This window comes from Paraburkholderia sp. TE9906 (assembly GCF_056279605.1).
Genome location: NZ_JBWCCT010000009.1, coordinates 114,464 through 170,145, shown reverse-complemented (window position 1 = coordinate 170,145; position 55,682 = coordinate 114,464). Strand labels below are relative to the sequence as shown.

Annotated in this window: 54 protein-coding genes; 28 read left to right on the top strand and 26 right to left on the bottom strand. The window is 62.5% G+C overall.

Annotation, left to right across the window (positions count from 1 at the left end; genetic code table 11):
- The first annotated feature begins 396 nt into the window (after positions 1-396).
- A complete protein-coding gene (locus tag ACZ9H4_RS24740; protein WP_408325492.1) occupies positions 397-1,533 on the top strand; it encodes an AI-2E family transporter in 1,137 nt (378 codons plus the stop codon).
- Between the two features lie 139 nt (positions 1,534-1,672).
- Here the strand turns inward: ACZ9H4_RS24740 and arcC are convergent, their stop codons facing one another.
- The 4 genes from arcC to arcD form a co-directional block, all read right to left on the bottom strand.
- A complete protein-coding gene (gene arcC, locus ACZ9H4_RS24735; protein ID WP_459252112.1) occupies positions 1,673-2,623 on the bottom strand; it encodes a carbamate kinase in 951 nt (316 codons plus the stop codon).
- Positions 2,624-2,713: 90 nt separating this feature from the next.
- Positions 2,714-3,724 (bottom strand): ornithine carbamoyltransferase, encoded by a 1,011-nt coding sequence (locus ACZ9H4_RS24730; protein ID WP_408147559.1) that lies wholly within the window; start codon positions 3,722-3,724, stop codon positions 2,714-2,716.
- A gap of 61 nt (positions 3,725-3,785) precedes the next feature.
- Positions 3,786-5,042, bottom strand: a complete 1,257-nt coding sequence (gene arcA, locus ACZ9H4_RS24725) for an arginine deiminase (protein WP_408147561.1) — start codon at positions 5,040-5,042, stop codon at positions 3,786-3,788.
- Between the two features lie 16 nt (positions 5,043-5,058).
- Positions 5,059-6,534, bottom strand: a complete 1,476-nt coding sequence (gene arcD, locus ACZ9H4_RS24720; protein WP_408147563.1) for an arginine-ornithine antiporter — start codon at positions 6,532-6,534, stop codon at positions 5,059-5,061.
- A gap of 860 nt (positions 6,535-7,394) precedes the next feature.
- On the opposite strand from arcD, the gene ACZ9H4_RS24715 reads away from it, so the two are divergent.
- The 10 genes from ACZ9H4_RS24715 to ACZ9H4_RS24670 all read left to right on the top strand — a co-directional run bounded on the left by ACZ9H4_RS24715 (position 7,395) and on the right by ACZ9H4_RS24670 (position 18,755).
- Positions 7,395-9,128 carry a SulP family inorganic anion transporter gene (locus ACZ9H4_RS24715; protein WP_408147566.1) on the top strand — a complete coding sequence of 578 codons (1,734 nt, stop codon included), beginning with the start codon at positions 7,395-7,397 and terminating at the stop codon, positions 9,126-9,128.
- A 174-nt stretch (positions 9,129-9,302) separates the two neighbouring features.
- Positions 9,303-10,724: a DUF2252 domain-containing protein gene (locus ACZ9H4_RS24710; RefSeq protein ID WP_408147568.1), complete on the top strand. Its 1,422-nt coding sequence runs from the start codon at positions 9,303-9,305 to the stop codon at positions 10,722-10,724.
- 127 nt (positions 10,725-10,851) lie between these two features.
- Complete coding sequence (locus tag ACZ9H4_RS24705) at positions 10,852-11,748, top strand: hypothetical protein (RefSeq protein WP_408325494.1); 897 nt, start codon at positions 10,852-10,854, stop codon at positions 11,746-11,748.
- Between the two features lie 178 nt (positions 11,749-11,926).
- Positions 11,927-13,387 (top strand): DUF2254 domain-containing protein, encoded by a 1,461-nt coding sequence (locus ACZ9H4_RS24700; protein WP_476121437.1) that lies wholly within the window; start codon positions 11,927-11,929, stop codon positions 13,385-13,387.
- A gap of 47 nt (positions 13,388-13,434) precedes the next feature.
- A complete protein-coding gene (locus tag ACZ9H4_RS24695) occupies positions 13,435-13,770 on the top strand; it encodes a hypothetical protein (RefSeq protein WP_476121435.1) in 336 nt (111 codons plus the stop codon).
- A gap of 378 nt (positions 13,771-14,148) precedes the next feature.
- Positions 14,149-14,394: a hypothetical protein gene (locus ACZ9H4_RS24690; RefSeq protein WP_476121433.1), complete on the top strand. Its 246-nt coding sequence runs from the start codon at positions 14,149-14,151 to the stop codon at positions 14,392-14,394.
- The gene (locus ACZ9H4_RS24685) at positions 14,391-14,588 is read left to right on the top strand and encodes an Orn/Lys/Arg family decarboxylase (RefSeq protein ID WP_408147578.1); all 198 of its coding nucleotides are present in this window, start codon (positions 14,391-14,393) and stop codon (positions 14,586-14,588) included. Before ACZ9H4_RS24690 ends, ACZ9H4_RS24685 begins: the two co-directional genes overlap by 4 nt.
- Positions 14,589-14,626: 38 nt before the next feature.
- Complete coding sequence (gene potE / locus ACZ9H4_RS24680) at positions 14,627-16,870, top strand: putrescine-ornithine antiporter (protein WP_476121430.1); 2,244 nt, start codon at positions 14,627-14,629, stop codon at positions 16,868-16,870.
- Between the two features lie 159 nt (positions 16,871-17,029).
- Complete coding sequence (locus ACZ9H4_RS24675) at positions 17,030-18,154, top strand: hypothetical protein (protein WP_476121428.1); 1,125 nt, start codon at positions 17,030-17,032, stop codon at positions 18,152-18,154.
- Positions 18,155-18,506: 352 nt separating this feature from the next.
- Positions 18,507-18,755 (top strand): hypothetical protein, encoded by a 249-nt coding sequence (locus ACZ9H4_RS24670; RefSeq protein ID WP_408147584.1) that lies wholly within the window; start codon positions 18,507-18,509, stop codon positions 18,753-18,755.
- 82 nt (positions 18,756-18,837) lie between these two features.
- Here the strand turns inward: ACZ9H4_RS24670 and ACZ9H4_RS24665 are convergent, their stop codons facing one another.
- The 3 genes from ACZ9H4_RS24665 to ACZ9H4_RS24655 all read right to left on the bottom strand — a co-directional run bounded on the left by ACZ9H4_RS24665 (position 18,838) and on the right by ACZ9H4_RS24655 (position 20,117).
- Positions 18,838-19,299, bottom strand: coding sequence for a hypothetical protein (locus ACZ9H4_RS24665; protein ID WP_408325508.1), 462 nt, complete (start codon positions 19,297-19,299; stop codon positions 18,838-18,840).
- Positions 19,300-19,334: 35 nt separating this feature from the next.
- The gene (locus ACZ9H4_RS24660; RefSeq protein WP_408147588.1) at positions 19,335-19,709 is read right to left on the bottom strand and encodes a DUF3564 domain-containing protein; all 375 of its coding nucleotides are present in this window, start codon (positions 19,707-19,709) and stop codon (positions 19,335-19,337) included.
- Between the two features lie 72 nt (positions 19,710-19,781).
- Positions 19,782-20,117 carry a c-type cytochrome gene (locus tag ACZ9H4_RS24655; protein WP_408147590.1) on the bottom strand — a complete coding sequence of 112 codons (336 nt, stop codon included), beginning with the start codon at positions 20,115-20,117 and terminating at the stop codon, positions 19,782-19,784.
- A gap of 225 nt (positions 20,118-20,342) precedes the next feature.
- Between ACZ9H4_RS24655 and ACZ9H4_RS24650 the strand changes: the two genes are divergently transcribed.
- Positions 20,343-20,627, top strand: a complete 285-nt coding sequence (locus ACZ9H4_RS24650) for a DUF1488 family protein (protein ID WP_408147736.1) — start codon at positions 20,343-20,345, stop codon at positions 20,625-20,627.
- Between the two features lie 99 nt (positions 20,628-20,726).
- Positions 20,727-21,713: a zinc-dependent alcohol dehydrogenase family protein gene (locus tag ACZ9H4_RS24645; RefSeq protein ID WP_476121424.1), complete on the top strand. Its 987-nt coding sequence runs from the start codon at positions 20,727-20,729 to the stop codon at positions 21,711-21,713.
- An 82-nt stretch (positions 21,714-21,795) separates the two neighbouring features.
- Here the strand turns inward: ACZ9H4_RS24645 and ACZ9H4_RS24640 are convergent, their stop codons facing one another.
- From ACZ9H4_RS24640 to ACZ9H4_RS24610, 7 genes are all read right to left on the bottom strand, one after another.
- On the bottom strand, positions 21,796-22,584 hold the full coding sequence (locus tag ACZ9H4_RS24640; protein WP_408147594.1) for a helix-turn-helix domain-containing protein: 789 nt from the start codon (positions 22,582-22,584) through the stop codon (positions 21,796-21,798).
- A complete protein-coding gene (locus ACZ9H4_RS24635; RefSeq protein WP_476121422.1) occupies positions 22,577-23,008 on the bottom strand; it encodes a response regulator in 432 nt (143 codons plus the stop codon). The genes ACZ9H4_RS24640 and ACZ9H4_RS24635 overlap by 8 nt, the downstream gene beginning before the upstream one ends.
- A 212-nt stretch (positions 23,009-23,220) precedes the next feature.
- Positions 23,221-23,871, bottom strand: a complete 651-nt coding sequence (locus ACZ9H4_RS24630) for a response regulator (RefSeq protein ID WP_476121420.1) — start codon at positions 23,869-23,871, stop codon at positions 23,221-23,223.
- A complete protein-coding gene (locus ACZ9H4_RS24625) occupies positions 23,868-25,214 on the bottom strand; it encodes a PAS domain-containing sensor histidine kinase (protein WP_476121418.1) in 1,347 nt (448 codons plus the stop codon). The genes ACZ9H4_RS24630 and ACZ9H4_RS24625 overlap by 4 nt, the downstream gene beginning before the upstream one ends.
- Positions 25,215-25,467: 253 nt before the next feature.
- A complete protein-coding gene (locus ACZ9H4_RS24620) occupies positions 25,468-26,295 on the bottom strand; it encodes a universal stress protein (protein ID WP_408147602.1) in 828 nt (275 codons plus the stop codon).
- Positions 26,292-26,801 (bottom strand): universal stress protein, encoded by a 510-nt coding sequence (locus ACZ9H4_RS24615; protein WP_476121416.1) that lies wholly within the window; start codon positions 26,799-26,801, stop codon positions 26,292-26,294. The genes ACZ9H4_RS24620 and ACZ9H4_RS24615 overlap by 4 nt, the downstream gene beginning before the upstream one ends.
- 37 nt (positions 26,802-26,838) lie before the next feature.
- On the bottom strand, positions 26,839-27,675 hold the full coding sequence (locus ACZ9H4_RS24610; protein ID WP_476121414.1) for a universal stress protein: 837 nt from the start codon (positions 27,673-27,675) through the stop codon (positions 26,839-26,841).
- A 235-nt stretch (positions 27,676-27,910) separates the two neighbouring features.
- Here ACZ9H4_RS24610 and ACZ9H4_RS24605 point away from each other — a divergent pair, with 235 nt between their 5' ends.
- The gene (locus ACZ9H4_RS24605; protein WP_408325525.1) at positions 27,911-28,426 is read left to right on the top strand and encodes a flavodoxin family protein; all 516 of its coding nucleotides are present in this window, start codon (positions 27,911-27,913) and stop codon (positions 28,424-28,426) included.
- Between the two features lie 13 nt (positions 28,427-28,439).
- Here ACZ9H4_RS24605 and ACZ9H4_RS24600 read toward each other — a convergent pair whose 3' ends face one another.
- From ACZ9H4_RS24600 to chrA, 3 genes are all read right to left on the bottom strand, one after another.
- Positions 28,440-29,789: an NRAMP family divalent metal transporter gene (locus ACZ9H4_RS24600; RefSeq protein ID WP_408147610.1), complete on the bottom strand. Its 1,350-nt coding sequence runs from the start codon at positions 29,787-29,789 to the stop codon at positions 28,440-28,442.
- Positions 29,790-29,795: 6 nt separating this feature from the next.
- Entirely contained in the window at positions 29,796-31,439 is a 1,644-nt protein-coding gene (locus ACZ9H4_RS24595) for an oleate hydratase (RefSeq protein ID WP_476121411.1), read from the bottom strand.
- A 153-nt stretch (positions 31,440-31,592) separates the two neighbouring features.
- Entirely contained in the window at positions 31,593-32,810 is a 1,218-nt protein-coding gene (chrA, locus tag ACZ9H4_RS24590) for a chromate efflux transporter (RefSeq protein WP_476121409.1), read from the bottom strand.
- Between the two features lie 255 nt (positions 32,811-33,065).
- Here chrA and ACZ9H4_RS24585 point away from each other — a divergent pair, with 255 nt between their 5' ends.
- The 3 genes from ACZ9H4_RS24585 (at position 33,066) to ACZ9H4_RS24575 (ending at position 35,116) form a co-directional block, all read left to right on the top strand.
- Positions 33,066-33,428, top strand: coding sequence for a hypothetical protein (locus tag ACZ9H4_RS24585; RefSeq protein WP_408147616.1), 363 nt, complete (start codon positions 33,066-33,068; stop codon positions 33,426-33,428).
- 37 nt (positions 33,429-33,465) lie between these two features.
- Positions 33,466-33,939 carry a universal stress protein gene (locus tag ACZ9H4_RS24580; protein WP_408147618.1) on the top strand — a complete coding sequence of 158 codons (474 nt, stop codon included), beginning with the start codon at positions 33,466-33,468 and terminating at the stop codon, positions 33,937-33,939.
- Between the two features lie 160 nt (positions 33,940-34,099).
- Positions 34,100-35,116 (top strand): bifunctional enoyl-CoA hydratase/phosphate acetyltransferase, encoded by a 1,017-nt coding sequence (locus ACZ9H4_RS24575; protein ID WP_408147620.1) that lies wholly within the window; start codon positions 34,100-34,102, stop codon positions 35,114-35,116.
- On the opposite strand, the gene ACZ9H4_RS24570 is transcribed toward ACZ9H4_RS24575, so the two are convergent.
- The 3 genes from ACZ9H4_RS24570 to ACZ9H4_RS24560 form a co-directional block, all read right to left on the bottom strand.
- Positions 35,117-35,722, bottom strand: coding sequence for an acetate uptake transporter (locus ACZ9H4_RS24570; RefSeq protein WP_408147623.1), 606 nt, complete (start codon positions 35,720-35,722; stop codon positions 35,117-35,119).
- Positions 35,723-35,853: 131 nt separating this feature from the next.
- The gene (gene acs, locus ACZ9H4_RS24565; RefSeq protein WP_476121405.1) at positions 35,854-37,830 is read right to left on the bottom strand and encodes an acetate--CoA ligase; all 1,977 of its coding nucleotides are present in this window, start codon (positions 37,828-37,830) and stop codon (positions 35,854-35,856) included.
- A 127-nt stretch (positions 37,831-37,957) separates the two neighbouring features.
- Complete coding sequence (locus tag ACZ9H4_RS24560) at positions 37,958-38,131, bottom strand: hypothetical protein (RefSeq protein ID WP_408147627.1); 174 nt, start codon at positions 38,129-38,131, stop codon at positions 37,958-37,960.
- 23 nt (positions 38,132-38,154) lie between these two features.
- Between ACZ9H4_RS24560 and ACZ9H4_RS24555 the strand changes: the two genes are divergently transcribed.
- From ACZ9H4_RS24555 to ACZ9H4_RS24540, 4 genes are read left to right on the top strand one after another with little or no spacing between them, the layout of a single operon-like run.
- On the top strand, positions 38,155-39,291 hold the full coding sequence (locus ACZ9H4_RS24555) for an ABC transporter permease (RefSeq protein WP_476121403.1): 1,137 nt from the start codon (positions 38,155-38,157) through the stop codon (positions 39,289-39,291).
- Positions 39,292-39,293: 2 nt separating this feature from the next.
- Positions 39,294-39,992, top strand: a complete 699-nt coding sequence (locus ACZ9H4_RS24550) for an ABC transporter ATP-binding protein (protein ID WP_408147631.1) — start codon at positions 39,294-39,296, stop codon at positions 39,990-39,992.
- Complete coding sequence (locus tag ACZ9H4_RS24545; RefSeq protein ID WP_476121400.1) at positions 39,989-41,074, top strand: HlyD family secretion protein; 1,086 nt, start codon at positions 39,989-39,991, stop codon at positions 41,072-41,074. Before ACZ9H4_RS24550 ends, ACZ9H4_RS24545 begins: the two co-directional genes overlap by 4 nt.
- Positions 41,052-42,548, top strand: a complete 1,497-nt coding sequence (locus tag ACZ9H4_RS24540; protein WP_476121398.1) for an efflux transporter outer membrane subunit — start codon at positions 41,052-41,054, stop codon at positions 42,546-42,548. Before ACZ9H4_RS24545 ends, ACZ9H4_RS24540 begins: the two co-directional genes overlap by 23 nt.
- Before the next feature lie 101 nt (positions 42,549-42,649).
- Here the strand turns inward: ACZ9H4_RS24540 and ACZ9H4_RS24535 are convergent, their stop codons facing one another.
- From ACZ9H4_RS24535 to ACZ9H4_RS24520, 4 genes are all read right to left on the bottom strand, one after another.
- Positions 42,650-43,327 (bottom strand): nitroreductase family protein, encoded by a 678-nt coding sequence (locus ACZ9H4_RS24535; RefSeq protein ID WP_476121397.1) that lies wholly within the window; start codon positions 43,325-43,327, stop codon positions 42,650-42,652.
- A 39-nt stretch (positions 43,328-43,366) separates the two neighbouring features.
- Positions 43,367-44,398: an Acg family FMN-binding oxidoreductase gene (locus tag ACZ9H4_RS24530; RefSeq protein ID WP_408147639.1), complete on the bottom strand. Its 1,032-nt coding sequence runs from the start codon at positions 44,396-44,398 to the stop codon at positions 43,367-43,369.
- Between the two features lie 99 nt (positions 44,399-44,497).
- Positions 44,498-45,961 carry an MBL fold metallo-hydrolase RNA specificity domain-containing protein gene (locus tag ACZ9H4_RS24525; protein ID WP_476121394.1) on the bottom strand — a complete coding sequence of 488 codons (1,464 nt, stop codon included), beginning with the start codon at positions 45,959-45,961 and terminating at the stop codon, positions 44,498-44,500.
- Positions 45,962-46,010: 49 nt separating this feature from the next.
- Positions 46,011-46,250, bottom strand: a complete 240-nt coding sequence (locus ACZ9H4_RS24520) for a hypothetical protein (protein ID WP_408147643.1) — start codon at positions 46,248-46,250, stop codon at positions 46,011-46,013.
- Between the two features lie 95 nt (positions 46,251-46,345).
- Here ACZ9H4_RS24520 and ACZ9H4_RS24515 point away from each other — a divergent pair, with 95 nt between their 5' ends.
- Positions 46,346-47,041 carry a hypothetical protein gene (locus ACZ9H4_RS24515; protein ID WP_408147645.1) on the top strand — a complete coding sequence of 232 codons (696 nt, stop codon included), beginning with the start codon at positions 46,346-46,348 and terminating at the stop codon, positions 47,039-47,041.
- A 13-nt stretch (positions 47,042-47,054) separates the two neighbouring features.
- The gene (locus tag ACZ9H4_RS24510; RefSeq protein ID WP_476121392.1) at positions 47,055-47,897 is read left to right on the top strand and encodes a potassium channel family protein; all 843 of its coding nucleotides are present in this window, start codon (positions 47,055-47,057) and stop codon (positions 47,895-47,897) included.
- On the opposite strand, the gene ACZ9H4_RS24505 is transcribed toward ACZ9H4_RS24510, so the two are convergent.
- On the bottom strand, positions 47,860-48,981 hold the full coding sequence (locus ACZ9H4_RS24505; protein ID WP_476121390.1) for a PAS domain-containing sensor histidine kinase: 1,122 nt from the start codon (positions 48,979-48,981) through the stop codon (positions 47,860-47,862). The two genes, ACZ9H4_RS24510 and ACZ9H4_RS24505, sit on opposite strands and share 38 nt — an antisense overlap.
- Before the next feature lie 325 nt (positions 48,982-49,306).
- Between ACZ9H4_RS24505 and ACZ9H4_RS24500 the strand changes: the two genes are divergently transcribed.
- From ACZ9H4_RS24500 to ACZ9H4_RS24490, 3 genes are read left to right on the top strand one after another with little or no spacing between them, the layout of a single operon-like run.
- On the top strand, positions 49,307-49,855 hold the full coding sequence (locus ACZ9H4_RS24500; RefSeq protein WP_408147651.1) for a hypothetical protein: 549 nt from the start codon (positions 49,307-49,309) through the stop codon (positions 49,853-49,855).
- Positions 49,845-50,591: a beta-ketoacyl-ACP reductase gene (locus tag ACZ9H4_RS24495; protein ID WP_408147653.1), complete on the top strand. Its 747-nt coding sequence runs from the start codon at positions 49,845-49,847 to the stop codon at positions 50,589-50,591. The genes ACZ9H4_RS24500 and ACZ9H4_RS24495 overlap by 11 nt, the downstream gene beginning before the upstream one ends.
- A complete protein-coding gene (locus ACZ9H4_RS24490; RefSeq protein ID WP_408147655.1) occupies positions 50,588-52,429 on the top strand; it encodes a PHA/PHB synthase family protein in 1,842 nt (613 codons plus the stop codon). The genes ACZ9H4_RS24495 and ACZ9H4_RS24490 overlap by 4 nt, the downstream gene beginning before the upstream one ends.
- Before the next feature lie 133 nt (positions 52,430-52,562).
- Here the strand turns inward: ACZ9H4_RS24490 and ACZ9H4_RS24485 are convergent, their stop codons facing one another.
- Positions 52,563-54,212 (bottom strand): bifunctional aminoglycoside phosphotransferase/ATP-binding protein, encoded by a 1,650-nt coding sequence (locus tag ACZ9H4_RS24485; protein ID WP_476121387.1) that lies wholly within the window; start codon positions 54,210-54,212, stop codon positions 52,563-52,565.
- A 306-nt stretch (positions 54,213-54,518) separates the two neighbouring features.
- Between ACZ9H4_RS24485 and ACZ9H4_RS24480 the strand changes: the two genes are divergently transcribed.
- On the top strand, positions 54,519-54,947 hold the full coding sequence (locus ACZ9H4_RS24480; protein ID WP_408147659.1) for an Hsp20/alpha crystallin family protein: 429 nt from the start codon (positions 54,519-54,521) through the stop codon (positions 54,945-54,947).
- A 77-nt stretch (positions 54,948-55,024) separates the two neighbouring features.
- Entirely contained in the window at positions 55,025-55,675 is a 651-nt protein-coding gene (locus ACZ9H4_RS24475; protein WP_408147661.1) for a BON domain-containing protein, read from the top strand.
- The last annotated feature ends 7 nt before the right edge of the window (positions 55,676-55,682 follow it).

Below are 55,682 nucleotides of genomic sequence, written 5' to 3'. Positions count from 1 at the left end.
AGCGGCACTCTGCTGAATGACTCACGCGCTCAACCGACGATTTGCATGGGAGCAAACACCGTCGATGCATGTCTCGCGACCGACGCATGACTGATTGACAGAATAGGGCTCGCAGTCGGATTCCGCTTGATATAGGTCAATGCCCGGTCGGCGCGGAGAAATCCGGCAGTATGCTGCTGCCGGGGTGAATGTCAGTCAGGACCGGCGGCCATTGTGGGGAGGCGACATCGATCTGATTGACGTGGATCAAGAGGCGGGGGTACATACGCGCGTCTATTAGGGATTAGCACCGTAGGCAGCGGAGAACGGGCCGGAGCGCGGCGATGAATTTCTGCTGCTGGTTCGGCTAGCCCGCTATCCGCACGGATGCGTTCTAAAGAGAGGGGAGAGTTCAAAATGCTGAGCTCGCCAACATCGACACGCGTACTGTCCAGACAATTGCTCGATGTACTGATTCGCGCCGGACTGATCGCGGTGCTCGCCGTATTCTGTTTTCGGATCTTCGTCCCGTTCCTGAATCTGATGGTATGGGCGCTGATTCTTGCCATCACCCTCTATCCGTTGCAGGTTCGGCTGCGCAGCAGGTTGCCGAACAGGGGAGGCTTGATCGCGACGCTGATCGTCGCTGTCGCGTTCGGCATCATTCTCGTCCCGACTTACCTGCTAGGTGTCGCGGTTGCCGATTCGATCGAGCATGCGATCGCCGTGTTCCGCAGCGGCAGTTTCCGGATTCCGCCGCCGGCCGAATCGGTGGCCAATTGGCCGCTGGTGGGCGAACGGGTGCATGAGTTCTGGCAACAGGCTTCGACCGACCTCACGGGCCTCGCGCACAGGTTTGCCCCGCAGCTCAAGGGTGCAGGCCTTGCGGTGCTCGGCATGGTCACGGGTCTCGGTGCCGGGCTGGCGATATTCTTCGTTTCCCTCGTCGTGGCGGGCGTGCTCATGGCGCATGGCGAACATGGTCACGTCAGTGCCGTGCAGATTGCCTCGCGCATCTCCGGCCCGGAAAATGGTCCGAAGATCACCGATCTTTGTACGGCCACGATTCGCGCCGTGGCCCAAGGGGTGGTCGGCATTGCATTCATCCAGATGCTGCTGATCGGCATCGGCTTCGTCGTGATGGGCATTCCCGGTGCTGGATTGCTTGCTCTCGCCATACTGCTGATCGGCATCATGCAACTGCCTGCCACCTTGATCACGATTCCCGTAATCGTCTTCGTGATTGTCACCGAGGGCTTCAGCGCGGCAACGATCGGGTTTGCCGTGTATGTGTTTGTTGCGGGACTGGCGGACAACGTGCTCAAGCCATTGCTGCTCGGCCGCGGCGTTGCGGTACCGATGCCGGTCGTGCTGATTGGCGCGCTTGGAGGCATGGTTTCGGCGGGCGTCATTGGCCTGTTCATCGGGCCCGTGATGCTCGCAGTCGGCTATCAACTGTTCTGGCGATGGGTGAGAGACCAGCCCGTCTCCGAGTTGCCGGGAGAGAAGCTGAATACCGTGGTCAGCAAGACCGGACAACTGGAAGCGAAGTGAAGAGAAAGGACCCCAGGTCAGGTAGTCAGGTACTTCGTCGCTTGCACCGACGCACAGCGAGAGCGGCCGGAGATAACTACAACGCGCAGCGATCGCAGCCATTCTCCGGGCGGAGAACGGCTGCTCCAGATGCTCCAGATTAACCGCCGGTCGGCACGCGGTAGCGGATGCCCGATTCGGCCGTGCTCACGCGGGTGCCGGCCCCGCGTTCTTCGAGGATGGCCTGGATGTCCGACAGTGAGCCGATCACGGCGTCCTTGCCCGTTTGACGGGCAAACTCGATCGCCGCCTGGACTTTCGGGCCCATCGAACCACTGGCGAATCCGAGCCTTTCCAGTTCGTCCGGGTGCGCCTGTGCAATGGCCCGCTTGTTCGGCGAACCCCAGTCGACATACGCCGCATCGACATCGGTCGCGACGATCAGCATGTCGGCGGCCAATTCCTGCGCAAGAAGCGCGGAGCATAGATCCTTGTCGATGACCGCTTCGACGCCGATCAGGTTGTGATTCGCGTCGTAGCAGGTGGGAATACCGCCGCCGCCGGCGCAGATCACGATAGCGCCGCGTTCCAGCAGCCATTTGATCGGTCGGATCTCGAAGATATGTTTCGGTCGTGGGCTTGCGACCACACGACGGAACTTGTCACCGTCCGGGGCAATGTTCCATCCCCGCTCCTTCGCGAGACGCTCGGCTTCTTCTTTCTCGTAGACCGGACCGATTGGTTTGGTCGGATGCTGGAAGGCGGGGTCGTGCGGATCGACCTCGACCTGCGTCAAGATCGTGGCGAACGGCACTTCGTAAGGCAGCAGATTGCCCAGCTCCTGCTCGATGAGATAGCCGATCATCCCTTCGGTCTGCGCACCGAGAACATCGAGCGGATAAGTCGCGACTTCCTTGTATGCCGCACCCTGGAGAGCAAGCAGCCCGACCTGCGGCCCGTTGCCGTGCGCAATCACCAGTTCGTTACCCGTCGCGATTCGCGCGATCTGGCGGGCGGCGAGCCGCACGTTATCGCGCTGATTTTCTGCCGTCAGCGGTTCACCGCGCCGCAGCAAGGCGTTGCCTCCCAATGCAATCACGATACGCATCATGTAACCCCTTCTAATGGACGGCAAATGACGGTGGGCACAAGCGTTGGCGACGCTCGCGCCGCAACGTCCTGAGCGCGGCGAGCTGGCTATTCAAATATCGGCAAGCGTCGAGACAAGGATTGCCTTGATCGTATGCATGCGGTTTTCTGCCTGCTCGAACGCGATATTCAACGGCGACTCGAATACCTCCTCGGTCACTTCGACGCCGCCCGCAAGCTCTGGATATTTCTCCGCAATCTGTTTTCCGAGTTCCGTCTCGCTGTTGTGAAACGCGGGCAGGCAGTGCATGAACTTCACCTGAGGATTCTGCGAGGCTTTGATCAGATTCATGTTGACCTGATAGGGGAGCAGCTGTTGAATACGCTCGCCCCATGCTGCCATCGGTTCACCCATCGACACCCACACATCCGTGTGCACGAAATCGACGCCGTTGACGGCGGCCTTTGCGTCTTCCGTCAGCAGGATGCGCGCGCCGCTTTCCGCGGCGAAGCGCTGACAAGTCTCGATGTGCTCGGGGCTCGGCCAGAGCGCTTTGGGCGCACCGATCCGCACGTCCATTCCCAGCTTCGCGCCGATCAGCAGCAACGAGTTGCCCATGTTGTTGCGAGCGTCGCCAAGGTACGCATAGCTGATTGCCGTCAGCGGCTTGTCGCTGTTTTCCCGCATCGTCAGAACGTCGGCGAACATCTGGGTTGGGTGGTATTCATCGGTCAGGCCATTGAATACGGGCACGCCCGCAAATTTGGCCAGCTCCTCGACGATTTCCTGTTTGAATCCGCGATACTCAATGGCGTCATACATGCGCCCCAGCACGCGCGCTGTGTCCTTCATGCTCTCCTTATGGCCGATCTGGGAAGAGGTCGGATCGATATAGGTGACATTGGCGCCCTGGTCATACGCCGCGACTTCGAACGCGCAACGTGTGCGGGTTGAAGTCTTCTCGAAGATCAGCGCGATGTTCACACCCTTCAGGTGCTGCTGCTCGGTGCCGGTGTACTTGGCGCGCTTGAGATCGCGTGCGAGGTCAAGCAGGTACCTCAGTTCACGCGTGTTGTGATGCATCAGGCTCAGCAGACTCCGGTTACGCAAATTGAAAGCCATGGTTTTCTCCTTTAAGGGCCGATCCGGTGGCAGCCGGCTCCATGCCGGCGATGCCGACCAGTCAGTAGTCGATGGGATCTCGCACGATCGGGCACGTCATGCAGTGGCCGCCGCCGCGACCGCGACCAAGCTCACCCGCGGTGATCGTGATCACCTCGACGCCAGCCTTGCGCAACAAGGTGTTGGTGTAGATGTTGCGGTCGTAGCTGATTACGGCGCCAGGCTCGATGCAGACGACGTTGTTGCCGTCGTCCCATTGCTCACGCTCTGCGGCGAAGCTATTGCCCCCTGTCTCCACGACGCGTAATCTGGCTAGTCCGAGCGCCTCGGCAATGACATCGAGAAACGGCTTATCTTCGCGGCGAATGTTCAGCTTCGTCGCTGACGAATCATCGGCGCGTATTGAGAACGCGACAATTTCCTTCACGACCTCCGGAAACACGGTGACCAGGTCGCGATCACAGAACGTGAATACCGTATCGAGGTGCATGGCAGCGCGAGACTTCGGCAGGCCGGCCACGATAATTCTTTCGACCGCCCCTTTCGAGAAGAGACTCTGAGCGAGTTCGCCGATCGCTTGCCGTGACGTGCGCTCGCCCATGCCGACCACGAGCACCCCATTGCCGATGGGCATCACATCGCCGCCTTCCAGCGTGGACATGCCGTGATCGCGGTCCGGATCGCCGTACCAGACTTCGAACTTGTGATTCACGAAGTCCGGATGAAACTTGTAGATCGCCGTGGCCAACAGGGTTTCCTGTCGCCTTGCGGGCCAGTACATCGGGTTGAGACAGACGCCGCCATAGATCCAGCAGGTGGTGTCGCGCGTGAACAGGGTGTTCGGTAGCGGAGGCAGCACAAAGCCCGAGTAGCCGAGATACTGGCGGAACATCTTGAGCGTATTGGTCTCCGCCGTGTCGGGGATGTCTTCCGCAACCACGCCGCCAATCAGGAATTCGGCCTGCTTGCGAGGCTCGAGACCTTCGATCCACGCGCGAACCTCGTTCGCGAGTCCAATGCCCACGGTATCGGGCCGGACCTTGCGGTCGAGAATCCACTCGAGCGCGTCGGCGTTGCGTACCGTTTCGGTGAGCAGGTTGTGCATCTCCACGACTTCGACGCCGCGCTCTCGCATCTTGGTGGTGAAGTCGAAATGATCGCGTTTGGCCTGGCTGACCCAGATGACGTCGTCGAACAACAGTTCGTCGCAATTGCTTGGCGTCAGGCGCTGGTGCGCAAGTCCGGGCGAGCAGACCAATACCTTGCGCAGTTTTCCCGCTTCGGAATGGACGCCATAATTCAATGTCCCAATGCTCATCATGTGTCTCCCTGGATCAGAGCGTGAGGAAACCTTTGTACAAGCCGAATGCGGCGACCAATGCGCCGATCACGACCGCCACGAAGACGGCTTTTTCGACGGTAGTGAAGACTGGCTGGCCGGCTTCGCGCTTCGCCTTGGCGAACAGCAATGCGCCGGGCGCGTAAAGCAGGGCGGATAGCAGCACATATTTGAGCCCGCCCGCATAGAGCAGCCAGACGGCGTAGATCACTGCAATCGCGGCGATCGCAAGATCCCTGTTGCGCTGCTTCGGCTCGCTTTCGTATGTCTCGCGACGCCACGCGACTTGCAGTGCGTAAGCTGCGGACCAGAAGTAAGGCAACAGGATCATCGACGTTGCCAGATAGATCAGCGACAGGTATGTTCCTTTTGAAAACAGGGTGATGAGCAGGAATATCTGCGTCAGCCCGTTGGTCAGCCAGAGCGCGTTTGCGGGGACCTGCTTCGAGTTTTCCTTGCGCACGAAGCTCGGCATCGTGTTGTCGCGAGCGGCGGAAAAAATGATTTCGGCGCAAAGCAGCACCCACGAAAGCAATGCACCCAGCAGCGAAATCACGAGGCCGACGCTGATCACGACCGCACCCCAGTGGCCGACGACATGTTCGAGGACACCTGCCATCGACGGGTTTGGAAGTGCCGCCAGCTCGGGCCGCTTCATGATCCCGAGCGACAGCATGTTGACGAGCACGAGAACCAGCAGGACACCGGCAAAACCCACGACCGTCGCCTTGCCGACATCAGTGCGCTTCTCAGCGCGCGCTGAGAAGATGCTGGCGCCTTCAATGCCGATGAACACCCAGACGGTGACGAGCATCGTGCCGCGCACCTGATTTGCGACGCTGCCGAGCTTTGGACTGCTCAGACCGAAAAAGTCGCTGGTGAAGACATGCGCTTTGAACGCGAACAGGCAGATCAGGATGAATAGAATAATCGGCACCACCTTGGCGATCGTCGTGATCAGGTTGACGAAGGCGGCTTCCTTGATGCCGCGCAGCACGAGGAAGTGAACGCCCCAGAGCAGCACGGACGCGCAGGCAATCGCAAAGGGCGTATTACCTTCGCCGAAGATGGGAAAGAAGAAACCGAAGGTGGCGAATAGCAGGACGAAGTACCCGACGTTACCAAGCCATGCGCTAATCCAGTAGCCCCAGGCCGATGAAAACCCCATGTAGTCCCCGAAGCCTTGCTTGGCGTAGATATAGACGCCACCATCGAGTTGTGGTTTGCGGTTGGCGAGCGTCTGGAACACAAACGCCAGGGTCAGCATGCCCACAGCGGTGATGGCCCAGCCGATCAGCACGGCGCCGGCGTCAGCGCTAACGGCCATGTTTTGCGGCAAGGAGAAGATGCCGCCGCCGATCATCGATCCAACCACGAGCGCGGTCAGGGCGCCGAGATGAAGCTTCGGGGCGGAGGCGGTGGAAGGCTTCGTTTTTGCGCCAGAGGCAGGATGAGATATGGAATCAGACATGTAACGTCTCCTTTAAACACTTGCCGCGATGCCGGAGAATCTTTGGGTGATGATCTCGGCATACGGCGCTCTCAACTCTTTTGCGTGTGAACATCGGCAAGGCCACCTTTTTTGCGAATGAGTCGATGCCACATACCGATGAACGAAGTGAGCACTCGATATCAATTTTTTGCGGACTAAAAAAACCATTTTTGAACGATCGGCTCGCATCGGATGGGACGTGATCGTTCGGAGCGGCTCTGCCCGCATATGGAGCGTATGAGTTACTGGGATGCGCAGATTGACCTGAATCAACATCTGCTCCGGTATGCATAACGTTGGAAAAACATATGGTTTTCATCTGACGGGAGCAGTGGAACTTCGCATGGGACGCAGCGAGTTGGCCGCATAAATCTTCACGCGGTTGCGCGAGTGTGCTCGACGTAATGCGGTGAGAGATTAAATCGCCAGGCTAACTCGCGCGCGTCGGAGGTGGATTCGCGCTTGCGCTCCCACGGTCGCGCTCAGAGGCGTTTGTCGTTTCCCGGCTCAGCCACCGCGTTGATCTGTATCAAGCCTGTGGGTGGGCCTATTGCGTACTGTGGGATGAAGGACGATCAAGGAACTGCCGCAACCTTGCGGCAATTGCCGGATCACAGCGAGTGCGACGGACCGCGTACTGGAAAAGTGGCCCGCCAGTTCGAAGCTTCTCTAAAAGTCAGGCCTTTGAGACTTTCCCGGAAGGAGACACCGTGAAATCCCTATTGGCAACAGCCGTGGCCGCTGTGTTTCTGGACATGGGCCCGGCTAGTGGTGTCAACGTCGCAACGAATGACGTCTGCGCCCGTCGCTAACGCACGGATCTTCAGAGGCATACGCTCATGCAAGACCAGTCCTCGCCGCACCAAAGTCCCGGCCGTCGGCTTCCCGTTCTCGAATGGGTTCACGGGTATCAGAAGTCGTGGATCAAACCGGACGTTGTCGCGGGAGTCACGGCTGCGGCTGTCGTGTTGCCGAAGGCGATGGCTTACGCTACCGTTGCGGGTCTTCCTGTACAGGTCGGACTGTACACGGCACTTGTCCCTATGGTGATCTATGCGCTCTTCGGTACATCGAGGCCGCTGAGCGTCAGCACCACTGCAACGCTGGCTATTCTGACAGCGACCGCGCTCGGTCAGGTCGCGCCGGGCGGCGGCGCGGCCCAACTGGCCGTTGCCACTGCGACACTCACGCTGCTGGTCGGCGTATTCCTTGTTCTCGCTGCGCTTCTCAGGCTTGGATTCGTGGCGAACTTCATCTCCGAGCCGGTGCTGACAGGCTTCAAGGGCGGCATCGCCATCGTGATCGTGCTCGATCAACTGCCGAAGCTGATTGGCCTGCACATGGTGAAAAGTTCGTTCTTTCATAACGTCTATGCGCTCGTCACGGGACTTCCTCATGCATCGGTGGCCACGGTTGTCGTCGGGGTGGTGACAGTTGTGGTTCTGGTGGCGCTCGAACATTTCTATCCGAAGTCACCGGCCCCGCTCATTGCGGTGGCATGTGGGATCGCGGCTGTCAGCATCCTGGGGCTGCCGAAGTACGGCGTGGGGATCGTGGGCCACATTCCAACGGGGCTTCCATCGATTGTCATGCCTCAGTTCTCGCTCGTCGAGGCGCTCTGGCCCGCGGCGGCGGGCATTGCATTGATGAGCTTTACTGAAACGATCGCTTCAGGCCGGGCGTTCGCCCAAAGCGGCGAATCCGTGCCGCTACCGAATCGCGAGCTAATGGCGACGGGCCTTGGCAATGCAGCGGGCGCGCTGCTGGGTTCGATGCCGTCGGGCGGCGGGACCACCCAGACGGCGGTCAATCGCCTTGTGGGTGCGCATTCACAACTGGCGGAACTCGTGACGGCAGCCGTTACGTTGGGCACCATGCTCCTGCTTGCGCCGCTGATTGGTCTCATGCCGCACGCGACGCTTGCCGCAGTCGTGATCGTCTATTCAATCGGGCTGTTCAAGCCTGCGGATTTTCGCGCGATTCTCGCTGTCAGACGCATGGAGTTCCTCTGGGCTCTGGTTGCCCTCGCGGGCGTCGTGCTGCTCGGTACGTTGAACGGCATTCTGATCGCCATTCTTGTGTCACTCGTGGCGCTTGCGCACCAGGTGTCCGATCCACCCGTCTATGTGCTGCGACGCAAACGTGGCACGAATGTATTCCGGCCAGTATCTGACCAGCACCCCGACGATGAGGAGTTTCCCGGACTGCTGCTTTTGCGGCCCGAGGGGAGAATTTTTTTCGTTAATGCCTCGAACATTGGTCACAAGATTACGCCGCTCGTCGAGCAGACCCGTCCGACTGTGGTGGCGCTCGACATGCGCGCCGTTTTCGACCTGGAGTATACGGCGTTGAAGATGTTGACCGAGGCCGAGGAGAGATGCCGCAAAGTGGGGATTGCCGTATGGCTCGTTGGTTTGAGCCCGGACGTATTTGCCGTCGTGGAGAATGCGCCGCTCGGCAAGGCGCTTGGACATAGGCGCATGTTTCTCAATCTCGAGCAGGCGGTTACTGCGTGGCATGCACTGCGGGAAGAACAAGCCGTTGAGGAAGCCTCAGGTGGAGTCCAGCGTTGAGCCATCCATTAGCACACGACGAGGCAGTTGGCCGAACATGCATTGCAGAATGGACGACGACCATCGCATTTTCGTACATCGCTCCCGGTTGCCGGCCTGAGCGAAAAACATTGCGTCAGAGAGAGCAGCCTCCGACACGGCATACCGCTATAGTGAAAACCACTAGGGGTTGACATGGACAGAGCCGATTCACGCAAAGTTGCGCACGATGCATCCGCAAAGCCTCCGATCTACAGCACGCCTGAAGAGCGAGCGGCACAAGGGCGAGTCATTCGTGATTCGGTCTCCAGATCGTCTCAAGGCGGGTGGAGTTTGCCCACGGGTCGCCGCAGCCCAATCGAACTTCTCAACGAATCGAACGAAGGGCGGCTCCAGAGCCTGATCCCGATCCGCTTCGGTCGAATGTCCGCGTCTCCGTTCGCGTTCTATCGCGGCGCGGCCGCAGTGATGGCGGCTGACCTCGCTACGACGCCAACCAGTGGGCTGCGCGTGCAAGCATGTGGCGATGCGCATCTGATGAACTTCGGCGGGTTCGCGACGCCCGAGCGCAACGTGATTTTCGACATCAACGACCTGGACGAGACGTTACCCGCTCCGTTTGAATGGGATCTGAAGCGGCTCGCAGCGAGCGTCGTGATCGCGGCGCAACATCTGGAGTTGCCTTACAGCGATACGACACGCGTCGCTACGGAACTCGTGCGCGAATACCGCGAGCGTATGCACGACTATGCGTCCATGCGTGCGCTCGACATCTGGTACGACCGAATCGACCTGCAGAAGTATGAAGATCGCTCGGGCGACCCTGTAGTCGTGGAGGCCGCGCGCAAGCGGATTGCACAGCGAATTGAAGTGGAACGCCGCAAGACCGTGCCCGAGCATCTGTATCCGAAACTTGTCTCGGAGGAAGGCGGGCGGCCCAGAATCAAGGATGAGCCGCCGCTTATCTTTCATCCCAGTGAAGATATCGCGCCCGGCCTTCAATCGGGCTACGCAGAGGCAATTGCGACGTATCGGGAAAGCCTCGCCGAACACGTGCGAGTTCTGTTCGACCGCTTCCGTTTCGTCGACCTGGCGCTCAAGGTGGTGGGCGTGGGCAGTGTCGGCACGATGTGCGGGGTAGGCCTGTTCATGGCCTCCGACAACGACCCGTTGTTCCTGCAGGCCAAGGAGGCGAAGGCGTCGGTGCTCGAGCCCTATGCGGGCAAGAGCCTGCACCCCAACCACGGCCAGCGCGTGATTGCGGGCCAACACATCATGCAGGCCGCTAGCGATGTGTTTCTCGGCTGGAGTCGGGGCAAGAATGGGCGCGATTTTTACATTCGTCAGCTCCGCGACATGAAGATTTCCGTCCTCATCGAGGCGCTCGACATCGGGACGCTCCGGCAATATGCGCGCATGTGTGCCCATGCTCTTGCGCGTGCACACGCGCGTTCGGGTGATGCAGCGATGATTGCCGGGTATATGGGCTCGGGTCAAACCTTTGACGACGCCATCACGGAGTTCGCGACGGAATACAGTTCACAGAACCGGCGCGACTACCGCGAGTTTATCCAGGCGATTCGTGAAGGGCGAATTGAGACGGTAACTGAAGTTTAGGTTGGGCGGTGTTGGTGCATCGGGCCGGTCTGATCGAGGCGTGGGCCCGAGCGGGCAAACGGGCATTTGCGGGACATGTAGCCTACGAGTTGCAGGTCACGTGGGGGCACCGCCGCAGGAGAATGAAGTGATCGGATCGGTCTTCCGGAGTACGCAGAAACGCACGCCGTGCTTGACTGGCGGGCTTGCCGTTCTATTGTCATCGACAGCCGGCGCGGCCGTACATCATGACTTCCATTCTCTTGCGCCCGACAACCCGGCTACCTTGAGCGCGCCCGCCTCCGGCCCGGAAGCCACTGCCTTGAATAAGGTATTGCGCCAATACGGAATCGAACAAGGATCGAACAAAGCGAGGATCCTGTCGGCGTGGTTCGACAAGGTATCGCATGACCCCATCATCGCGGCTCGGATACCAGGTGGGGCAGGGGGACTCGAGCGGGTCCTGCTCGATGCGGACAAGCGGGAAGCCCTGATGTCAACAGGACTCGCGCGTCTTACCGTCGAAGACCGGTTGCTTTACCTGCAACTGTTCACCCGTCTGCTCGACGAACTTGTCCCTGTCAACTGTTTCGGGCTTATCGATGTCATCGCGGTGATGAACCGTATTACGGTTGCCGTGATGTCCGACGCGGATGCGGAAATCTATCTTGGGCTGCTCTATAAGGTCCTCGTGAGCAGCGTTTCCGAAATGCCTGAGCGGTCGCTGACGCCGCGTCAATATACGGCGGCTGTCGACAGTCTGTCTCGCGCAATCGTCATCGAGCTGGACGCCGATCCCGTCGACCTCGATCGATACCACTTCTACACGATGCACCCTTTGGCGGCCACACCGTCGGACGTGTGCTGGATGACGAGAGTCACGCTGCATGCTATTGCAAGGATGCCCGAGGGGGAGCGCGACCTGTTTCTTCTGTCGATATTCACGGATTCCAAAGCAGCGTCACATGCAAGCCCGGTTGATGCAGAACCGGCGAAAGCACCACTGCCTTCTTCGACCGCGCCTCCCGACCTGAAGATGCCTTGACGGCGTATGCGAGCGGCCAGGCGAGTCAGGCGTGGATTCCGGGTGCCCGGGACCTGATTGGACGACGTGGTATCGAAGTCCTGCCGCCCCCGGCGTGAAGGTAACGAAACAGGGCGATACGAAGCCCGGAACCGCGCCTCGCGCGGGGCGGCTGCTTGAGGCGGTTATGGAGGTTGGCATGGCCTGGAACAGAAGATACAGCGTGAGCAGCTATGTGAGATCGTCGCTGTGGACCGTTCCGATTCTTGCCGTGATGGCCGGCATTGCCTTGAAGCGTGTAGCCGAATACACCGGTGCGTGGCTGGCCAACCATCATGCATATGACCTGCAACGCGGATTTCTTGCCGTCAGCGCGGAGGAAGCGCATTCCATTCTCGACCGGATCTTCACTCTCAACTTGTCGTGTCTGGTGTTCAGTTTCGGCTCCCTGCTCGTCGCCATCCAGGTGGCGGGTGGACAATATACGCCTCGCATCATCGCAACCACGCTGTTGCGGGACAACGTAATCCGCTGGATCGTCGGCCTGTTTGTCTTCTCGTTGCTCTGGACTCACAGAACCATGGCGGAACTCGGGCAATCAGTGGTGGTGCCGCAGATGCAGGTGTTCCTTGCGACCCTGATCGGACTCGCTTCACTCATCGCGTTCATCCTGCTGATCGACTATTCTGCGCGGCTGATGCGGCCCGTGAGTTTGATAGGCCGCGTGGCAACTCAGGGTTTAGCGGTCATCGAAAGTATTTATCCCGATGCCTTTAGTGAGGAGGAAATGCACGCGGATTTACCACACGTTCAGGTTTGGGCATCGCTCTCACGGCAGTCGCCCGCAAGCGCAGACGAGGAAAGCGTATCCACTAACCCGATGCCGAGCCCGCGCATTGTCTGTCATGGGGGTGGATCCGGCGTCGTGTTGGCGGTGAATCTGAAGGGCCTCGCACGAGAGGCGCGACGTTGTGGCTGCGTCATCGAGTTCGCCGCTCAGGTCGGTGATTTTCTTGCCACGGACGAACCGCTCTTCTATCTGTACGGTGCAACCACTTCACTCAGCGACGACAGCGAGCAACGTTTGCAAAACTTTGTCGCGCTCGGTTCGGAAAGGACGATGGAGCAGGACCCTATGTTCGCATTCCGGATCGAGGTCGATATTGCGCTGAAGGCACTGTCTCCTGCGATCAATGATCCGACGACGGCCGTGCTGGCCATCGACCAGTTGCACAGGCTGCTCCGCCTGGTCGGCAAGCGCTCCCTTGCCAACTGCGCGGTCAGCGACGAAAGCGGGAAGCCCCGCGTGCTGTTTCGTACGCCGGACTGGGAGGACTATGTGCACATCAGTTTCAGGGAAATATGGCAGTGCGGGGCAGGAAGCTTGCAGATCGAGCGGCGTCTGCGGGCAATGATCGAAAACCTGATGAAGACACTGCCACCTGAGCGTCACGGCGCATTGCGTCGCGAACTGATCCTGCTGGACGCGACGATTTTGCGTGAGCATATGTTCGAGGAGGACATCGCACTGGCTCGCGTTCCGGACACACAGGGGCTGGGCGGCGCATCGGAGGCCAGCTCGCGGCAAACATCCGCGGGGGATCGCGAACATGAACAGGGCGATGGGGTCAGTGCCCATGGCGCGCCGGTGCGAGGATGAAAGTTCGGCGGGACGTCATCAGTACGGTCCTGACTACCGCAGCCGTCGTGATACTCGTGATCGCGCTGCCCTCGGCAATCGTCGATACGTTTGAGACAGGGCGCGTCTATCTATTCTCCCGTCAGTTTCTTGATGAACTGCCGCAGCGGTTGACGGGTCCGGGGCGCCTGCGATTTGTTATCCAGCCGCTGATTGCTATCGTCTTTGGATGGCGTGGGGGGATCGGCGATGCCAATGCAGATCGGCAGCCCTATTTGTACAGTCTGGTCATTCGAGCTGGGGACCGCAAGGAACTGGCAAGGAGTGGGATAAAGGCGATTCGGGATCTGTTTGCCGTGGGGATTATTCTGGACGCCATCGCTCAGTTTTTCATCTATGGATGAAGTCCATCGGGGCGCGGCGATCGTATTCGGGCCGGTACTCATTTGCCTTCCATATTCTGTTTCGCGCGCGCTCGGCAATCGGGCAGTGCGGTTTTTGCGAGGCCATAGCGGAGGGCGGTGATTTCCGACAGCTCCTATTCGTGAACCTGGATATCCCAAACGAAAGGAGTCGTCTTTGAGATTGGCGCAGCGCGCAACGTGGTCGCGCCGTTCTCGAAGAGTGGCGAGCCGGTCTGTTGCATGTTTGCCCATCGGACTTTCAGGTGCGTTTTTGCGTCTGCAACGCGTTCAAATAACAGGCTGTTGCGTCGTTGATCTGCGTCAATCGCCCGTGGTTTCGAGGTGCTTGAATGAACGTAGACACTAGGAGCAACGACTATGAATTCACGTTCGGCAGAGGCTCCTGCCATCCCCATCCAGTTTCACAAGCTGCTCAAGATAGTCGCGATCGTCGACGGGAATGATCGTGCAACGAAGGAACTACTTGATCACATCGCTGCCGGGAACATACGCGTCGAGATCACGAACAGCGCCAGGCGAGATCTCGACGAAGATGCGGACGTCGGTGCCTACATCGTCAGGGTGGACACCGAGCACGTCGGAACGGCGCCAAGCTTGCGTTGATTTATCCGCCGGGAATCGGTGTCGTACTTCCGGGTGAGCGTTGGGACGCGCGTGCGCAGTCGATGCTCGCGTATTTCATGGCATTCCAGGAATCGTTGAACCGTTTTCCTGGGTTCAACTTCGAAGTGCAGGATGTGTTCCACGAACGGGAGAACGGTCGCATCCGCTTCTATACCTACGTTGTCCGGGCATAACCGGACCTGAACGCGACCTACCCTGCAGGAGGGGCAACATGTCTAACCAGCCCAAAAAGATGAACGTCATCCAGTTGACGTTCATCGTCACGGTGAACATGACGGGCTCCGGCATCATCATGTTGCCCACCAATATGGCGAAGGTGGGTGCGATATCGCTGCTGTCCTGGCTGGTGACGGCCATCGGGTCACTCGCCATCGCATACGGCTTCGCCGAGGCGGGGCTGTTGAACCAGCGCGCCGGGGGGATGGCGGCCTATGCGGAGGACGGTTATGGCAGGGACGGGTACTTTCAGGTGTTCTTCCTGTACTTCCTTTCTATTGCTATTGCGAATGTGGCGGTCGCGAGTTCGGCACTCGGCTATCTGGCAGCGTTCTTTCCGGTGCTCACGTCATCGCCCATTGCCACCTGCGTGGGCGTGATCGGTCTGCTGTGGCTCACCACCCTGGCGAACTTTGGAGGCCCAAAGATCACGGGGCGCATCGGATCCGTCACTGTGTGGGGAGTGATTCTGCCCGTCGGCTTCATTTCGATAGCAGGCTGGTTCTGGTTCCACGGCGCAACGTTCGCCGCCGCGTGGAATCCCAGGGGACTGAGCCTGGGCGAAGGCATGGGCTCGAGCATTTCACTCACCCTGTGGGCGTTTCTCGGCATGGAGTCGGCGGTGCAGAACTCCTCGGCGGTCGAGAATCCAAAGCGCGACGTGCCGCTGGCATGTATGTTTGGCACCTTGGGCGCGGCGGTGATCTATATCCTGTCCACCGCGGTGATCCAGGGCATCGTGCCCGGTGCGGATCTCGCAGCATCGACCGGCCCGTTCGGGCTGGCCTTTGCGCGCATGTTCAACCCGACGGTCGGGTCGATTGTGATGGCGCTGGCTGCGATGGCGTGTGTTGGATCACTGCTCGGCTGGCAGTTCACACTGGCCCAGACGGCCAAGGATGCCGCCGACACCAGAATGTTCCCGGGCATTTTCAGCAAGGCGAACGCGATGGGGGCGCCGATCGCGGGCATGATCATCATGGGCATCATGCAATCGCTCATGGCGCTTTCGACGATCTCGCCAAACCTCAGTGAGCAGTTCGCGGCACTCGTCAATCTCGCGGTCGTCACGAATGTGCTGCCGTATATCATCTCGCTATCGGCGCTGTTCGCGATGATGCGAAATGCCGGCACGCCACCGGCAAAATACCGTCTCAACGCGATTGTGACCGTGATTGCGCTGTCGTATTCCGTCTACGCAATCTATGCGTCCGGCAAGGATGCCGTGCTCGGGGGCATGCTCGTCATGGCGATCGGATATGTGATTTACGGCTTCATGGCCTCACGCTTCACGTTGGCGAAATTGACCGGACGTGCGGCGGCGTCGGCCGCTGCCGCATTGGCTGTGGCGATCGTGGTGCTGGCGGGTTTGATTTCACCGCGGGCACACGCGGACGAAGGGGCACCCGCGCGGACGCTGGCGAGGATCAAACAGGCTGGCCAGATCAACCTGGGTTATCTCAGCGAGGCCCAGCCGTTCGCCTACAAGGACAAAACAGGGCAGATCACAGGATACACGGTCGGACTGTGCCAAAAGATCAGCAATGAGATCAAAAGCGAGTTAAAGCTCGGAAGACTCACGGTAAAGTGGGTGGCCGTCACACCCGATGATCGTCTGCGCGCGATCCAGGAGCGGCGGATAGACCTGTTGTGCGGTGACAGCGACACACTAGCCGCCCGGCAGGACATGTCGTTCTCGATTCCGGTCTATCCCGGCGGCATCGGCGCTCTGCTGCGCTCGGATGCGTCGCCGGGGCTCAAGGAGGTCCTGTCCGGGGCGGGGCCGTCGCACCCCACCTGGCGAGCGGCTCCAGCGCAGCTGCTTTCGCGGCAGACCATTTCCGTCGTCGAGGGGTCGCCCACACAACGCTGGCTCGGCAGCAAGCTCGGCCAGTTCCAGATTACAGCGTCCGTCGTTCCGGTCCCCGATGTTCAGTCGGGTGTACACAAGGTTCTCGACCGGCAGACCAACGTCTTCTTTGGCGAACGTTCACTGCTGCTCGCGGTCGCCAGCAATAGCCCGGCTGCCGGTGAGCTGGCCGTGCTGGAGCGTCGATTCACCTATTTGCCGGTGGCGATCGGCATGGCACGCGGCGACGACGATCTGCGCCTGCTCGTCGATCGCACGTTGAGCCGGCTATTTGTTTCGCCGGAGTTTCCCGCGATGTACGCAAGGTGGTTTGGCGAGCCTGATGCGGGCACGCAAGCTTTCTTCCGCGTGAGCGCGCTTCCCGAATAGCAGGCGGCCGATGAGGGGCCGCCGTCGCGTGGCCGCGCGTTTGTCCAGATCGGCCACATCCTGTTGACACGCATGGCTTGCCTGTGACACGGCTGGGGATGTTTCGCTTAGCATACTGAAGAAGCCTAATGAATATCAGACGCAGGGGATCAGAGAGCCATGAAGCCGGTGCATAACCCAGAACCCGCCGGCCACGCTGGCGGCCTCGCCCCTTCCAGATGGACGGCGAGCGTATGTTTCGCGCTGTGCGCACTGATTTCTGGCTGCACGTCGCTCGGCCCCACGACCATCATCGCAGACCGCTTCGACTACAGTGCAGCGATCGCCGATTCCTGGAAACAGCAAACGCTGCTGAACATCGTCAAGCTCCGCTATCTGGACTTGCCGGTGTTCGTGGAGGTGGCATCGGTTGTAAGCGGCTATTCGCTTCAAACGGGTGTGTCGATGAACGGCACCCTTTCGACGGAGAGGGCGGTGCAGGGCAATTTTCTGGCGGCGGGCGTACAGGGTGTCTATACGGACCGGCCAACCATCACCTATGCGCCCGCAACCGGGCAGAAATTCCTGCGGGGGCTGGTGGAGCCGATCGATCCGAAGAACATCTTCTTCATGCTTCAGAGCGGCTATGCGGCCGACTTCCTGTTGGGCATGACGGTAGAGTCGCTTAACGGCGTGCGTAATCGCTCGACGGCTGCAGGGATAATGCAGGAGGCGGATCCAGACTTCCTGCGGGCAATCACACTGCTGCGCGAAGTGCAGGCCACCGGCGCAGTTGGCATGCGTGTGGAAGAGGATAAAGGCAACGGTTCAACCGCGGTGCTTTTCTTTCGGCGCGAGGATATGCCCGCCGATGTCGTCGAGAAGGTCGGCGAGATACGCCGGCTGCTCAAGATGCCCGTGGGGCCGCAAAAGTTCAAGCTCAAGTACTCGCCGGCGCGCGGTGCAGACGACGAATTGACGGTGAACAGCCGCTCGATGCTGCAAATCATGCAAGCGTTTTCCACCTATATCGACATACCGGCGGAGCATCTCGCAGACCATAGCGCGTTGCCGGTCGTCATCAAGTCCGCCGCCGAAATGCAGCAGGGTACCGTACAGATTCACAGCGGCAAGGAAAGGCCGACGAACGCGTATGTGGCGGTACGCTACCGTGACTATTGGTTCTGGATCGATCATGGCGACTTGCGAACCAAACGTGCGTTGAATGCCGTCATGCTCTTTTTCACGATGGCGGACACCGGTCCTCAGGAGGCTTTGCCACTGATCACGATCCCGGCGCAGTAGCGGTGTCAAACGCAGGGCGCGGCGAATCGCGCCGCTTGCGAAGTACGAGCCGACGGATGGTTCAAGGCCCGCGCGCGCTGCTCCTGGCGGGCGTCGTAGAGGTCTCGCGTCGCTGCAGACCACCGTGTCGGACCATCACATGGATAGCCCGCGAGCGCTCATCTCCGGCCGTTATCCGATTCCCTCTCCATTAGGCGGATGCTCTGTAGGCCAACGCCTACAGAGCATCACGTTCGGCTACGTCTTTCTCGGGGCACTCTGATTTCGTTTCGCGAGCGTATCTCCAATAATAATTTTACGGACCTGCGCAACGGCTTTGCGCCGCAGGCCGACCGGACTTCAGGAGCACGCCATGAACAGCAATTGCGTTTCCCTGCGATCGTTAGTGGATAAATGGCTTGCGCCCACGCATTCAATGCCGGCGCGGGTAGCGCTCGTTGGTCGGATGTTCGCGACGCACGGCCGCTATGTGCAAATGGAAGGTTGCACCTCGACCGGACCACTGACGATCATATTTTTCAGGCATGACGACGGTTCATGGTGCGTGTTCCCACCCGTGCCTGCGCTGCCCGCGATGTGCGGGCATGTCTTTGCGAACTGACGCGTCATGTCATGAACCTGCGTCGACCACATGCCGATGCTGATCGGCATATCGCGGCGGGCTGCCAGCGCCTCTAATCGGCTCAAGGCTTGCCCGCGCCTGTCTGTGATGAATTCTCGGGATCGAACCGCTCAAGCCGCAGGGCACCCCAGCCCAGCGGCGCGAATACATGGCCGCCGGCCAGTTCGACCAGTTCGACGAATTTTTCGAGCGAAACGCCCGCAGCGATTCGAACCGGCGCATTGCCGATGAAATTCTGGGTGCGCAGCCACGGCACATCCCCATGATTGACTTCGTTGACGCTATATTCCCGGCCGTCGTACCCGGCGTCGGGCGACAGTAGCGGCCCGTCGAATGCAACGGTCAGGATCTGGTTCGGTGCGTCGTCGTAGGGCCGGCCGGCATGCTGCTCGCAAGGTGCCCGCTCCCATCCGTCGCCCCATTGCTGATCAAGTGGCAAGCGGGTGAAATAGGCCCACGGCGCGCGGACGAAGCACAGTCCGTAAGCATGGCGGACGCCGTCCAGATCGGTGGTGAGTGCCATGACAGTAGCCTCAAGGTTTTGACGACATCGCCGGATCAGGCTTCGTCGTCAGTAGTGAACAGGCCGTGTTCAGGCGAGGCCCGCTCATTGTCGACACATTGCACATGCCAGTGACCGGTCATCAGGGTGCGGCCCCGGTCCGCGCACCACTGGGCGCGCCCGGTCTCGCCTTCGAACGGGCCGTTGAGTTCGTTGAGATCGAGCCCTTCGAGCACACAAACGGGCACCGAATCGTGCGGACCGCACACGAGCGTATGTCCGCAATCCACACGGAGCGTTCCCCATTCGGGCAGCTCCAGCCCGAAGTGGCCTTCACGTGACCATTGCCGCGTTTCCTTGTCGAGCCACAAGATTGCAAATGCCATCGGATGAGCACGATCGAACGTGTCGAGGTGGACAGTCAGACGCATGAAAATTCTCCGGAACGTGCGGTCGCCTCTATCTGATCGAGACAGGCCGCGAAGGCGTGATAAAAAGCGGCGTTATTGACTCAGAACCCACTGCACGAGCGTATGCGCATCCTCCGCCGACAGCGGACCGCCGCGATCGGCCGGTAGCGGCATCGACATGTCGCCCCAATGCGCTTTGCCGCCGAGGCGCAACTTGTGTTCGAGCATGAACTGCGCGTCCGGCTTGTCGCGGTAGCGCTCGGCGATCTGCTGGAACGACGGTGCGAGGAACGGTGCGTCGCGCGTGTGGCAAAACATGCAGTGGTGCTGATCGACCAGGGCGACCGGTTCAGGCTCGGCAAGCGCGGCGCCGCTGGCTAGCAGCCAGGCGGAGCAGACCATCAGACTGTGACGGGACAAGGCGTTCACGGCATGCGCTCCTGTGCAAGGGATGAGTTCAGTGTAGAGAGCCCGATCTGGCTGCTGTTGACTTCGGTCAACCAGGACGCAAAACCTGACTTTGATGTACCGCGCGCGGCTCCTATGCTGATGACAGGCGGGCGGCGCACAGGCCGGGCCGCCGCGAAGCGTGGTGCTCGACGCGTGGGCGTGCAGACACGCCCACTCCACGTCACATCCTGCGCGGTCAACCAGGTGGTGGTCATGAAGATTCATTTTCCCGAGGAACGCCCGGAGTATTGCGCGCGCGATCTCATCGTCGCGTTCGCCGCCGAAGTGGACGGCGCGCGAGTGCAGTGCGCGATCACGGCGGAGGCGCTCGAAGACCATTTCGGCGCCGCCTCGTTACGCGAAGACGACCTGATCGCGGCCTTCAACTCGAACCGGCATCCAATCGAACATGCCGCGCGGCGGCTCCTTCACGAGATTGGTGCCAAGCCGGTGCTCATGCACAGCGGTTACTTTCGCTTTTGCGAGTGAATGCCCTCGAAGCTGGCGGGCGCAGTGCCAGGCGGCGTGCGCCACGCCCGGAGGGCGTCCGCGTCAGGCGGGGAAAGGGAATTCGAGGAGAACGCGACTATGCGTGCGATGGTATTCGACGGCAGCGCGTCATCGCTGCGTGAGCAGGATCTACCCGATCCGGTGGCCGCTCAGGGGCAGATCCTGATCGATGTTCACGCGTGCGGTGTGTGCCGCACGGACCTTCATCTGGTCGACCGTGAGCTCGAGCATCCCAAACAGCCCGTGATTCCGGGCCACGAAATCGTCGGCAGGGTAGCCGGGCTCGGCGCGGGCGTGACCGGATTCGCCGTCGGCGACCGTGTGGGCGTGCCGTGGGTCGGCCATACGTGCGGGCGGTGCCGTTACTGCCTGTCGGCGCGGGAAAATCTTTGTGACGATCCGGGCTTCACCGGCTATACGATCGACGGCGGTTACGCCGAGCGCACCGTCGCCGACAGCCGGTACTGCTTTCATCTGCCGGAGCAATATACGGACATCGAGGCGGCGCCGCTGCTATGCGCCGGTCTCATCGGCTATCGCGCGTTGAGTATGGCGGGGGACGCGCAGCGCATCGGCCTATACGGATTTGGCGCCGCGGCACATATCGTCGCGCAGCTCGCGCGTCATCAGCAGCGCAAGGTGTACGCGTTTACCCGGCGGGGCGATCAGGCAGCGCAGCAGCTCGCGCTGCGTCTGGGCGCCGCGTGGGCTGGCAGCAGTGACGAGGCGCCGCCAGACGGGCTGGATGCGGCTTTGCTTTTCGCGCCAGTTGGCGCGCTCGTTCCGCAAGCACTGCAGGCGGTCGTGAAAGGCGGTGTGGTGGTATGCGGCGGGATTCACATGAGCGATATTCCGTCGTTCCCCTATGCATTGCTGTGGGGCGAACGGCGCGTGGTGTCGGTCGCGAATCTGACGCGTGACGACGGACTGGCCTTCATGCATATCGCGGGCGAAACCCGCCTCGCGATCGAAACGACGACCTATCCGTTGACAGAGGCCGATCGGGCGCTGAACGATCTGCGCGGTGGCAGGCTGACGGGTGCGGCGGTGCTCGCCATCCGATAGCGCGCTCGGGCTCTGTGGTGCGGCTCGGCACGCGGGCGCGGCGTCCGGGGCCCTCGCGCCGACGCGCCGGCCCGGGTACGGCTCAAACGCTTACGAGGCGCTCGTGGTCGAGAATACGGATGTCCTTGCCGTGGATATCGACCAGCCCGTCGCGCTGGAATTTCGAGAGCATCCGGCTCACCGTCTCGAGCTTGATACCCAGATAGCTGCCGATTTCCTCGCGCGTCATGCGCAGGTGAAATTCGGCCGGCGAATACCCGCGCATTCTCAACCGGTCCGACAGATTCAGCAGGAATGTCGCCACGCGCTGTTCGGCGGACATCGTGCCAAGCAGCATCATCTGCGACGACTCGCGCACGATTTCGCCGCCCATTATCCGATGCAGATGTTGCTGGACCGCCTTGACTTCACGGCACATGGCTTCGAGCAGATGGAACGGGATGATGCAGACGTTGCTGTCCTCGATCGCGATCGCATCGCAGCTATGGTGGCCGAAACACACACCGTCCAGCCCCAGCGAATCGCCGGCGAGATGAAATCCGGTCACCTGCTCGCGACCGTCGCGGTGCATGACGACAGTCTTGAATGAGCCCGCGCGCACCGCGTAGATGCTCTGGAACGAGTCGTTTGCGCGATAGATCGTCTCGCCCTGCCTGATGGTCCGCGACGGGCAAATGAACGATTCGATCCTCTGCATTTCTCGGGGTGTCAGGCCTTGTGGCATGCAGATGGAGCGCATGGAGCAGGCCGTGCAGCGCTGTCCGTCCTTTTGAGATGCTCGCGCGATTGCCGGCGAGCGTGCCGCAGCGGGCGGTGCTTGCAAAGGAATGCGCGCGGGCGCGATGACGGGATAGGCTGCAACGTCAGACATGATGTGCTCCTGGTTGAATGAGGGCGCGCGTACGATGCTCGCGGGCGATTCGCTGGATCGTGTTTAACGCGAGATCAAACTCGCGGGTCTTGTCGAAAAAAAGATGAGCGCCACCCGTAAGACATGCGCGCCGAAACCAGGCGCTGGCATGGTTCGTCAGCACGATGACAATCACATGCGGCATGCTCTGCGCGAGCGACGCCAGCAATTCCACGCCGGTGCCGCCGCTCAACTGCCACTCGGTCACAACGAGGTCGGCCGTGCGTGCTTCGATGCCCGCGAGTGCGGCAAGGGGTTCTTCGGCTTCGCCGACTATCTCCACGCCGTCCAGTGTGCCGAACAGCGCTTCCATACGGCGTCGCACTGATACTGCGGCGTCGACGAGAAAAACGCGCAGGGCGGGGCAGTCGGGGATCGAGTTCATGGCTCGAAGTATTGGCCCTGCTGTCCCAAAATAAAATCAGCGCGGAATGAGCTTCGAGTAGGCAGGTGGGAAGGTATGTAGGGCGTTTCCTACATCAGCGGGATGGGGATCGGGAGAATCCCTGGGTGTGCCCCGTGAGGGCTGCGCGTTAGGTCAGAAGGGCAATACGGGGCTTGACCGTACCCGCTTGCCACGGCGGGGAGGGTAGGTGTTCAGATGTCGTCCTCTTCGTCGCCAACCAGCTTGTGCCGCATCGCGTAGCGCACCAGCGCAGCCTCGTGCGGCATCTGCATCTTCTCGAGAATACGCGTCTTGTAGGTGCTGACGGTTTTGCTGCTCACGCAGAGTTCAGCCGCGATTTCGGTGATCGTCTGGCCGGCGGCGATCCTCCTGAGCACGTCGAACTCCCGGTCGGACAGTCGCTGATGCGGCAGCAGATCGGCCGGTTCATTCAGGCTCTGGGCAAACCGCTCGGCCATCGCCAGGCTGACGTAGACGCCGCCGGCGGCTACTTTGGTCACGGCCGTCACGAGCTCCGCGCTCGCGCTTTCCTTGGTCAGATAGCCGGATGCGCCGACCTTGAAAGCGCGCACCGCATATTGCTGCTCCGCGTGCATGGTCAGCACGAGAATGCGCAGCGACGGTTTTTCTTCCTTGATCTGTTTGATCAGCTCAACGCCGTTGCGGCCCGGCATCGACAGATCGAGCACCAGCACGTCGGCGGCGCGCTCTCGCATCAAGGCGATGGCGCTCGTGCTGTCGCACGCTTCGCCGACCACTTCGAAGCCGCTTGCCCCTTGCAGGATATGCCGAAGACCATCTCGTACGAGCGCATGGTCATCGGCGATCAAGACACGGGTCATGTTTGCACCTCCTGCAACTGCACGGCCTGTGACGGAACGGTGACGGTCAACACGAAGCCTTCACCGTGCGCGGTGTGAATGTCGACCGCACCGCCGAGCATGTGCGCGCGTTCGCGAACGCCGAGCAAGCCGAACGATTTGCCTGCCGCGCCCGCCGCACGATGCGCGCCCTTGCCGTTGTCGGCGACGCGCAGCACAAAACTCTCGTTCGCGGCGCGCAGGTTCAGCGTGACTATCGTGGCATCGGCATGGCGCGCGACGTTCGTCAACGCTTCCTGGACGATCCGGAACAACGCGGTGCCGCCCGCCGGGCTGAAATGCGCGTCACCGGTTTCGATGTCGCGCGCCACGTCGATGCCGTAGCGGTTGGTGAAGTCGTTCGCCAGCCATTCTATCGCGGGGATCAGGCCAAGGTCGTCGAGCATGACCGGCCGCAGGTCGGCAGCAATGCGGCGGACCGACGCCACGGTGGCGTCGATCAGCCTTCGCATGCTTTGCAACTGCTCACGCCCCAGCGCGCTGGCCGATGCGTCCAGTGCCTGTTCGAACGCCGAAACGTCCATTTTCAGCGCGGTGAGTTGCTGACCGAGGTCATCGTGCAGTTCGCGCGCGATGCGGGCTTTCTCCTCTTCGCGCACCTTCTGTAAATTGGCCGAGAGCTCCCGAAGTTCATCACGTGCCTCCTGCTGCGCGCGCTCCGCTTTCACGCGCTCCGTGATATCACGCAGCATCACCGTGTAAAGCCGGGCGCTGCCGTCGCTGATCTGCGAGATCGAGGCCTCCAGCGGGAATTCCTCGCCGTTCGCACGCAAACCCCATAGCACCCGCTGCTTGCCCATTTGCCGGTCCGACACGCGGGTTACCCCGAATTGTTCGACGTGCCTCGCGTGCGCCGTGCGAAACCGCTCGGGGATGAACCGGTCGAGGGGCGCGCCGACGGCATCCATGGCGGGGCAGCCGAACACCTGTTCCGCCATCGGATTGAAGATGATTATGCGCTGATGTTCGTCGATGGTGACGATCGCTTCCATCGAGGACCGGATGATCGCCAACATGCGGGCTTCGCTCACGCCTGGCCCGTTTTTGTTCGCGTCACCCCGCGCGCCCGCGAGGTGAGCGTCGCGGTATGCCCGCACCAGCACGTAGGTGCTCGCCGCCAGGAAGACGGCGGCGGCGAGGCAAAAGAGCCGCGTTGAATCGAGCCAGCGTTGCGTCGCCAGCATGGCGGCGAACGTCAGACCAAAGACCGCTACTGCGGCGAATGCGGGCTGCGCCGCAGCAGAGGCGAGCCGCCGACGTGCGCCGGTATCGGGCGGCGGCAGCGTCTTATCGCGAATGGCCATGTGCGCCTCTTCGGAAAACGCGGACAGGCGGACGCGGCACTAACCGCTGGGTCGCCACGGCGGCGCGTAGTGCGAGCATCGCGGTCCGATATGTTGTCATGCCTGCCGTGGCGGCCAGGCGCCGCTGTTATTCCTGAACAGATGCCGTTCGCGCTCATTCTGCGCGAAACGCGGAATGCTTGCCAGTGTCGCACGAGTTGTGCGATTGCCCGCAATGCCGACACCGGAGCGCCACCCGGTATCGCTCGGCCATTCAATGCGACAGCAGAACAGGTAGCGTCATCGATTGCAGCAGGGTACGCGTGACCCCGCCGAGCAGCCGTTCGTGCACCCGGGCGTGGCCATAGGCGCCCATCACCAGCAGATCAATATGGCGGTCCGCCAGCATATTGAGCAGCATGACGCCGGTATCGACGCCGGACAGCCTGGGCGTTGCCGTGAAGCTCGCCTCGATACCGTGACGCGCCAGCCATGCGGCGACATTGATGCCCGCTGGCTCTCCGTCAGTGTGATGACGCTGCACCGTCATCACCGTGACGAAACTGGCGCGGCGTATGAGCGGCAGCGCATCGGTCACGGCCCGCGCGCTTTCGCGGCCGCCATCCCATGCAATCATCACGTTCTCCATCTGGGCCCGCACCGGTCCCGCGTGAGGCAGCACGATCGCCGGACGTCCGGAACCCATCACGACGTCGTCGACGAACTGGCGCGCGACATACGCGCCCGGGTCCTCCAGGTCCTCCTGGCCAAGGATCACCAGATCGGCGTGGCGCGAGTGCAGGATCGCCGTCTCGGCGGGGGGGCCGTCCGGTGCTCGCCATTCCGCGCTGCATGCGGCGCGCCCGGTCGCGGCGAGGAAGCGCGCGTGCGCGCTCTTCAGATTGGCGTCACGCTGCGCGTCACGGTTGGCGATCCAGATAAAGTCTTCATGCAGAAAGATGGGTTTGGTCAGTTCTTCGCAAACCACATAAAGACCGATCAGATGTGCGTCGTGGCGCGCCGCAAGCTGCAGGGCGTAGTCGAGCCGCGCATCGCTATGCGTGCTGTCGTCAAGATGCACCAGCAGGGTTTTGCAGTTCATGACGGCTCCGTGGCAAGTGTTCCGGCAGTCTGTGTAGGGTTCGCGCGGGGCGATGCGCACTGCCCGGAGATCAGCAACACCGGACAGGCGGCGATGCGCAGAAATCGTTCGGCAACGCTGCCGAGCATCAGCCGCCGCACGCCACGCCGGCCGTGCGTGCCCATCACGACGACGTCGGCGCCGAACTCCTCGGCGGCGCGCTGGATGCAGTGTGCGATGTCTTCGCCGGTCATCAGCTCGGTTTCGGCGAGGCGCGTCGGCCCCGTTACGCCAGCCGTGCCCATGAGCGCGGTAGCATCGGCCAGCACGCGTCGCCCTTCCTCAGTGAGCGCGTCGCGCACGTATGACGGGTCGTAGCCGGGCGCGTCGTAGGACATCAAGGGCACGTCAACGACGAACAGCGGCTGCAGCCGCGCGCCCGAATCGCGCGCCAGCTCGATGGCGGCATTGAGTGCGCGCGTCGAGGTTTCGCTGCCGTCAACGGCAATCAGAATCTTTTGGTACATGGCGAACACTCCAGAACAGGATGCGAGCGGGATGCGCTCAGTGCGACATCAGCACCGGCACGGTCATCGAGCGCAGGATCGTGCGCGTGGCACCGCCCAATACCAGTTCACGCCAGCGGGCATGGCCGTAGGCGCCCATCACGAGCAGATCGGCGCCGCTGTCGGCCACATGGGAAAGCAGCACGTCGCCGACCGATGCCCCCGGTCCGGCTTCAATGCAGTCGACTTTTACAGGCACGCCGTGTCGCGCAATCACGGTGGCGATATCCGCGCCAAAAAGGCGGTCGGGCTCGCCTTTGTGCACGCCGTTGATGCTGAGGATCGTGGTGCTTTTCGCGGTCCGCATGAACGGCAGCGCGTCGTGCACGGCGCGTGTGGCTTCGCGGCTGCCGTCCCACGCAACCAGAATCCGGCTGCCTGTCAAGCCTGCATGGCTTGCATTGGGCACCAGCAGCACCGGACGGCCGCACGACAGAATGACGTTTTCGGGAAACAGGTCGCCGACATACGATTCCGGATCCTCAGGGTTATCCTGGCCCGCCACGATGAGATCGGCGCAGCGTCCCTCGCGGGATACGGCGATGCTGGCGGCCTCGTCCACCGCGACCCATTCGCCCGCTACGTCGGCACGCCTGAGTTCGGCATGAAAGAGCCGTTCCAGCGCCGCGCGCCGCTCCGCGCGAATCTGTTCATGCGTCGCGTAGTACGCCGCCGTTCCCGCCATCACATACAGCGAGCGGGGATCCGGCGAGAAGACGGCGTATACGCCGGTCAGATGCGCATCGAACTGTTTGGCGAGGCGCAGCGCGACTTCCAGCCGCGGGTGCGCACGCTGGCCGTTGTCGAGATGAACGACGATGGTTTTGTAGCTCATGGCAGGGGCTCCGTGGGAAAAGATGCTGACGCGAGTTTGATGCGCGAATAGGTGAGCTTGAGTCTAGGCATGATCGCGACGGCCCCGTTGACGCAGATCAACGGCGCTGCCGACGCAGCGCGCCGAAAGCGGTGTTTGACTTAGGTCATGCCCAAGGACTGTGCGCGGCCTATGCTCCTCGACATGCGAGGCCGCCGTGCTTGCGCCGGCGCATTCCCCTCTGGAGGAGCGAGTCATGTCTGATCACCGCGTTCTGGTCGTTTTCTTTTCCCGTACGGGCACCACGCGTATGCTGGCATCCACGCTCGCCAGGATGCTGTCCGCAGACCTCGAAGAAATCTGCGATCTGGCGGAGCGGCGCGGCCCTTTCGCCTATCTGCGTTGTCTTGTCGACTCGTGGCGCAAGCGACCAGCCGAGATTGTTCCGGCTGGGCTCGATGCCGCGCAGTACGACCTGGTGGTGGTGGGCACACCCGTATGGGCCGGCTCGGCGTCCGCGCCGGTCCGCGCCTACCTGCTCGAGAACCGCTCGAAGTTCAGACACGTGGCGTTCTTTTGCAGCTTCGGAGGCCTCGGCAGCCAAGCCGCTTTTGCCGAAATGCGCGCGCTGGCCGGCAAGGCGCCGGTCGCGCAGTGCAATGTGCGCGCCGCTGAAGTACGGCGCGGCGCGGTGGGCGCGTTGCTCGTTCTTTTCGTGAGCGCGCTGAAACGCCATCTCGCCGACCATGAAGCGCTTGAATGGACCTGCTGAGCTCACCTGCGGATCAGGCCGGCAGCAGCATCAGCACGGCAGCGACGCCCATCACCGCGGTCGCGGCCGCGCCGAGCACAAGCAGCGGCCGGCTCGCGGTGAAGTCCCCCATCACCGAGCGCTTCGACACGAGCAGCAGAATGACCACCATCAACGGAACGGCCACCACGCCGTTGATGACTGCGCTCCAGAACAGCGCTTTCATCGGACTGATCGGCGAAAACTGGATCGCCAGCGCGGCCAGCACACTCACCGCGATAATCCCGTAGAAGCCACGTGCATCGCGCAATTTGCGCTCGAGCCCTTCCTGCCAGCCCATCGCTTCGGCCAATGCATAGGCGCCCGAGCCTGCCAGCACCGGCACCCCGATGAATCCCACGCCAAGTATGCCGAGCGCGAACAGCAGATACGCGAAGTCGCCGGCAAGCGGGCGTAGTGCGCTCGCCGCCTGGGCGGCGCTAGTGATGTCGGTCACCCCGGCGGCGTGCAGCGTCACGGCCGTGGCGAGCATGATGAAGTAGGCGGTGAGATCGGAATAGAGCATGCCGCTCCAGGTGTCCCAACGGATGCGCCGCAGTTCCGTGCGCGCTGCGTCGGCCTCGCGCACGAGCGGCGCCCGGGACGGATCGGCATGCATGTCTTCGACTTCCTCGGAAGCCTGCCAGAAGAACAGATACGGGCTGATCGTGGTGCCAAACACCGCGACGACGACCGCCGCCGCCTTCGCATCCACGGTGAAGCGCGGCCAGAACGTGCGCAGCGCCACGTCGCGCCACGGGACATGGACAACGAACAGCACGGCCGCATACGCCAGCAGCGAAACGGTCAGCCACTTCAGAACAAACACGTAGCGATGGTACGGCACGAAGATCTGCAGCAACAGCGTGGCGAACACGAAACACACCGTCAGCAGGTGCCGGTCGATACCGCTGACCAGTTGCGCGACTTCGCCCATTGCGGCTACGTCGGCGGCGATATTCAGTGTATTGGCGAGCAACAGCAGCAGGACCACGGCGTACAGCACGACAGGCGGAAACGCTTCCTTGATGTTGGCGGCGAGACCCTTGCCGGTGACGCGGCCCAGATTGGCGCACATGCACTGGATTGCCGCCATGAGTGGGAACGCCAGCGGCATGGTCCAGAGCATGTTCAGACCGAATTGCGCGCCCGCCTGTGAGTAAGTGGCGATACCGCTCGGATCGTCATCGGCGACACCGGTGATGAGTCCGGGTCCGATGCGTGAGAGCGGATGCTCCCTGAGGCGGGCGAAAAGCGCGCCGAGGCGTTTGCGCGGTGCTCCGCGAGACTCCCCGGCTGCCGTCCCGGAGCGTGAGGAGGGTGGTAGGCGGCGCGAAAAGGGCATGGCGGCCTATTGGTTACGCAGTGGGTGACGCAGCGCCGACAACGCCCCGTACACCACGCGCAGGTCGTGCTGACCTTTGTAGACCGCCGGGGCTGACCGGTCTAAATCCAGCAACGTGTAGACGGCCGTCTGCGCGGTGCGCACCGAATATTCGACAGTGAACACCACGTCGTTCGGCAACTCGCAAAACTGCCCGACGAATGCGAGGTTCGCCCAACCTTCGGGTACCACCTGAGGCCGGTCGCCGGGTTTGCGCCGCAGAAACTGACTGGTGATGAACGGCATCAGGCACGGAATGCAGATCGCGTCGTCGAGAATGCGTGGGGCGTCCTCGTGCACGTGAAGATGACCCAGCAGTTCGGTCATGATTTCGCGGCCGGTGCAATCGGCCATCGGCTTGCCGACAAAATTGCCGGGCCGGTCGACGAAGAGCCCATAGCCCCAGAGCACTTCGACGTCCTTCGGCTGTCCGATGAAATGCGGCTGGTGCGGCAGCACGATCGACGCAAGCCAGTTCGACTGCGGGAAGGTGATGAGGCCGCCTTCGCCAGGCACGTTGCCGGTCAGATCGCGGACCAGGCGGAATAGCGTCGGGTCGTGCAGCGTCGCGGTGAAGGACAGCCAGCGGGATTCGCCGACGTGATCGGCGAACACGGATGGATGGCCGAATTCGGCTCGTCCCGACGCGATATTTTTCCAGAGCGCCCACGCGCCGCTGCTGTCGCCGTGATCGAACCCGGCAGGCCGGTTCGTGCCGCCGAGGCTCGATCCCGCAGTCATCGAACCGAGCGTGACGATGACCTTGTCCTCTTCATCGACCGGAATCTCGACACGACGGTTCTCGTGTTCGCAGACGATACCCGCCACCCGGTTCAGCTCGCCGCTTTCGTCATAGCGCAGATCGACGACGCGCGTGTTGGCGCGAAATCGCACGCCGTGCTCGGCGAGCCACTTGCGCAACGGCCGCACCATCGAGTCGTGCTGGTTGTAGACCGTGCGCATGATGCCGTGCAACTGGTTGAAGCCCGACGTCATATGCGCGAAGCGCAGCAGGTAGCGGCGGAATTCGACCGCGCTATGCCACGGTTGAAACGCAAAGGTCGTGCACCACATGAACCAGAAGTTGGTTTCGAAAAAGTCCGGCTCGAAGTGTTCCGAAATCCGGCTATCGCCAAGCAGGGCTTCCGGTTCGATCGAGAGACGGCCGAGCGTGAGTACATGCCTCTCGGCGAGTTCATAAGGAGGCGCGGTCTCGCGCCGGCCATTACGCACGAGCCGCGCTTTCGACGAGGTGCGGATCGTTTGGTTCCAGTCGAAAATTTCTTTCGTGACGCTGCTGCGCCCGTCCAGTGTCGGAATCGAGTCGAACAGATCATAGGTGCACAGATATTTGCTTTCGAGCATGCGGCCGCCGCGGACCATGTAGCCCTCGTCCGGAGAGCCGGCACCGTCCAGGCTGCCGCCCGGCTTGTCGAGCGCCTCGAAGATCGTGATGTCGCAGCCGGGCACGTCGGCGTCGCGTATGAGGAACGCAGCGGCCGCGAGCGACGCAATGCCGCCGCCGACGAGATGGAAATGGCGGGCTGCCGCAGGGGCGTCCCTGAAGCCATTCCCGGTGGAGCGCGTCGCAAGGTGGTCTGGGTTGTTCATGCTGAGTCCCCCGAAGATAATGGCCATCCAGATGCCAGTGTCCAGACCATACCGGGGCGAAGCGAACGCGTATTGAGTTGGATCAACAGAGCTTGAGTGGTGCCCCCTTCGCAGCGGAGGGGCCGCGCGGTGCCTGAAAGAGCGGTGCCTGTTTCAAACGAACCACCACGCGAGCACTGCCGTCAGCAACACGACCGCCCACGACGGCACGCGCCACCACGCAAGCAGCACCAGGGCAACGACGAGCAGCGCGAAATCGCGCCCGTTGTGAACCGCGCTGATCCATACGGGGTTATAGAGCGCGGCGAGCAGGATACCGACCACGGCGGCGTTGATGCCGGCCATCGCGCGGCGCATGGGCGCGAGCGCGCGCAGCTCGCTCCACAGGGGCAGCGCAGCGCCGACCAGCAGAAACGACGGCAGGAAAATCGCCACCGTGGCAATCAGTGCGCCGACCATGCCCGACGGATGTCCGGTGCTGGTGGCGCCAAGAAACGCGGCGAACGAAAAAAGCGGACCGGGAACCGCCTGCGCCGCGCCGTAGCCCGCCATGAACGCGTTCGCGGCGACCCAGCCACGCGGCACGACGACTGCTTCCAGCAGCGGCAATACGACGTGCCCGCCGCCAAACACCAGAGATCCGACCCGGTAGAACGCCGCAAACAGATCGAGCGGGTAGCTGTGCAGAGAGGCCGCTATGGCAGGCAATCCGAACAGCAACAGTGCGAAAGCCGCGAGGCAGCCGAGCGCGCCGGCTTTCGTTCCCGGCATGCCGAGCGGTGCGCCCGGCACCTCCGTCGACGATTTCAGCAATACGGCACCGGTGATTCCCGCCGTGACGATCGACGCGATCTGCCCGTAAGCCGCGCCGAGCAGAATGACGGCGATGGCCGAGAGCGCCGCGATCGTCACGCGCGCGCGGTCTGGACAGAGCATGCGTCCCATCGACCAGACCGCATGGACGACCACCGCCACCGCCGCGATCTTCAGTCCCCGCAGCAGATGAAGCGCGGTCGCATCCCCCAGACGCGTGAACCCATAGGCGAAAGCCACGAGCACTAACACCGATGGCAGCGTAAAGCCGAGCCAGGCCGCCACCGCACCCGCCACGCCGCCGCGCAGACGGCCAATCGCGATGCCGACCTGGCTGCTGCCGGGCCCGGGCAGAAACTGGCACAGCGCAACCAGGTCGCCGAACGTGTGTTCGTCGAGCCAGCGGCGACGCTTGACGAATTCGTCGCGAAAGTAGCCAAGATGGGCCGCCGGGCCGCCGAACGAAGTCAGACCGAGCCGCAGGAATATCCAGAAGAGCGTCCATGGCGAGCTATGCGCCGTTCGGGTGGCGGGCGTCTGTGTATCTGCGTTGCGCATGGAAAAGGTCGTGCATTGAAGTGCCGGGATGGGCTCCGCAAAATAGCACATCCCGGTCCTGTCGAGCGGGTGTCGGCGTCCGCGCGCTGGTTTGTTCGATCGGTCCCGTCAATCGCACGGCACTGTTGCATCACCGTTGATGCAGGTCAACCGGAGCCTGCGAATAGCGCAGATGATCTGCTCATCGGCTCGCTGCCATGCGTGGCTTTCGGTGTCGCACCAGTCGACCGGCAGGACTATACGCGCGGAGGCAGTATGGGAATCGACATGCAGATCGTCTACTTCGGATTTGCGGGGACCGCGCAAATCGAGTCGGAGGCCGCCGCGCAACTGGTGCGGCTCGAGCGGTTTTGCAAAGCCATTTCCGGATGCCATCTTGCAGTCGAGGCCATTCACAGGCGTGCGTCGAGCGGCATGGTCGACGCGCTCGACACGCGACGCGCGGGTCCGGACGCGGCGCCGAATCATCTCCTGTTCGACGTTCGTCTTGATCTGATCCTGCGCACCGGCGAGCTGGTGCCGCTAGAGCATCAGCAGGGCGCTGACGCCGATGGCGCGGTGCGGGCAGCATTCGATGCAGCCGAGCGGATGCTCGCACGAGGCGCCGCGCGCATCTGATTCCGCACGGATGGGCAATGTTTCCCAGGAGGCAGTCATGTACGCAAACATCGTGGTGGCTCTGGACGGCAGCGAAGCATCGAAGCGTGCACTTTCCGAAGCGATCCAGCTTGCAAAGCTCTCGCGCGGCAAGGTGACGGCGGTCTACGTGCTGGATCAGTCGGGGGCTTTCACGTACGCGGGCGCGTGCGATCCTCATCTGTTGACGGACGCGGCGCGTCAGGTCGGCATGACGCTGCTGCAAGGCGCGCTCGCCCAGATGCGCGAGCTTAACGTCGCGGGCGACACGGAGATCGTGGAGACCCTAGGCGTCTGTGAAGACGTCGCTAGTGCGCTTGTGCGCTGTGCGCAACGCCGTGGCGCAGACCTGGTCGTGATGGGCACACATGGGCGCCGCGGCTTGCGGCGCATGGTGATCGGCAGCGTAGCCGAGCGGTTCGTCCGCTTTGCAACGTGTCCGGTGCTGCTGATCCGGGAGGCGGTGGACACGGAGCATGACCCACCGGCCTGACGTGCATCACGCGACGGCTTCCGATGCGTTGAAAGTGATCGTCGACATGCCGTAGCGATCTCCATCTATTGACGGACAGGTGCCAGGAAGGGGCGCGCTCACGGGCGTGCCCCGCGTCCTGGCTCATTTTGCTTCTGCAACTGCATGCGGACTTTCTCCTATGAATACATGCCCGGTTGCCGGCGAGCCAGCGGCAGACGCGTTGCCCGGCATCATCCCGGGCCCGCACGGAGAACCCGCGCCGCTGCTGCGGCTGGCGCTCGCCCGCGGCCCGGTTCGTATCGCGGTCGTCCATCCCTGCGACAGTCCAAGTCTCGCGGCAATGAGCGCGGCATGCCACGCCGGCCTGATCGATCCGGTGGTCATCGCGCCGCGCGAGAGAATTCAGGCGCTGGCCTCAGCGGCGGGAATCGATCTCGCAGGCATCGAAATCGATGACGTGCCGCATAGTCATGCCGCAGCCGCCCGTGCGGTTGAACTTGCGGCGCGTGGACACGTGCAGGCGCTAATGAAAGGCAGTCTGCCGACCGCCGAACTCATGGAAGCCGTGGTTCAGCCGGGAAAGGGTTGGCTGGGTTTGCGGACCGGCAAGCGCATGTCGCACTGTTTTCTGATGCAGATTCCGAGCTATCCACGCCCCTTTATCATCACGGACGCCGCAGTCAATGTGGTCCCGGATCTGGAGCAGAAGCAGGGCATCGTGCAAAACGCGATCGATCTCGCGCACGCGCTCGGCCTCGCGCTGCCCCGTGTCGCGATCCTTGGCGCGGTTGAAACCGTCAATTCGAAGATGCGCGCCACACTTGACGCCGCGGCCTTGTCCAAGATGGCAGACCGAGGCCAGCTAACCGGCGCGTTGGTGGACGGACCGCTCGCCTTCGACGACGCTATTTCGGTCAGAGCCGCGCGGCTGAAGGGAATTGTCTCTCTTGTTGCAGGCCGCGCTGACATCCTGGTGGTGCCCGATCTCGAGGCTGGCAACATGCTCGTCAAGCAACTGGAGTTTCTCGGCGGAGCCGCCAGCGCTGGCATTGTTCTCGGTGCCAGGGTACCCATCGTGCTCACGGGCCGCACCGACGGCGTGCCCACGCGGGTGGCATCATGTGCGCTGGCGGTGCTGCTGGCCGACCCGTGCGGCGGCCAAGCGGGCGGCAGGTGCCGCCCGGAATCTGCCTGATCACGCTTCGCGCAGTTCTTCCTGAATCGTCAGGCTCACGGCAAGTTGAGCGGTTACCGCACCTGTCGGCAACACCACGTGCCCGTGGGTCTCGTTGATGATTTCCGCGGCGGACAGATAAAACGCCAGCAGCGCGGTCAGCATGCCCAGATACCCGCCTGCATGATGCAGCCATTCAAGGCCGGTCCATTCGCTCGCCGCGAGCACGAAGAAGGTCACCCACAGCGAGAGAAACACCAGTTGCAGCACGCGTGCGGCCCGCCATGTCGCGACCCACATGTAAAGCGTAAACACACCCCAAAGAAACAGATACCAGCCGATAAAGGCAGCCGGCACCGTGCCGTGCAGAAACAGCACGAACAGTGCGAGCGACCACCAGAAAGCGCCGTAGCTGAGGAAAGCGGTCGCGCCAAACGTGTTGCCGCGCGGAATCTCCATGAGTCCGGCGAGCGCCTGCGCGGTGCCGCCGTAAGCGAAAGCGACGGCGAGCACCATCCCCATCGCATTGCCGCTGAACCAGCCGGCGTTGATCATGCTGAGCAGCCACGTCGTCAATGCGAAACCCGCGAGACCGAGCGAAGCGGGATTGGGAGCCTTGACATTCATGATGACATCCTCCGTTCCGTGCAGGAACGATGAAATTAGGATAAGCGCGTGTCCACGCTGGGCACGCGCGAGGTCGGATCGTGCTTGAGGCAAATTGGGCGAGCGGTTATCGCTCGCGGGTCAGATGGGAATCAGGTGGCATCGGCGAATTGTGAAATCACCGCGGGGTTTTCGACCGTCGAGGTGTCCTGCACGATGACTTCGCCTTTGGCCACCGAGCGCAACAGCCGGCGCACCACCTTGCCCGAGCGAGTCTTCGGCATCGCGTCGCCGAAGCGGATGTCTTTGGGCTTGGCGATCGGGCCGATCTCTTTGCCCACCCACGCGCGCAGTTCGTCGGCCACGCGCTTCGCGTCGGCTGCGCACGGCCGCGCCGTCTTGAGCACCACGAATGCGACGATTGCCTCGCCGGCGGTGTCGTCCGGGCGGCCGACCACCGCGGCTTCCGCAACCAGCGGATGCGCGGCGAGCGCCGACTCGATTTCCATGGTCCCGAGCCGGTGCCCGGAAACGTTCAGCACGTCGTCGATCCGGCCGGTGATCGTGAAGTAGCCGGTGTCGATGTCGCGGATCGCACCGTCGCCCGCAAGGTACAGCCTGCCGCCAAGCTCGTCGGGAAAATAGCCATGCCGGAAGCGCTCCGGGTTGCCCCATATGGTTCTGATCATCGAGGGCCACGGCTTGCGGATGACGAGCACGCCGCCGTGGCCATTCGGCACTTCGTGACCGGTTTCGTCGACGATCGCCGCGTCGATGCCGGGCATTGGCAACGTGCATGAGCCCGGCACGAGGGGCGTCGCGCCCGGCAGCGGGGAAATCATGTGGCCGCCGGTTTCCGTTTGCCAGAACGTGTCGAGCACAGGGCAACGGCCGCCGCCGACATGCTGGGCATACCACGTCCACGCGCTTGGATTGATCGGCTCGCCGACCGTACCGAGCAGACGCAGACTGCTCAGGTCGAAGCTGTCCGGATGCACCGAGCGATCGGCGTCCGAGGACTTGATGAGCGAGCGGATCGCCGTCGGCGCCGTATAGAAGATACTGACCCTGTGGCGCTCGATCATGTTCCAGAAGCGGCCCGCGTTCGGGAAAGTGGGCACGCCTTCGAAGATCACCTGGGTCGCGCCGACCGCGGTCGGCCCATAGCAGATGTAGGTGTGGCCGGTGATCCAGCCAATGTCCGCCGTGCACCAGAATACGTCGGCGGGCTTGATATCGAAGGTCCATTTCATCGTCAGCGCGGCCCACAGCAGATAGCCGCCGGTGCTGTGCTGAACGCCTTTCGGCGTGCCCGTCGAGCCGGACGTGTACAGCACGAACAACGGATGCTCCGCGCCGACCCACTCGGGTTCGCAGGTGTCCGGCTGCGCCGCTTCGAGTTCGTGCAACCATGCGTCGCGGCCTGCGATCCATGGAATCCGCCCGCCGGTGCGCCGGTAAATCGCCACTGTCCCGATGCCGTCCGTGCCGCCCATCGCGAGCGCTTCGTCGACGATCGTTTTGAGCGGCAACGTCTTGCCGCCGCGAACCTGCTCGTCAGCGGTGATGACGGCAGACGCGCCGACGTCGACGATGCGTTCATGCAGCGACTTCGCGGAGAAGCCGCCGAACACCACCGAGTGCGGCGCGCCGATGCGCGCGCAAGCGAGCATGGCGACCACGCCCTCCACCGACATCGGCATGTAAATCACCACGCGGTCGCCCTTTTTCACGTCGCGTGCGCGCAGCGCGTTGGCGAGCCGGCATACGCGGTGATACAGCGCCTGATAGGTCACATGCGTGATCTTCCCATCGTCGGACTCGAAGACGATCGCGGCCTTGTCCGCCAGGCCGTTGACCAGGTTGCGATCGAGACAGTTATACGACGCGTTTAGCTCGCCGTCTTCGAACCACCGGTAGAACGGTGCATCCGCCTCGTCCAGCACCTTCGTGAATGGGCGGCGCCATGCGAGCTGTTCGCGGGCAAGGCGTGCCCAGAATGCGTGGTGGTCCTGGCTTGCCTCGGCAACGAGGGCGCGATAGGCCTGCATGCCGTCGATGCTCGCATCCGGAGCAAGCGGGATGTGCAGCGCGGTGCTGTTGGGGACAACCGATTCGATGGTAGACATAGTCTCCTCACATAAATCATGAAGGGGCAAAGCGTGCAGTACGCAAGAAAAGCGCTTTACCGATGCGGGAAGGCTCTTGTTGGCCATGAGGTGCCTGGGCCGACGCTCCAACATGGTGGAGCCGGCCTCAGATCAGCGTGGGTGCACGGCAACTATGATCCAGCCACGGGCGGCGCTGTTGATGCATATCAACTGAAAGGCGGAGCGCGGCAGGGTTTTCGCGGGCGACACGAATAGCGGGAGCCTTGATGAAAATCAATCGCAACAGCACAACAAGAACGATGATGAACACTTCTTTCATCGTCTGACTATCCCGCGAACAGCATGAAAGGCATCCTCCGGCTCGCGTTCAAGCTTCTCATCAACGACAGCGCGAAATTCTCCGCGTTGCTAGTGGGCATTTCGTTCGCCGTCTTTCTGATGATTCAGATGACCTCGCTCTTCGCCGGCATCCTCAACAAATCGTCATCGACCGTCATCAATATCGGCGCAAAAATATGGGTGATGGACCCGGCGGTGCAGACCATCGCGAGCAGCATCGGCATGCCGAGCTACGTGCTCGATGCGGTGCGCAGTGTCGATGGCGTGAAATACGCTGTACCGCTCTATTCGGGTGCGGCTCTGGTCAAGCTGCGGGACGGCACGTATCAGGCGGTCACGGTGATCGGTCTCGACGACGCGAGCCTGTTCGGCTGGCCGCACATGAAGCAGGGCAAGATCGAAGACATCTATGCGGAAAATGGTTTCATTGCGATCGACGATGCCGAGTTCGTGAAGCTGAAAAACCCGACGCTCGGCACCGACTTCGAGCTCAATGACCATCGGGGCGTGGTGGTCGGCATCGCCACAGTGGCGAGCAGTGGCCTGTTCGGCACGCCCACGCTATACACCACTTATCAACGCGCGGTCACATACATTCCGTCAAGCCGCTACACCACCTCGTACATCCTCGTCGAACCCAAGTCAAATGCCGACATCGCGCACATCAAGCAGGCGGTGCGGGCGATGGGTTACGTGGCATTCACGAAGAACGAGTTCATGTACCGGATCTCGCACTTCTACAAGTACGAAACCGGGCTCGGCACCAACATCATGTTGATGACCGTGATCAGTTTCGTCGTCGGTCTGTCCATTTCGGGGCAAACGTTCTACACGTTCATTCTCGAGAACCTCGAGAAATTCGGCGCGCTGAAGGCAATCGGTGCGAAGCGGTACGAACTCGTCGCGATGATCCTGTTCCAGGCCACGTTCACCGCACTCACGGGTTATGGGCTCGGCGTCGGCCTGTGCGTGGCATTGATCAGCCTCGCACGGCTGCGCATTCCGGATTACGCCGCCATCATCACGTACGGTAATCTGGCGCTGGCGTTCGGCATGGTGATCGTGATTGCCGCGACGTCCAGCTACATGGGTATCCGCCGCGTGCTGCGGATTGAACCCTTCGACATCTTCCGGGGCTAGCCGTGGCGAATCTGGCGATCGACGCCCGGGCGGTCACCAAGTGGTTCGGCGAGGGCGACGCGCGCACCTGTGCGTTGCGCGATGTATCGGTCGAAGCGAAATTCGGCGAAATGCTGCTGATCGTGGGGCCATCCGGCAGCGGCAAGACCACCTTGTTGAGTGTCATCTCGGGGATACTGCGGCCGGACAGTGGCGATGTCGTGGTGGACGGCATCGATCTGTGGAAACAGCCGCACGACGCGATTGCGGACTTCCGGCTCAACCGCATCGGTTTCGTGTTCCAGGACTACCACCTGTTCGCGCGGCTGACGACTGCGGAAAACGTGGCCATTCCGCTCATTCTGAAACGGCGGCCGTGGGACGAAGCACTCGGCGACGCGCTCAGGTACCTGAAAATTGTGGGTCTCGAGAACCGCGCGCAACTCCCGCCCGTGAAACTCTCGGGTGGAGAGCAGCAGCGCGTGGCGATCGCGCGCGCCATCGTGAGCCAGCCGGACATCCTTGTCTTCGACGAACCGACCGCATCGCTCGACGGCGACACCGGTCGCAGCATTATCGAATTCGTCAAACATCAGGTGCTCAACGAGCACCGCTGCATCGTCATCGTCACACACGACAGCCGCATCTTCGACTACGCCGATCGTATCCTGCACATGGAAGACGGTCGACTCAAAAGCGTCGACCTCGGGAGTGCGAAATGAAACGCACGCTCGTCTTCGCGTTCGCCATCGCCGGTTTTATCGCGGGCATTGTGGCGGCATTTGTCTACGGCCAGCAACAGGTGCCGCAGCCGCCGGTCTTCAGTCCCGCTGCGAATCCGTACGCGCGCGGCGTGTACGCGCAGGGTATCGTCGAAAGCGATCAGCCGGCCGGGGAAAACATCAACGTTTATCCGAGTGTGGCCGGTGCGGTGACCAGGGTGAGCGCACGCGAAGGTGCGGCAGTGAAAGCAGGCGACGTGCTGCTCACGATCGACGATTCGGTGCAGCGCGCAACGGCCGCCCAGCTCGCCGCGCAGGCGGAAGCAGCCGCGGCCATGCTCGATGAACTGAAGTCCCAGCCACGCAAGGAAACGCTGGACGTGGCGAGCGCCCAGGTCAGCGCGGCGGCCGCGAGCCTCAAGATGGCGCAGGATCAGTTCGACAAGCAGCAGAAGGCATTTGCGATCGACACGAAAGCGGTCAGCAAGGACACGCTTGACAACGCGGCGAACGCGCTGAAGGTTGCCCGCGCAAATCTCGACGTGGTCACGCGGCAGTACAACCTCACGCGGGCCGGCGCATGGATCTACGACATCCGGAATCAGCAGAAACAGGTCGACGCGTTGCGCAAGGCCGCGGACTCGGCGGACGCGCTGGTGGCGCAATACACGATACGCGCGCCGGCCGACGGCGTGGTGCTATCAGTCAATGCAGCGCAAGGCTCGTACGTGTCGCCGCTAGGGGTGTACGAGCCCTATGCGAAGGGCCAGGCGCCGGTGCTGGTGATTGGCTCACCCGCTGGGCAACTGGCCGTGCGCTGTTACGTCGATGAAATTCTGATCGACCGCCTGCCCGACCCTCATGCGCTGAAAGCGCGCATGTTCGTGCGTGGCACCCATCTCGAGGCGCCGCTGGAGTTCATGCGAATCCAGCCCTACGTGTCGCCCAAAATCGAACTGAGCGATCAGCGCGCCGAACGCGTCGATGTGCGCGTGCTGCCGGTGATTTTCCGTGTCGCGTTGCCAAAGGGCGCGCGTCTATACCCAGGACAGCTCGTCGATGTCTATATCGCCGCCGGATGACACGCGCCGTGTTCCCGCGTGCGCTCGTATGCGCCGCCTGCTGCGGCGGGCGGCGGTATTGCTGCTCGCATTGCCGCTCGATGCCTGCATGATGGGGCCGAACTTCTCACGGCCACCGCCGCCAAAGGTCGATCAGTTTGTGACGGGCGGGCTGCCCGCCGAGCCGATGCAGGCGGCTGGCGCCTCGCAGACGTTCTCCGCGCAAGCTGATCTGCCTTCCGACTGGTGGACGCTATTCGGCTCCCTGGCGATTGACAACGCTGTCGACGAAGCGCTGACCGGCAATGCGACGATCGACAGCGCCCAGGCCGCGCTGCGTCAAAGTGAAGATGAAATGCGCGCGGGCGCCGGCATATTCTTTCCGCAGATCGATGCGGGTTTCGGCGCGTCCCGCCAGAAATTTTCACCGCTGCGGCTCGGCTCCGATCAGCCGTCGACGCTCTTCAATCTGTTTACGCTCTCTGCCAGCGTGAGCTATGTGCTCGATATCTGGGGGGGCCAGGCGCGCATGGTCGAGGCATTGCGCGCGCGCGAAGACGCGCAGCGCCATAGTGTGCTCGCGACCTATCTCACGCTCACGGCCAACGTGGTCAACACGATGATCGCGCGCGCGGCATATACCGATCAGATTGCCGCAACCAGTGAAATGATCGGGCTATTGCAGGAACAGGTTCGCATCACGCGGGCGCAGTCCGACGCGGGCACCAGCGCGTACTCGGCGGTTCTCACGCTCGAAAACGAGCAGGCCACGCTTGAGGCCTCGGTGCCCACGCTCGCCCAGAAGCGCGCGCAGGCGGAAGATCTGCTTGCGGTGCTGTCGGGCATGGTGCCGGCGCAGTGGCACGCGCCCGAGCTTTCACTCAGCGATATCGCGCTGCCGTCCACCTTGCCAGATACGGTGCCCGCGTCACTCGTGCGCCGTCGTCCGGACATTCTGCAAGCCGAAGCCGCATTTCACGTGGCGAGTGCAAACATTGGGGTCGCGACCGCCAATCTGTTACCCGGCGTGACCCTCAGTGCTTCCGGCGGCTATGACAATTCGTCCATGAGCACGTTATTGCATCGCAGCGGGCAGATATGGGCAGTGGCTGCCGACATCACTGCGCCCGTGTTTCACGGCGGCACGCTCTGGTTCCAGCGAAAGGCGGCCCTCGATGCGTATGCGCAGGAGCGCGCTGCATACCGGCAGGTCGTGCTGAGCGCTTTCGGCGAGGTGGCGGATGTGCTTCGCGCGCTCGACAACGATGCCCGTGCGCTGGATGCGCAAACGCGGGCGATGGATGCCGCGGCCCAGGCGCTGCACCTGATCAGGATCGACTACGACGCGGGCACGATAGGCTATCTGCAGATACTGGTTGCGGATCAGCAATATCACCAGGCGCGAATCGCGTGGTTGCAGGGCGTGGCGCAAAGACTTCAGGATACCGTGGCGCTGTACGTTGCATTGGGCGGCGGGTGGAACGATCAGAAGTAACGATCGGAAGTAACGGCATCTGGCGGCCTCTGCGCTGCATGTATCACGTCAGGCATGACACTTCCGGCATGACTTCCGCCACAACGCGGCTCGTACCTGCATCAGCCCGCGTCATGCGCATCGGCGAAATCGAAGTGGCCGATGGTTTGCGCGAGGACCGGCACACTGTCGCGCCCAAGGTGCATCTCGACGCCCAATGCGCTGCGGTTGAGCCAGCTGCGGGCGGCAACCGCCAATCTGGCGGCCGCGCAGAACAGGTAGACGTTTTGCATGATCGCCCCAGCACTTGCATACGCAAATGGCTCGCGCTGCGATGGGGCAATGTCGTGCATGCGGGCAAGGTTGGCGACATACACCAGTTCGAGCGGCGCCTCGCCGACAAATTCCTGATACCCCGTCAAACCGCGTAGATCGGCCGCGACCACCAGATCGAGACCATGGTGCAGGGGATCGTAGCGGTAGATGCCGCACGCGAGCGCCGCATAAATGTCGATCTCGTGCAAGGCGAGGACCGACGGCGCCGTGCGTCCGTTGTTGCCGTCGGGTCCGATGCGGTTAATGCCGTCGGCGGCCCAGAGCAACTGGCTCAGTGTCGATTCGTCGAGCCCGGTCGTCGCGAAGCGGCGAGTCGTGCGCCGTTTCGAAAAGGCTTCCATGATCAGCAGGCCGCCGCTCAGCATGGGTAGTGGCAGCGTGATATGCGAAGCCGCGCGGCCGGTGGCCGGGCGTGCACGTGCTGGATCGCGCGGCTCAGTGCCGAGTCTGAACAGATGTCTCATGGCAACCTCATCGAACAGGCGTTGGGCCGGGGCCGGGCCTCATGACACGACCTCGGCAAGCGGGCGGCGCGGCGAATGGGGCACGGGCTCCGCACGGCCGACGCGCAACAGGATCTGGGGTGTCGCGTCCGTCGCCAGCGCCGTGCGCAGCCGCTCACGCAAGGCGCTCAATTCGATCGGTTGATTCAGATAGGACGCCGTCAACCCGGCATTCGCGGCGACCAGCAACAGGCGTTCGAGCGCCTGGCCGGCTGCCAGCCACGCGGAAGCGTCGTCCGTCGGCATCGCCACGCAGATCAGCAGCGGTGAGCCCGCAGCGAGCGCATGATGCGCCGCCGCGAGGCCGCCGCCGAGGTCGAAGGTGCGCATGACCGAGGTGAGCACGGGTGCCGCCAGGTCGAGCAGTGCGCTCAAGCCTGCGGAGAGGGCCGGCATGCCGTCTTCGCGGCGTCGCGGATGGACCCAGCTGGCCAGTTCGCGGCGAAAACGCGGATCCTCGAACTGGAGCCGGTCGGCTTCGGCGACCAGCTCGGCGAGCGTCTCGCGCAGTGACGCGTTGGAGACGCAAATCACGTCCGCGCCTTCCGCTTCTGCGGCTTCCACGAGTTGTCGCTGGATAGCCGGGGGCAGCGGCTCGTCCGCGAAGATCTCGCGGGTGGTGACGCGGCGAGCAATCGCCTGAAACAGGGGGGCAAGACCGGTGTCGCGGTGACCGCCGTCGACGATGCGCAGATGCGCCAGCACGTCGGGATCGGCACGCGACGGGAAGAGGGTGATCGCGTAGGCAAGCCCGAAGTAGCTCAGTGCCACGCGCAGATTGAACAGCGCCGCACCGCAACTCATGATCAGCTCGCGATCGAACGGATCGACCACCGGCAATGCGCGCAACCGGTCGGCGCAGAGGCTCACGCTGTCGCCATTCAAGATGAAGTGCCAGGGCTGCGCGTTGTGGTTCGACGGCGCCAGCACGGCATAGCGTATTGCGAATCGCAGCTTGTCTTCGACGCTCGCGGTGGGGTCCAGCTGATGTTCGTCGACGGCCCACGCGGCCGTCTGCGGCAATGCGCTCATGTCATGGTCTCCTGCACGAATCCACGTTGCCACTGTGTCAGGCTGCGGCGCACGCAGATTGATCTGCATCAGTTCGAATCGAATGGAGAAGAGCGCTTTTTATGGCGCAGGCCTGTCGCTCCCGTTTGGGGCCGCCGGTAAGCGGTGATCCGTTGGCCAGTCCGCGACGGCGGCGCACGGATCGATCGCTGCATCGTCCACGGCGCCGGGCAAATCGACCGTTTGAGCGTAGAGCGGCACTTCGCAGCGCCAGTGATAAGTCTCTTCGATGTGGCGGCGCATCGCATCCGCGGCGGCCGGTTCGCCGTGCGTGACGAACGTGCGCTGCGGCGGATCGGGTATCGAGCGCAACCACGACAGCACCTCGCCGTAGTCCGCGTGGGCCGACAACGACGAGAGGCTCACGACCGATGCGCGCACCCGCACATAGTCGCCGTGAATCTTGATGGTCGGCGCGCCGGCGGCCAGCGCGGCGCCGCGCGTGCCCGCCGCCTGATAGCCGACCAGCGCGATCGTGTTGCGATGATCGGGAGCAAAGGCTTTCAGGTGGTGCACGACCCGGCCGCCGGTCGCCATGCCGCTGCCCGCGATGATGACCATGGGTCCATGCCGGCCCAGAATAGCCTTGGATTCGTCGACGGTGCGAACCATCTGTGCGGCGTGGCTGATCGCATTGGCTTGAGCCGTGCTCAGCCGATGTTCGCCGACGTGATGCTGGTAAAGCTGGGTGACGCTCGTCGCCATCGGGCTGTCGAGAAAAACAGGCACATTGGCCATCCGGCCGGTGGCTTTCAATTGTGCGATGTAGTGAAGGATCGATTGCGCGCGTCCCACCGCGAAACACGGAATCACGACGATGCCGCCGCGCCGGAAAGTGTTCGCAAACACTTCCGCCAGTTCGGTGGCGGGATCGGCTTTCTCGTGAAGCCGGTCGCCGTAGGTGGATTCGACGACCAGGTAATCGGCATGCGCCAGCGGCATCGGCGCGCGCATGATGGGGTCCTCCGGCCGGCCGAGGTCGCCCGAGAAGGCAATGACCTTGCCTTCGACGCACAACACCACGCTCGCGGCGCCGAGAATGTGCCCCGCAGGCAGCAGGCGGAAACACCCATGGTCGTTCAATTTTTTAGGCACATCGAAATCGCGCGGGTCGAGCAACTCAAGTGCATTCTCGGCATCTTCCAGCGTGTAAAGCGGCAGCGCTGGAAGATGTTTCGACAGGCCGTGACGGTTCGCATAGGCCGCTTCCTCTTCCTGCAGTCTGGCGCTGTCGCGCAGCATGATCTGGCAGAGGTCGCGGGTGCCGCGCGTGCAGTAGACCGGTCCGCGATAGCCCATTCGAACGAGCACGGGTAGATAGCCGCTGTGATCGAGATGCGCGTGAGTCAGAATCACGGCGTCCAGCTTGCCGACATCGATCGGCGACGGGTTCCAGTTGCGTAGACGCAGATTCTTCGTGCCCTGAAACAACCCGCAGTCGATCAGCACCCGCAGCCCCGCACCTTCCAGCAGATATCTCGAACCAGTGACGGTTTCCGCCGCGCCAAGAAAAGTCAGCTTCATCACGCGCACCTCGCAGTCATGAGTGGCCGTACACGGTCCGGGAGCCCCCTCAATGCCTCGGCGGTTGCGCTGACGCATTGGAAAGCGCTTGCGCGAAGCGTCGGAACGCGTTGAGCGAACCGGCGACGCTCTGATACTTCTCGCGGCCGATCTGGCCGTCGAGCGTGATCAGCATGCCTGCCTCGCGGGCAAGCGCGAGAATCCGGTTCAAATCGTCGACGGTGTCGAGTGCATCGCGCAGCTGGCCACCAGTGGACATCGTCTGAGCGGAGAAAGCGGCGTCGGACATGATGATCTCCTGTTTGCAGGGACAGAGGGCGCCGGCTGTGTTTCTGGCGGCACGGATGTTTCGATTGCTGCTTCCGATGAGATAAGTAAAGGCCATTGAACGGCCCGTATAAATCAGGTGACGCTGAGACACCGGTAGGTATTCCGGCGTCGGTGTCAGCATTTCCCTACACGATGGCGCGCGAAGGCAAATTCGGGAAAATTGGCAGCGCCCGGAATCCGCTCATCACGATGGAGGATGATTTAGGTCAAATCCTCTGCAACATCCCGCCCGTACTTTCTAAAAGAGGCGAATGGCTTGCGACGGCACTTCGCGCCGTTGAACGTGAAGCGGGCAGGGTCGATATGAAAAACTCGGGGATGGCAGCCGTTGCGCTGCTGACGATCATCGTGGCTGGCTGCAGTACCGAAGCGCGGATTGCGTCACACCGCGACACTGAAATCGCGCTTGAAAAAGCGCGTGACCTGGCATACGTGGACTGTTCCGCTCGCGTCGATTGTGACCAGTTATGGAAACGCACCCGACTGTACGTGGCGCAGCGCTCCGTGACGCCGATCCGCCATGCGGACGACACGACGATCGAAACCGCCGAGCCGCACCAGTTCGGCGCCGTCTACGTGTGGGCGACGCGGACCAGCGACGCCAGCGGCATGTCGACCATCCGGATCAAGGGGATCTGCCGGGGTATGTATCGCACGGACGGCACTCCCGGCTGGTTGTACGGAACGTGTGCTGAACAGATTCGCGCGGTCGAAACGGATTTTCGCCCGTTCATCGGCGCGCCATCATGATGACGGTGTCGAGATGAAGGAGAGCCTGCGTGTTGCGGGTCTTGCCGGGGTCGACGCCCACGACGGTGCACGCGCCGTGCAGGCGTGGCAATGGATGCAGTGGGCGCTGTTCGCCTTCAGTCTGCTCGCCATTCCGGCGTTCTATTTCGAACTGGCCGCCGCATCCGGACTTCATCCGGCGGGGCGTGCGCTGTATGCCTGCATGTTCACCGGATTCGGGACGGTCCTTGCCCGCGTTGCCTGTCTGAGCCACAAGCCGCAACGGTTTCTCGCGCGCAATGGCTACGATGTGTTGATTACAGCGGGCGCGGTAGCCAGCGTGGCGTGGGGGATATCGCCGTGGTCGTCGTTCGAATGGGTGTTACGCATCCTGTTCGTGGGGCTCGTTGCGGTGCGTATCGTCGTGTCGCTGCGCAGCTTCTTCTCGCCCGGGCGCCTGTTGCCGCTGCTTGTGACAGCTGCACTGCTGGTCGCGTTGGCGGGAGCGGGGTTCTACTGGCTCGAACCGGGCGTGCACACCTACGCTGAGGGTGTCTGGCTCGCATTCGAAAGCAGCGCGACAGTCGGTTATGGCGACATGGCGCCGACCACACCCGCATCGCGAGTGCTTGCCGCGTTCGTGGTGCTACTCGGCTACGGGCTGCTGTCGCTGGTGTTTGCCAGCATCGCCGCAATTTTCGTCGAACAGGAAGAGCGGATCCTGCGCCGCGAAATGCATCGCGACATCAAGGCACTACGCGCTGAGATCGCCGCGCTGAGGAAAGACGTACAGGCGCGCGGCGCCGAAGCAGGCGTGGCGGGCGCTCCGGTCGAAACGGTCAATCCGGCTGGTCCTGATCCGGGCGAATCGCACTGAGCGCGACACGTGCGACGATCCGGAATCCCTTGCCGGGCGCGCTATCGATTGTCAGAACGCCGCGCAGCTGGCGCACCCGCTCCCGCATGCCGAGCAAGCCAAACGAGCCGCGCTCGCTGGCGTCTCCCAACTCGGTGCCATGGCCATTGTCCGCGACGCAGACCGTGCAGGTATCAGCGTCGCTCGATATATCGATCACCACTTCGCTGGCGTGCGCATGTCGGGCCACGTTCGTCAGCGCTTCCTGCACGATGCGGAAAAGAGCAGTGGCCGCGAACGACGTGACGCCCGTGTCGTCGATGCCAACGTGCAGCCTCGTGGCCACCTTGAAGCGATGCGTAAAATCGTCTACCAGCCACTCGAGCGCCGCGGATAGACCGAGATCGTCCAGCAGGGGCGGCCGCAAGTTGGCCGCGATGCGGCGCAGCGAGGCCATCATGCTGTCGATCTGGGCTTGCAGGTCATGCGTGGCGGCAAGCCCCGCGGGGGCCTCGCTGCTCGCCGCGAGCCGCGGCTCCAGTGCGGCGACACCCATCTTGAGCGCGGTGAGCTGCTGGCCGAGATCGTCATGCAACTCGCGGGCAATGTGCCTTTGCTCGTCTTCGCGCGTGAGCTGCATCTGCTTCGACAACTCAATGGCGTGCTCGAGTTCGGCGAGCCGCATGCGCTCGGTCATGTCGCGGGTTATCTTGGCAAAACCGAGCAAGGCGCCGGACGGGTCGTGCACCGCCGTGATCGTCACGTCCGCCCAGAAACGGGAGCCGTCGCGCCGCACGCGCCAGCCCTGGTCTTCCACGCGGCCCTGCGCGCTCGCTTGCGCCAGTTCGCGGCCAGGCTTGTCGGTTGCGATGTCCTCCGGCGTATAGAAGATCGAGAAATGACGGCCGATTATTTCATCGGGCGCGTAGCCCTTTATCTTGCACGCCCCGCCGTTCCAGCTTGCGACGTGTCCCGTCGAATCGAGCATGAAGATCGCATAGTCCTGCACCGCGTCGATCAGCAATTGATAGCGGTCCTCCAACGGTACGTCGGAACCGTTCGCCGCTCCTGCATTACGTTTTGCATCGTTCCAGTTGAAAATCACCTGTATCTCCGACTAAGGGCGTGAAACGCGAACGATCGGTTCAATGCAGGGTAAAGCAGAGACACGCTAGTTTACGCCGAATGATGCAGTTTCTGCCGCCTTTGTTCAGCACGTTGCACGCCGGTAAACACCCGCGCGAACACAGGGCGGCGCGGCCCGCGGACAGCGCAAGGCGACCGCGTTCGGGGCAAGCAGGGTAGCGATTGACACAGGTCAACCGGATTCCGGCGGCCGCGTCTACAGTGGACGCACCGCTGCGGCACCTCGTTCTCCGCAGCCTCTCACTTCGCCCATACGGACCGCTTCATCAAGTCAGGAGATCATCATGACAGGTAAACCCGTCACACCCTTCGACGTGTACCGCGCGAACCTTACGTTTGCGCTGCAAATGCTGGGTTTCAGCCTCGAAGCCCGGCAGCAGGCGTGCGAGTTCGAGATGCAGCGCATCCGGCGCGATGTGGCGGCGGTGCACGGCGTCCGCAGTGCGGCCTCGGCCGCTCACGACCTGAGCAAGCTCACGGCCTCTTGCAATACCGTGGCGCGCGACTACATGGCGACGACCACCAACCTGTGGCAGCAAGGGGTGAGTTCCGCCGTGCGGTTGCAAAGCGCATACAGCGAAGGCCTGCACGAAGCGTTGGCGACGTGGCAGTCTGCCTGGAGCGATCAATGGCCTCTGCATGCCCCGAACAGTCCGGCCGTGCTGCTGTGGCAGGAGTGGTTGCAGCGCATTCAGCGCACGGCGGCGCAGACTCCTTACGGGCCAATGGGCGGCGACGACCACAGCGAGGATATTCCGGCCGGTTCGGCGAATTCGGGCAGGTCGCGAGCCTCCGGCGGACGTGACCAGCAAGGGGATCGTCATGTCGGCTAGGCGCGTTGCTTTCGTCACCGGCGGCATGGGAGGATTGGGCGCCGCGATCAGCCGGCGTCTTCACGATGCGGGCATGGTGGTTGCCATGTCGCATTCCGAGCGCAACGATCACGTGGCCACCTGGCTCACGGATGAACGCGATGCCGGTCGGCATTTCGTCGCGTTTGAGGCCGACGTGTCCAGCTTCGATTCCTGCGCGCATTGCGCCGGGCGTGTGCTGGCCGAGTTCGGTACGGTGGACGTTCTGGTGAACAACGCAGGCATCACCCGCGACTCGACCTTCGCAAAGATGAGCAAGGAAGAGTGGGACAGGGTGTTGCGCACTGACCTCGATTCCATGTTCAACATGACCAAGCCGCTGCTTGGCGGGATGCTCGGACAGCGGTTCGGGCGGGTCGTCAATATCAGCTCGGTGAACGGCGCGCGCGGAGCGTTCGGGCAGACCAATTACGCTGCAGCGAAGGCCGGCATTCACGGCTTCACGATGTCGCTCGCGCTGGAGGTGGCCAGACACGGCGTGACCGTCAATACGGTGTCGCCTGGCTACCTGGCGACGGCGATGACCGCGGCCGTCCCGAAGGACGTGATGGAAACGAAAATCCTGCCGCAGATTCCGGTGGGCCGTCTGGGCCAACCAGACGAGGTCGCAGCCCTCGTGGCCTTTCTCTGCTCCGACGATGCCGGTTTCGTTACCGGCGCGGATTTCGCCATCAACGGCGGCATGCACATGCGATGAAAAACGACAATTTGGCGAGCGTCACACAATTTCCGGGCAAGGAAGCGGCCTTGCGCGCAACGCACGCTGCGCGATCGCCGGACGAATGCCCACCGCCGGGCACGGATGGCGCATACGACCAGCTGGACCGTGCCACGCACGCCGCGATCACCAACCTCACCGCCGGACTTTCGCCGGCGGCGCTGTGGCTCGCCGCCCAGGACTGGTTCATCCATCTTGCCATTTCGCCAGGCAAAGGATTGGCGTTGACATCGCACATTTTGCAGGCGCTTACGTCGCGGGCAACGTCGACAGTAATTGGCCCGGCCGCGCTGGACGAAGCGGATTTGCCTGAAGCGGCATCGACGGCGTCGCCTCTATCGCAGGGAGATCCGCGCTTTGCAGCAGCTGTCTGGAACCAATGGCCATTCAGCCAGTACCGCGACGGGTTTCTGGAAATCCAGCGGTGGTGGCACATGGCGACAACTGATGTATCGGGGGTGCAGGCACATCACACCCAGATCGTGGAATTTTTCGCACGGCAATGGCTCGATGCCTGTTCGCCCGCCAATTTCGTGCCGACCAACCCGGCTGTGCTGGAAACCGCGCTCCGTACGGGCGGCGCGAACTTCATCGCCGGCGCGAATCACTGGAATGCCGATCTGGAGGAACTCAACCGTCGGCTGCGCGGCGCACCGCGTGTGGCGCGCGGCCCCTTTACGCCGGGCAATGAAGTCGCAATCACGCCCGGTAAGGTGGTCTGGCGCAATGCGTTCTACGAACTGCTTCAGTATGCGCCGTCGACCCCACGAAGTGCCCGGGAGCCGCTGCTGATTGTGCCCTCTTGGATCATGAAGTACTACATTCTCGATCTTCAGCCGCACAACTCGCTGATCCGCTATCTGGTTGGCGAGGGTTATACGGTGTTCGCGATATCCTGGCGTAATCCGGGCGCGGAATTCCGCAACGCGAGACTGAACGACTATCTGTCGCGCGGCCTGCTGGCGGCGCTCGCCGAAGTCCGAAAGCGTTGCGACGATTCCCCGGTGCATGCAATCGGCTATTGTCTGGGCGGCACGCTGCTGGCGATCGCCGCCGCCGCGCTCGCGCGCGACGGTCATGGCGCTCTGTTACGCAGTATCACGCTGCTCGCCGCGCAGACCGACTTCGGCGAACCCGGCGAACTGGGCCTGTTTATCGATGAAAGCGCGCTGGCGGCACTCGATGCGCTGATGTGGAAGCAGGGATTTCTCGACGGAGAGCAGATGGCCGCGGCGTTCCAGTTGCTCAACGCGCGAGACCTGATCTGGTCACGCTCGATGAGCGAATATCTGTTGGGCCGCCGTTCGAAACCCAGTGATCTGATGGCATGGAATGCGGACACCACCCGCATGCCGTACCGGATGCATAGCGAGTACCTGCGGGGGCTGTTCCTGAACAATGACCTGGCGGCGGGGCGCTACTGCGTGGATGGCAAGCCGGTTGCGCTGTCGGACATCGAGACGCCGATGTTCGTGGTTGGCACCGAGCGCGACCATGTATCGCCCTGGCGTTCGGTGTACAAACTGCATCTGCTCACGCACAACCCGCTGACCTTCGTTCTGACTTCTGGGGGGCACAACGCCGGTATCGTGTCCGAACCCGGTCATCCAGGGCGGCACTATCGCTGCGCAAGCCGCGCAGCGGACGCCGCCTATCGCAGCCGGCATGTATTTCTGGAAAGTGCCGAAGTGATCGACGGATCGTGGTGGCCATGCCTGTCGCGCTGGCTGCACGGGCAGTCGAGCGGCGACATCGATGCGCGCACGATTGGCCACAGTCTTGCCGACGCACCAGGAACCTATGTTCTCGAACCGTGATCCACGTTATTCCGACGTTATTCCGGCTCGCAGCTGGAAGTGACCGCTAGCCGCTAGCCGATAGCCGGTAGCCGCATAGCGGCGCGGAGAAGGCCGCCGTCGGAGCGCCATCCTGTCGCTCCAGTACGCGGCGCTATCCGTGCGCCACTTCCGGCGCCGTGGCTGCTCGCGGCTCGCATAGCCGTCGCAGCAGCTTTCGCCAGTAACCCAGATGGCCAAAATTGGCGAGCGGCACTTCCGTATCGAAGCTCACCGTTTGCTGCATTTCTTCGGCGGAAAGCGGTTCCTCGTTTGCCAGTTGCCGGATCAGCACGAGCGGCCCCGCATCGGACGCCGCCTGAGACGCGGCGGCACGCGCCTGCACCCGCAGCTTGAGTTGATGCGCGCGCGCATGGAAATCGAGTAACAGCACCGGCACCGCCAGCGAGCGCGCGAGCGCGATGAAGCGGCTACGATGCAGGCTCTTTAAAAAGCTGGCGTCGACCAGTGCAGGATAGCCGGCCAGCAGCACCTGTTGCGCCAGTTGCTGCAGCACATCGTAATGCTGATCGATCGAGTGAGGCGAGTAGGCCGCCGCCGGCAGAGGCCGGGGATCGACGGGGACGAAGGGGCGGGCGCGTTTGCGCTCGACGTCGCTCGACAGCCGCACGGCGCCGATCAGACTCGCGAGCGCTTCGCTCGCCACCGATTTGCCCGATCCGCTGTAGCCGTGGCACAGCAGCAGGCAGGGCCGCTGCGGAGCGATCATGCGCTCCACCACCTTCAGGTATGGCGCGGCCTGCGCAAAGCGGTCATCGCAACGATGAGCGCGCGCTTTCAACAATGCCACGAGGGAGCGCACTAGCGCACGGTAGACCATGTAGTAGCGCAGCGCGGGCAGCGCGGAGAAATCGCCGGTACGTTGCAGCCAGCCGTTGAGCAGGCGCGCCGCGAGATCCGGCCGGCCGTGCGCGTGCAGATCCATCAGGGGGAAGCTCAGGTCGCTGGCGACATCGACCCAGCGCAACGCAGCGTCGAATTCGATGCAATCGAACATGAGCACGCGCTTACCGCGGCGCACGATGTTATCCAGGTGCAGGTCGCCATGGCATTCGCGTACAAGGCCGCCCGCGCGGCGCGCATCGAAATGGCCTGCGAGACGCTTGCCTTCGCCGTCACACCAGGCGGCGATTCGCTCGGGAAGCCGCGTACCGGCTTCGCGTTCGAGCGCCTGCAGCACAGCTTGCATCTGCTGCTGAACAAACGGTGCTGTGCCGAAGACGCTGCGCGGCGGTGTGCGTGGTGCGCGCCGATGAAATGAAGCGAGCTGCCCCGCGAGTGCATCGATCTCCGCAAAACCGAGTTCGCCGCGCGCGTGCAACGCTGACAAACTCTCCTGCCCATCGAAGCGTCGCATCCGGACGGCGTGCTCGGTCATACGGCCCGTCCCCCCGATCCGGTACACGCGGCCCCTGCGCGCAATCATCGCGACGCCGCAATAGAGTTCGCGCGCGAACCGCTGGTTTAGTCCGAACTCGGCAGCGCATGCGCGTTCGCGCGCGTCGGCGCGGGTGAAATCCACGAAACCGGGATTGACGCGCTTCTTGAGTTTGTACGCGTAGCGCCCCGCCAGGTAGACCACGGACAGGTGCGTTTCGATACGGCGGATCCGGCCCGCCGGGTGGCGGTACGTGCAGGGACGCTGCATGGCGCGATCGAGCGCACGCCAGCCGCGCTGCGCGAGCCGTTCGCTTTGCCGTGCGTGAGTGGGCAGATGCGGCGCGGGTGCCGGGTGGTCGGCCATGGTCGTCTCCATCGGGAAATCCAGGTCTCAGGATAGAGGCGCAGCGCCGGAGTCATTTGACCGAAATCATGCTTTCTGAAGCATCGGTGTGCGATGCGGGTCGCTTGATACATGTCAATCGGTGCGGCGCCGATGAGCCTAAAGTCAGTGATACAGCGTGTTTGATGCGATCAGCGAACGGCGTGCATCGAAGCACACTGGGATGCGCCGGTCACGGCCTGCAGCTTATGCGTCAAGCAGGGCGGGACAAGGCATGCAACGAGAGTTCGTATCCGTAATGTCATTGACTATTTCAGGAGCAGGACAATGAGCAACTTGACCCGATTTGATCCGTTTGCACTTGAGCCCATGTCGGAACTCTTCCAGGGATTGTTCCGGCCGCTACGCGGCGCGGGCGGCGAAGCGCCGCTCTCCGACATCAAGGTCGACGTGACCGAAAACGATAGCGCCTACACCGTGAAGGCTGAACTGCCAGGTGTCGAGAAGAAGGATATCGACGTGAAGATCGACGGCAACCTCGTTTCGATCAGCGCGAAAGTCGAACGGAATCAGGAAACCAGGGAAGGCGAGCGCGTGCTTCGCCGGGAGCGGTATACCGGCGCGGTCAGCCGTGCATTCTCACTGGCGAGCGAAGTCGATGAAAGCGCTGCGGCGGCCGAGTACAAGGACGGTGTGCTCTCGCTGACGCTGCCGAAGAAGGCGACATCCGAGCGCAAGCGCCTGCAGATCAACTGATCCCGCGTCGCCTGGCGCAAAGCAGGCTTCGTGCGTCATGCGACGCCGCATCACGGTATGCAACCGAGGAGCACGCAATGAAGTCGGACATGGAATTGAAACGGCAGGTCGAAGAAGAGCTTGAGTGGGATCCGTCGGTCGACGCCACGGACATCGGTGTCGAGGTGCATGATCGCGTCGTGACGCTATCGGGCCATCTGGTGAGCTACGCCGAGAAGCTCGCAGCGGAAAAAGCTGCGCAGCGGGTGGCGGGGGTGAAGGCCGTCGTCGTGGAAATGGACGTTCGGCTGCTGCATACGGACGTGAGAACCGACGAGGAGATCGCCAACGCGGTTCGCGCCATTATTCGCTGGACGGTCGGGTTGAGCGAAGAGGCGGTCAAGGTGCAGGTCGAGAAAGGCTGGGTGACGTTGCGCGGCGAGGTTGACTGGGCTTATCAAAGCCATATCGCTAACCGCACAATCTCCAGCATGCGCGGCGTGCTAGGGGTCTCCAACCTCATCGAGGTAGGCGGCGATGCGGCGGCGCTGGATATCGGCGAGCAGATCGGCAAGGCGCTGCAACGACACGCCGAACGCGAAGCGAAGCGCATCGGCGTCAAGGTGCACGAGGGAACGGTCACGCTGACGGGCACCGTCGATTCGCTGGCGGAGCGCTCGGCCGTGCGCGGCGTGGCATGGTCGGCGCCGGGTGTACGCGCGGTTGTCGACAATCTGTCGGTGGGATAGGCACGCT

Excerpts from the sequence above, each read along its gene's own strand:
- ACZ9H4_RS24640 (WP_408147594.1), bottom strand. The coding sequence starts at position 22,584 with ATGTCTGACGTTGCAGCCTATCCCGTCATCGCGCCCGCGCGCATTCCT.
- ACZ9H4_RS24615 (WP_476121416.1), bottom strand. The coding sequence starts at position 26,801 with ATGTACCAAAAGATTCTGATTGCCGTTGACGGCAGCGAAACCTCGACG.
- potE (WP_476121430.1), top strand. The coding sequence starts at position 14,627 with ATGTCTAACCAGCCCAAAAAGATGAACGTCATCCAGTTGACGTTCATC.
- ACZ9H4_RS24500 (WP_408147651.1), top strand. The coding sequence starts at position 49,307 with ATGACAGGTAAACCCGTCACACCCTTCGACGTGTACCGCGCGAACCTT.
- ACZ9H4_RS24480 (WP_408147659.1), top strand. The coding sequence starts at position 54,519 with ATGAGCAACTTGACCCGATTTGATCCGTTTGCACTTGAGCCCATGTCG.
- ACZ9H4_RS24600 (WP_408147610.1), bottom strand. The coding sequence starts at position 29,789 with ATGCCCTTTTCGCGCCGCCTACCACCCTCCTCACGCTCCGGGACGGCA.
- ACZ9H4_RS24610 (WP_476121414.1), bottom strand. The coding sequence starts at position 27,675 with ATGAGCTACAAAACCATCGTCGTTCATCTCGACAACGGCCAGCGTGCG.
- ACZ9H4_RS24575 (WP_408147620.1), top strand. The coding sequence starts at position 34,100 with ATGAATACATGCCCGGTTGCCGGCGAGCCAGCGGCAGACGCGTTGCCC.
- ACZ9H4_RS24595 (WP_476121411.1), bottom strand. The coding sequence starts at position 31,439 with ATGAACAACCCAGACCACCTTGCGACGCGCTCCACCGGGAATGGCTTC.
- ACZ9H4_RS24580 (WP_408147618.1), top strand. The coding sequence starts at position 33,466 with ATGTACGCAAACATCGTGGTGGCTCTGGACGGCAGCGAAGCATCGAAG.
- ACZ9H4_RS24605 (WP_408325525.1), top strand. The coding sequence starts at position 27,911 with ATGTCTGATCACCGCGTTCTGGTCGTTTTCTTTTCCCGTACGGGCACC.
- ACZ9H4_RS24690 (WP_476121433.1), top strand. The coding sequence starts at position 14,149 with ATGAATTCACGTTCGGCAGAGGCTCCTGCCATCCCCATCCAGTTTCAC.
- ACZ9H4_RS24485 (WP_476121387.1), bottom strand. The coding sequence starts at position 54,212 with ATGGCCGACCACCCGGCACCCGCGCCGCATCTGCCCACTCACGCACGG.
- ACZ9H4_RS24585 (WP_408147616.1), top strand. The coding sequence starts at position 33,066 with ATGGGAATCGACATGCAGATCGTCTACTTCGGATTTGCGGGGACCGCG.
- ACZ9H4_RS24670 (WP_408147584.1), top strand. The coding sequence starts at position 18,507 with ATGAACAGCAATTGCGTTTCCCTGCGATCGTTAGTGGATAAATGGCTT.
- ACZ9H4_RS24635 (WP_476121422.1), bottom strand. The coding sequence starts at position 23,008 with ATGAACTCGATCCCCGACTGCCCCGCCCTGCGCGTTTTTCTCGTCGAC.
- ACZ9H4_RS24665 (WP_408325508.1), bottom strand. The coding sequence starts at position 19,299 with ATGGCACTCACCACCGATCTGGACGGCGTCCGCCATGCTTACGGACTG.
- ACZ9H4_RS24730 (WP_408147559.1), bottom strand. The coding sequence starts at position 3,724 with ATGGCTTTCAATTTGCGTAACCGGAGTCTGCTGAGCCTGATGCATCAC.
- ACZ9H4_RS24535 (WP_476121397.1), bottom strand. The coding sequence starts at position 43,327 with ATGAGACATCTGTTCAGACTCGGCACTGAGCCGCGCGATCCAGCACGT.
- arcD (WP_408147563.1), bottom strand. The coding sequence starts at position 6,534 with ATGTCTGATTCCATATCTCATCCTGCCTCTGGCGCAAAAACGAAGCCT.
- ACZ9H4_RS24525 (WP_476121394.1), bottom strand. The coding sequence starts at position 45,961 with ATGAAGCTGACTTTTCTTGGCGCGGCGGAAACCGTCACTGGTTCGAGA.
- ACZ9H4_RS24620 (WP_408147602.1), bottom strand. The coding sequence starts at position 26,295 with ATGAACTGCAAAACCCTGCTGGTGCATCTTGACGACAGCACGCATAGC.
- arcC (WP_459252112.1), bottom strand. The coding sequence starts at position 2,623 with ATGATGCGTATCGTGATTGCATTGGGAGGCAACGCCTTGCTGCGGCGC.
- chrA (WP_476121409.1), bottom strand. The coding sequence starts at position 32,810 with ATGCGCAACGCAGATACACAGACGCCCGCCACCCGAACGGCGCATAGC.
- ACZ9H4_RS24645 (WP_476121424.1), top strand. The coding sequence starts at position 20,727 with ATGCGTGCGATGGTATTCGACGGCAGCGCGTCATCGCTGCGTGAGCAG.
- ACZ9H4_RS24510 (WP_476121392.1), top strand. The coding sequence starts at position 47,055 with ATGAAGGAGAGCCTGCGTGTTGCGGGTCTTGCCGGGGTCGACGCCCAC.
- ACZ9H4_RS24715 (WP_408147566.1), top strand. The coding sequence starts at position 7,395 with ATGCAAGACCAGTCCTCGCCGCACCAAAGTCCCGGCCGTCGGCTTCCC.
- ACZ9H4_RS24530 (WP_408147639.1), bottom strand. The coding sequence starts at position 44,398 with ATGAGCGCATTGCCGCAGACGGCCGCGTGGGCCGTCGACGAACATCAG.
- acs (WP_476121405.1), bottom strand. The coding sequence starts at position 37,830 with ATGTCTACCATCGAATCGGTTGTCCCCAACAGCACCGCGCTGCACATC.
- ACZ9H4_RS24700 (WP_476121437.1), top strand. The coding sequence starts at position 11,927 with ATGGCCTGGAACAGAAGATACAGCGTGAGCAGCTATGTGAGATCGTCG.
- ACZ9H4_RS24625 (WP_476121418.1), bottom strand. The coding sequence starts at position 25,214 with ATGGCCATTCGCGATAAGACGCTGCCGCCGCCCGATACCGGCGCACGT.
- ACZ9H4_RS24560 (WP_408147627.1), bottom strand. The coding sequence starts at position 38,131 with ATGAAAGAAGTGTTCATCATCGTTCTTGTTGTGCTGTTGCGATTGATT.
- ACZ9H4_RS24540 (WP_476121398.1), top strand. The coding sequence starts at position 41,052 with ATGTCTATATCGCCGCCGGATGACACGCGCCGTGTTCCCGCGTGCGCT.
- ACZ9H4_RS24570 (WP_408147623.1), bottom strand. The coding sequence starts at position 35,722 with ATGAATGTCAAGGCTCCCAATCCCGCTTCGCTCGGTCTCGCGGGTTTC.
- ACZ9H4_RS24710 (WP_408147568.1), top strand. The coding sequence starts at position 9,303 with ATGGACAGAGCCGATTCACGCAAAGTTGCGCACGATGCATCCGCAAAG.
- ACZ9H4_RS24520 (WP_408147643.1), bottom strand. The coding sequence starts at position 46,250 with ATGTCCGACGCCGCTTTCTCCGCTCAGACGATGTCCACTGGTGGCCAG.
- ACZ9H4_RS24495 (WP_408147653.1), top strand. The coding sequence starts at position 49,845 with ATGTCGGCTAGGCGCGTTGCTTTCGTCACCGGCGGCATGGGAGGATTG.
- ACZ9H4_RS24740 (WP_408325492.1), top strand. The coding sequence starts at position 397 with ATGCTGAGCTCGCCAACATCGACACGCGTACTGTCCAGACAATTGCTC.
- ACZ9H4_RS24555 (WP_476121403.1), top strand. The coding sequence starts at position 38,155 with ATGAAAGGCATCCTCCGGCTCGCGTTCAAGCTTCTCATCAACGACAGC.
- ACZ9H4_RS24545 (WP_476121400.1), top strand. The coding sequence starts at position 39,989 with ATGAAACGCACGCTCGTCTTCGCGTTCGCCATCGCCGGTTTTATCGCG.
- ACZ9H4_RS24630 (WP_476121420.1), bottom strand. The coding sequence starts at position 23,871 with ATGACCCGTGTCTTGATCGCCGATGACCATGCGCTCGTACGAGATGGT.
- arcA (WP_408147561.1), bottom strand. The coding sequence starts at position 5,042 with ATGAGCATTGGGACATTGAATTATGGCGTCCATTCCGAAGCGGGAAAA.
- ACZ9H4_RS24675 (WP_476121428.1), top strand. The coding sequence starts at position 17,030 with ATGAAGCCGGTGCATAACCCAGAACCCGCCGGCCACGCTGGCGGCCTC.
- ACZ9H4_RS24475 (WP_408147661.1), top strand. The coding sequence starts at position 55,025 with ATGAAGTCGGACATGGAATTGAAACGGCAGGTCGAAGAAGAGCTTGAG.
- ACZ9H4_RS24490 (WP_408147655.1), top strand. The coding sequence starts at position 50,588 with ATGAAAAACGACAATTTGGCGAGCGTCACACAATTTCCGGGCAAGGAA.
- ACZ9H4_RS24660 (WP_408147588.1), bottom strand. The coding sequence starts at position 19,709 with ATGCGTCTGACTGTCCACCTCGACACGTTCGATCGTGCTCATCCGATG.